42 protein-coding genes, 3 pseudogenes and 1 riboswitch are annotated in these 43,170 nt (G+C 67.9%); of the genes and pseudogenes, 20 read left to right on the top strand and 25 right to left on the bottom strand.

Annotated features, from left to right (window positions below):
• Window positions 1-805 precede the first annotated feature (805 nt).
• Window positions 806-1,207 (bottom strand): STAS domain-containing protein, encoded by a 402-nt coding sequence (locus tag KME80_RS35905; protein ID WP_219511447.1) that lies wholly within the window; start codon window positions 1,205-1,207, stop codon window positions 806-808.
• Window positions 1,208-2,071: 864 nt separating this feature from the next.
• On the opposite strand from KME80_RS35905, the gene KME80_RS35900 reads away from it, so the two are divergent.
• Together KME80_RS35900 and KME80_RS35895 are read left to right on the top strand one after the other, a co-directional pair.
• On the top strand, window positions 2,072-4,276 hold the full coding sequence (locus KME80_RS35900; RefSeq protein WP_219511445.1) for a SulP family inorganic anion transporter: 2,205 nt from the start codon (window positions 2,072-2,074) through the stop codon (window positions 4,274-4,276).
• A 304-nt stretch (window positions 4,277-4,580) separates the two neighbouring features.
• Window positions 4,581-5,084: a hypothetical protein gene (locus tag KME80_RS35895; RefSeq protein WP_219511444.1), complete on the top strand. Its 504-nt coding sequence runs from the start codon at window positions 4,581-4,583 to the stop codon at window positions 5,082-5,084.
• 557 nt (window positions 5,085-5,641) lie between these two features.
• Here the strand turns inward: KME80_RS35895 and KME80_RS35890 are convergent.
• The 4 genes from KME80_RS35890 to KME80_RS35875 all read right to left on the bottom strand — a co-directional run bounded on the left by KME80_RS35890 (window position 5,642) and on the right by KME80_RS35875 (window position 10,934).
• Window positions 5,642-5,965 (bottom strand): hypothetical protein, encoded by a 324-nt coding sequence (locus tag KME80_RS35890; RefSeq protein ID WP_219511443.1) that lies wholly within the window; start codon window positions 5,963-5,965, stop codon window positions 5,642-5,644.
• 40 nt (window positions 5,966-6,005) lie between these two features.
• Window positions 6,006-6,500 carry a hypothetical protein gene (locus KME80_RS35885; RefSeq protein WP_219511442.1) on the bottom strand — a complete coding sequence of 165 codons (495 nt, stop codon included), beginning with the start codon at window positions 6,498-6,500 and terminating at the stop codon, window positions 6,006-6,008.
• Window positions 6,501-7,750: 1,250 nt separating this feature from the next.
• Window positions 7,751-9,772, bottom strand: coding sequence for an alpha-galactosidase (locus KME80_RS35880; RefSeq protein WP_219511440.1), 2,022 nt, complete (start codon window positions 9,770-9,772; stop codon window positions 7,751-7,753).
• A 19-nt stretch (window positions 9,773-9,791) separates the two neighbouring features.
• Window positions 9,792-10,934, bottom strand: coding sequence for an ROK family transcriptional regulator (locus tag KME80_RS35875; RefSeq protein ID WP_219511439.1), 1,143 nt, complete (start codon window positions 10,932-10,934; stop codon window positions 9,792-9,794).
• 98 nt (window positions 10,935-11,032) lie between these two features.
• On the opposite strand from KME80_RS35875, the gene ngcE reads away from it, so the two are divergent.
• Genes ngcE through KME80_RS35855 form a run of 4 tightly spaced genes read left to right on the top strand, consistent with a single transcriptional unit; the run spans window position 11,033 to window position 15,705 of the window.
• The gene (ngcE, locus tag KME80_RS35870; protein ID WP_219511437.1) at window positions 11,033-12,415 is read left to right on the top strand and encodes an N-acetylglucosamine/diacetylchitobiose ABC transporter substrate-binding protein; all 1,383 of its coding nucleotides are present in this window, start codon (window positions 11,033-11,035) and stop codon (window positions 12,413-12,415) included.
• 2 nt (window positions 12,416-12,417) lie between these two features.
• Window positions 12,418-13,317: a carbohydrate ABC transporter permease gene (locus tag KME80_RS35865; RefSeq protein ID WP_219511435.1), complete on the top strand. Its 900-nt coding sequence runs from the start codon at window positions 12,418-12,420 to the stop codon at window positions 13,315-13,317.
• Window positions 13,317-14,150: a carbohydrate ABC transporter permease gene (locus KME80_RS35860; protein ID WP_219511433.1), complete on the top strand. Its 834-nt coding sequence runs from the start codon at window positions 13,317-13,319 to the stop codon at window positions 14,148-14,150. Before KME80_RS35865 ends, KME80_RS35860 begins: the two co-directional genes overlap by 1 nt.
• A 25-nt stretch (window positions 14,151-14,175) precedes the next feature.
• Window positions 14,176-15,705 carry a phosphodiester glycosidase family protein gene (locus KME80_RS35855; protein WP_219511431.1) on the top strand — a complete coding sequence of 510 codons (1,530 nt, stop codon included), beginning with the start codon at window positions 14,176-14,178 and terminating at the stop codon, window positions 15,703-15,705.
• 122 nt (window positions 15,706-15,827) lie between these two features.
• On the opposite strand, the gene KME80_RS35850 is transcribed toward KME80_RS35855, so the two are convergent.
• The 7 genes from KME80_RS35850 to KME80_RS35820 form a co-directional block, all read right to left on the bottom strand.
• The gene (locus tag KME80_RS35850; RefSeq protein ID WP_246646322.1) at window positions 15,828-16,481 is read right to left on the bottom strand and encodes a fasciclin domain-containing protein; all 654 of its coding nucleotides are present in this window, start codon (window positions 16,479-16,481) and stop codon (window positions 15,828-15,830) included.
• 73 nt (window positions 16,482-16,554) lie between these two features.
• On the bottom strand, window positions 16,555-17,187 hold the full coding sequence (locus tag KME80_RS35845; protein ID WP_219511429.1) for a fasciclin domain-containing protein: 633 nt from the start codon (window positions 17,185-17,187) through the stop codon (window positions 16,555-16,557).
• A gap of 41 nt (window positions 17,188-17,228) precedes the next feature.
• Window positions 17,229-18,791 carry a molybdopterin-dependent oxidoreductase gene (locus tag KME80_RS35840; protein ID WP_308126067.1) on the bottom strand — a complete coding sequence of 521 codons (1,563 nt, stop codon included), beginning with the start codon at window positions 18,789-18,791 and terminating at the stop codon, window positions 17,229-17,231.
• 60 nt (window positions 18,792-18,851) lie between these two features.
• Window positions 18,852-19,613, bottom strand: coding sequence for an anti-sigma factor (locus tag KME80_RS35835; RefSeq protein ID WP_219511428.1), 762 nt, complete (start codon window positions 19,611-19,613; stop codon window positions 18,852-18,854).
• Window positions 19,610-20,206 carry an ECF RNA polymerase sigma factor SigK gene (gene sigK / locus KME80_RS35830; RefSeq protein WP_219511424.1) on the bottom strand — a complete coding sequence of 199 codons (597 nt, stop codon included), beginning with the start codon at window positions 20,204-20,206 and terminating at the stop codon, window positions 19,610-19,612. Before sigK ends, KME80_RS35835 begins: the two co-directional genes overlap by 4 nt.
• Before the next feature lie 613 nt (window positions 20,207-20,819).
• Entirely contained in the window at window positions 20,820-21,206 is a 387-nt protein-coding gene (locus tag KME80_RS35825; protein ID WP_219511422.1) for an STAS domain-containing protein, read from the bottom strand.
• Window positions 21,203-22,546 (bottom strand): PP2C family protein-serine/threonine phosphatase, encoded by a 1,344-nt coding sequence (locus tag KME80_RS35820; RefSeq protein WP_219511419.1) that lies wholly within the window; start codon window positions 22,544-22,546, stop codon window positions 21,203-21,205. Before KME80_RS35820 ends, KME80_RS35825 begins: the two co-directional genes overlap by 4 nt.
• Window positions 22,547-22,917: 371 nt before the next feature.
• Between KME80_RS35820 and KME80_RS50985 the strand changes: the two genes are divergently transcribed.
• On the top strand, window positions 22,918-23,178 hold the full coding sequence (locus KME80_RS50985) for a sigma-70 family RNA polymerase sigma factor (RefSeq protein WP_246646321.1): 261 nt from the start codon (window positions 22,918-22,920) through the stop codon (window positions 23,176-23,178).
• 162 nt (window positions 23,179-23,340) lie between these two features.
• Window positions 23,341-23,655 carry a sigma-70 family RNA polymerase sigma factor gene (locus tag KME80_RS50980; protein WP_308126066.1) on the top strand — a complete coding sequence of 105 codons (315 nt, stop codon included), beginning with the start codon at window positions 23,341-23,343 and terminating at the stop codon, window positions 23,653-23,655.
• Window positions 23,656-23,820: 165 nt separating this feature from the next.
• Here KME80_RS50980 and KME80_RS35810 read toward each other — a convergent pair whose 3' ends face one another.
• Window positions 23,821-24,393 carry a hemerythrin domain-containing protein gene (locus KME80_RS35810; protein ID WP_308126065.1) on the bottom strand — a complete coding sequence of 191 codons (573 nt, stop codon included), beginning with the start codon at window positions 24,391-24,393 and terminating at the stop codon, window positions 23,821-23,823.
• Window positions 24,394-24,432: 39 nt separating this feature from the next.
• On the bottom strand, window positions 24,433-24,771 hold the full coding sequence (locus tag KME80_RS35805; protein ID WP_308126064.1) for an isoamylase early set domain-containing protein: 339 nt from the start codon (window positions 24,769-24,771) through the stop codon (window positions 24,433-24,435).
• 459 nt (window positions 24,772-25,230) lie between these two features.
• Between KME80_RS35805 and KME80_RS35800 the strand changes: the two genes are divergently transcribed.
• A complete protein-coding gene (locus KME80_RS35800) occupies window positions 25,231-25,617 on the top strand; it encodes an MmcQ/YjbR family DNA-binding protein (RefSeq protein ID WP_219511417.1) in 387 nt (128 codons plus the stop codon).
• Window positions 25,618-25,666: 49 nt separating this feature from the next.
• Here the strand turns inward: KME80_RS35800 and KME80_RS35795 are convergent, their stop codons facing one another.
• Window positions 25,667-26,425 carry a TetR/AcrR family transcriptional regulator gene (locus tag KME80_RS35795; RefSeq protein ID WP_219511414.1) on the bottom strand — a complete coding sequence of 253 codons (759 nt, stop codon included), beginning with the start codon at window positions 26,423-26,425 and terminating at the stop codon, window positions 25,667-25,669.
• A 130-nt stretch (window positions 26,426-26,555) separates the two neighbouring features.
• Here KME80_RS35795 and KME80_RS35790 point away from each other — a divergent pair, with 130 nt between their 5' ends.
• Window positions 26,556-27,188: a hypothetical protein gene (locus KME80_RS35790; protein WP_219511413.1), complete on the top strand. Its 633-nt coding sequence runs from the start codon at window positions 26,556-26,558 to the stop codon at window positions 27,186-27,188.
• Window positions 27,189-27,267: 79 nt separating this feature from the next.
• Window positions 27,268-27,878, top strand: a pseudogene (locus tag KME80_RS50975) (IS5 family transposase); the annotation flags it as partial.
• A gap of 31 nt (window positions 27,879-27,909) precedes the next feature.
• Here KME80_RS50975 and KME80_RS35780 read toward each other — a convergent pair.
• Together KME80_RS35780 and KME80_RS35775 are read right to left on the bottom strand one after the other, a co-directional pair.
• Window positions 27,910-28,470: a DoxX family protein gene (locus KME80_RS35780; RefSeq protein ID WP_219511409.1), complete on the bottom strand. Its 561-nt coding sequence runs from the start codon at window positions 28,468-28,470 to the stop codon at window positions 27,910-27,912.
• Between the two features lie 240 nt (window positions 28,471-28,710).
• Window positions 28,711-29,163: an iron chaperone gene (locus KME80_RS35775; RefSeq protein WP_219511408.1), complete on the bottom strand. Its 453-nt coding sequence runs from the start codon at window positions 29,161-29,163 to the stop codon at window positions 28,711-28,713.
• 139 nt (window positions 29,164-29,302) lie between these two features.
• Between KME80_RS35775 and KME80_RS35770 the strand changes: the two genes are divergently transcribed.
• Window positions 29,303-29,890 (top strand): TetR/AcrR family transcriptional regulator, encoded by a 588-nt coding sequence (locus KME80_RS35770; RefSeq protein WP_246646320.1) that lies wholly within the window; start codon window positions 29,303-29,305, stop codon window positions 29,888-29,890.
• Here KME80_RS35770 and KME80_RS50970 read toward each other — a convergent pair.
• Window positions 29,887-30,120 (bottom strand): DUF8817 family protein, encoded by a 234-nt coding sequence (locus tag KME80_RS50970; protein WP_246646319.1) that lies wholly within the window; start codon window positions 30,118-30,120, stop codon window positions 29,887-29,889. The two genes, KME80_RS35770 and KME80_RS50970, sit on opposite strands and share 4 nt — an antisense overlap.
• 176 nt (window positions 30,121-30,296) lie before the next feature.
• Between KME80_RS50970 and KME80_RS35760 the strand changes: the two genes are divergently transcribed.
• From KME80_RS35760 to KME80_RS35750, 3 genes and pseudogenes are all read left to right on the top strand, one after another.
• Window positions 30,297-30,533, top strand: coding sequence for a Tn3 family transposase (locus tag KME80_RS35760; protein WP_372455412.1), 237 nt, complete (start codon window positions 30,297-30,299; stop codon window positions 30,531-30,533).
• Window positions 30,534-31,425: 892 nt separating this feature from the next.
• Window positions 31,426-32,100, top strand: a complete 675-nt coding sequence (locus tag KME80_RS35755) for an SDR family NAD(P)-dependent oxidoreductase (protein ID WP_219511404.1) — start codon at window positions 31,426-31,428, stop codon at window positions 32,098-32,100.
• A gap of 104 nt (window positions 32,101-32,204) precedes the next feature.
• Window positions 32,205-32,862 (top strand): annotated as a pseudogene (locus KME80_RS35750) (alpha/beta hydrolase fold domain-containing protein); the annotation flags it as partial.
• Here KME80_RS35750 and KME80_RS35745 read toward each other — a convergent pair.
• Together KME80_RS35745 and KME80_RS35740 are read right to left on the bottom strand one after the other, a co-directional pair.
• Entirely contained in the window at window positions 32,781-34,352 is a 1,572-nt protein-coding gene (locus tag KME80_RS35745; protein ID WP_219511402.1) for an FAD-dependent monooxygenase, read from the bottom strand. The pseudogene KME80_RS35750 and the gene KME80_RS35745 sit on opposite strands and share 82 nt — an antisense overlap.
• A 177-nt stretch (window positions 34,353-34,529) precedes the next feature.
• Window positions 34,530-34,682 carry a transposase gene (locus tag KME80_RS35740; protein WP_219511400.1) on the bottom strand — a complete coding sequence of 51 codons (153 nt, stop codon included), beginning with the start codon at window positions 34,680-34,682 and terminating at the stop codon, window positions 34,530-34,532.
• 591 nt (window positions 34,683-35,273) lie between these two features.
• Between KME80_RS35740 and KME80_RS52210 the strand changes: the two genes are divergently transcribed.
• Window positions 35,274-35,399, top strand: a complete 126-nt coding sequence (locus KME80_RS52210; RefSeq protein WP_281427342.1) for a hypothetical protein — start codon at window positions 35,274-35,276, stop codon at window positions 35,397-35,399.
• A 251-nt stretch (window positions 35,400-35,650) separates the two neighbouring features.
• On the top strand, window positions 35,651-35,845 hold the full coding sequence (locus KME80_RS35730) for an RNA polymerase sigma factor (RefSeq protein WP_219511398.1): 195 nt from the start codon (window positions 35,651-35,653) through the stop codon (window positions 35,843-35,845).
• A gap of 76 nt (window positions 35,846-35,921) precedes the next feature.
• Here the strand turns inward: KME80_RS35730 and KME80_RS35725 are convergent, their stop codons facing one another.
• Window positions 35,922-36,677 carry a tyrosine-type recombinase/integrase gene (locus tag KME80_RS35725; protein WP_308126063.1) on the bottom strand — a complete coding sequence of 252 codons (756 nt, stop codon included), beginning with the start codon at window positions 36,675-36,677 and terminating at the stop codon, window positions 35,922-35,924.
• 47 nt (window positions 36,678-36,724) lie between these two features.
• Window positions 36,725-37,585 (bottom strand): class I SAM-dependent methyltransferase, encoded by an 861-nt coding sequence (locus KME80_RS35720; RefSeq protein ID WP_219511396.1) that lies wholly within the window; start codon window positions 37,583-37,585, stop codon window positions 36,725-36,727.
• A gap of 421 nt (window positions 37,586-38,006) precedes the next feature.
• Between KME80_RS35720 and KME80_RS50955 the strand changes: the two genes are divergently transcribed.
• Window positions 38,007-38,438 carry a site-specific integrase gene (locus KME80_RS50955; protein WP_308126062.1) on the top strand — a complete coding sequence of 144 codons (432 nt, stop codon included), beginning with the start codon at window positions 38,007-38,009 and terminating at the stop codon, window positions 38,436-38,438.
• 443 nt (window positions 38,439-38,881) lie between these two features.
• On the opposite strand, the gene KME80_RS35710 is transcribed toward KME80_RS50955, so the two are convergent.
• A complete protein-coding gene (locus KME80_RS35710) occupies window positions 38,882-39,286 on the bottom strand; it encodes a nuclear transport factor 2 family protein (RefSeq protein WP_219511394.1) in 405 nt (134 codons plus the stop codon).
• A 69-nt stretch (window positions 39,287-39,355) separates the two neighbouring features.
• On the opposite strand from KME80_RS35710, the gene KME80_RS35705 reads away from it, so the two are divergent.
• A complete protein-coding gene (locus tag KME80_RS35705) occupies window positions 39,356-39,856 on the top strand; it encodes a MarR family winged helix-turn-helix transcriptional regulator (RefSeq protein WP_219511392.1) in 501 nt (166 codons plus the stop codon).
• A gap of 495 nt (window positions 39,857-40,351) precedes the next feature.
• Here the strand turns inward: KME80_RS35705 and KME80_RS52205 are convergent, their stop codons facing one another.
• Together KME80_RS52205 and KME80_RS35695 are read right to left on the bottom strand one after the other, a co-directional pair.
• A complete protein-coding gene (locus tag KME80_RS52205) occupies window positions 40,352-40,600 on the bottom strand; it encodes an AzlD domain-containing protein (protein ID WP_219511390.1) in 249 nt (82 codons plus the stop codon).
• Window positions 40,601-40,866: 266 nt separating this feature from the next.
• Window positions 40,867-41,763 (bottom strand): D-alanyl-D-alanine carboxypeptidase family protein, encoded by an 897-nt coding sequence (locus KME80_RS35695; protein WP_219511387.1) that lies wholly within the window; start codon window positions 41,761-41,763, stop codon window positions 40,867-40,869.
• Between the two features lie 10 nt (window positions 41,764-41,773).
• Window positions 41,774-41,916: riboswitch (cyclic di-AMP (ydaO/yuaA leader) on the bottom strand.
• 984 nt (window positions 41,917-42,900) lie between these two features.
• On the opposite strand from KME80_RS35695, the pseudogene KME80_RS35690 reads away from it, so the two are divergent.
• Window positions 42,901-43,044: pseudogene (locus KME80_RS35690) on the top strand (Tn3 family transposase); the annotation flags it as partial.
• Between the last annotated feature and the right edge of the window lie 126 nt (window positions 43,045-43,170).

Genomic DNA, 43,170 nt, shown 5'->3' with positions numbered 1-43,170 from the left:
ACTGGGCGCGGCAACCCGCACCGAGGCGGCGGCCATCGCCTTCCGCGAAGGGTTGACAGGGCCTTTCTCTTCTTAGAGTGACGTCTCCTACACATCGCCAACGCCCGTTCGCGGTGGCCCAAGCGACAGGATGAGGCATCCACTTCGGGTACGCCAGGCGACGACAAGAAGCGTTCGATGCAACAAGAACAAGCAGCGACGAGGGCACAAGCCACTACGGCGGTCGACTCCAGCTCGATCGAGGCCACCAGGGTGAACAGGGCCGAGCGGTGCGAGCTGTAGTGCTGATCCAGCAGCGGAAGGTAGTTGTTGCCGAGTAGGCGGCCCGTTTCTGCCGTATTCCGGCTGCCCCCTGAAGGCTGGCGGGCTTTCAGCGCCGCTCCGCCAGGACGAGCAAGGTGCCGACAACGGTGCGCGTGGTGAGCGGCTCAGAGAGCACGCGAACGCCCGCCGCACCAAAACGACTGGCCGAGGTAGGTGGTAAGCGAGGCGCGTCGGGCCCACGGCGCTGATTCAAGCGAAGAACGCAGTGAAGTATGCCTGCGGTGCAGGCCGGGCATGGCCGAGGCCATCACCTCGAGGAGAAGACAAGGCCAAGGTCATCTACGACACCTGCTTCCCCTCACAAGAAGCGGTCGACGCCGCCGTGGGGCAGTGCATGTCCAAGGACACGGTAGAGCAGTTCGATCGCATTATGGTTGGCCAAAGGGTCTGCACAGGTCATAACCCCCATGCGGCCGGGTGGCCCTGACACTGCGACGCAGACGACCCCCGACGGCCTCCACTCTGCGCACTGGCGGCTGCATCACCCGGCCAGGGCGCTTTCCGCGACGGGCACGTTGGGAAACAACTCGAAGATGGTGTCCAGGCCAGTCCTGCGCAGACGCCGGGCCAGCATGCCGTGAACCCCGGCCAGAGCCAGCCGTCCGCCACTGGCCCGGATCGCCCGATGTGCCCTGACCAATGCGATCAGCACCGCCTCATCGCAGGTCCCCAGACGGCCGGCGTCCACGATGAGGTGCGGCGGCCTGTCGACGACTACCAGGGTGGCCAACATGTCATCCAGTTTTCTGGCCGCACCGGCGTCGAGCGCTCCAGTCAAGGTCACCACCAGCCCAAGCCGGGAGCCGAGCCGCACCTGCTGCACAGCTATCTGAGGCATCAGCCGCTCTTGGTCGCCCACGAACTCCGGGGAACTGCCCGTCATGCCACCCCTGTACCCACCTCCGCGAGATGTGTGCTCAGGCGGTGCCACGAATCTCCGCGGGAGCCGGAGGTAGCGCCGCAGGACTCAGTCATATGGAGCCACTACGCGATGTCGATGTCGGCCGCGCACATTCTTGCCTCGAGCAAAGTCGCCCGTCGTAGCGGCACGCGCCCGGCTCCGATGGCCCGGGCTGTGCAGCCCTCAGGCGTCTCGGCGGGGGAGCGCGTGACCGCTCGCCGGTGGCCGAGGACCGCCTTGGCTGGCGGAGTGTTTCAGGAGGTGCTGGTGAACGTGTAACGCTGCACCTGCCACGGAGCCGGGCAGGGGTCGGTGATGGCGTGGGTGCTGGCCCTCACCGGATGATCGGCAGTCGACCGGGAGTGTCCGGCGCAGCCTGCATGACGCGGGAGAATCGCCCAGCTCGGCTGGAGCCGCCTCAAGTCCTTCAGAGGTTCCGGGACTGGCGGAGGGCAGACTGGAGGTCGAGCGATGGCGCCGCTGCCTGGATGGGCTAACCGAGCTGCAGCGTGCGTCGGTCACCGTCGTTGACGGCGCCAGCGCTGATCTGCGGTTCGAATCAGCAAATCACCGCTGGGAATGGTCAGAGGAAGGGTGTGCACTTCTCGGCGTACTGTGGCGAGTCCGCCCACAAGCACACCTTGACCGCCATGCCTCTCCTCCGTTCGCGCCGGGCCCCGGGCTGCCGAGCGTGCCAACGCAGGAAGTGAGCTGTGGGCTGGTGATCTGTGGGGGGAGGATCCGTTCACCCGGTCATCGGCTCCTGGACTGGTGTTTCGGGTAGGGGCATGCTGGGCGGGCTCCGAGAGCTCTGGCGCATCGGCGGTAGGACATTAGGGTGTGCCCATGAGTACAGTTACAGAGGGTAGGCTTATACACACTCTCCGACATGATTTCCCGGCATCACTCGTAGTCTTTCTCGTCGCAGTGCCCCTGTCGCTGGGCATCGCGATGGCCGCCGGAGTGCCGCTCGGGGCCGGGCTGATCGCAGCTGCGGTCGGCGGCATCGTCGCAGGCTGGCTGGGCGGCTCGCCCGTCCAGGTCAGCGGCCCCACAGCGAGCCTGGTCCTGGTGATCGCGGGCCTGGTACACGCCTACGGCTGGCGAGCCACCTGCCTGATCACGATCCTGGCCGGCGCAGTGCAGTTGCTGCTCGGCGCCTTCAAAGCGGCCCGGGCCGCACTGGCGGTCTCACCTGCGGTCGTCCACGGAATGCTGGCCGGCGTCGGCATCATCATCGCCCTGGCCCAGCTACGCGTGGTCCTGGGTGGCAGCCCCCAGCATTCGACGCTGGCCAACCTGATCGAACTACCCGGCCAGATCCTCGACATGCACGGCCACAAGGTGATGGTCGGCGTGCTGACCATCACCGTCCTGCTGGTCTGGGCGAGGCTGCCCCAGCATGTCCAGGCCATCCCGGCGCCCCTGGTGGCGCTGCTCGTGGCCGCCGGCACCGCCTGGGTGTTCGGCTGGAACGTTACACGCATCGACCTGTCCGGAGCGATCACCGCGTGGGCACCGCCGGAAGTGCCGGTGGGCGACTGGCACCACGTCGCCGGCGCAGCACTGCTCATCGCCCTGCTGGCTGGGGCCGAGTCGCTCCTGTGCTGCGTGGCCACCGACGCCAAGCACACCGGTCCCCGCGCCGACCTCGACCGTGAGCTGTGCGGTCAGGGCGTGGCCAACATGGTGAGCGGGACCCTGGGCGGGCTGCCCGTGGCCGGCGTGATCGTACGCAGCACCACCAACGTGCAGGCCGGAGCGCGCAGCCGATGGTCCGCCATCCTGCACGGTCTCTGGGTCCTGCTCTTCGCCCTCTGCCTGGGCTGGACGATCAAGTTCATCCCCATGGAGGCCTTGGCGGCCCTGCTCGTCTTCATCGGCATCAAAACGATCAGCCTCGGCCACGTCAGGAAGGTGCACGGCCACAACGAGGTGCCTGTCTACCTGGCGACCATGACGGGTGTGATCCTCGTAGGGCTGGCCGAGGGCGTCCTGGCCGGGCTCGCGCTGGCCGCGCTACTGGCGCTGCGACGACTGACACGGGTAACAGTGGACAAGCGGGCCGAGCCGGACGGGCGCGTGCACACGACCGTCTCCGGCTCGCTCACCTTCCTCGGGGTTCCGCGCCTGACTCAGGAACTGCGGACGATCCCGGAGGGCGCCGTCGTGGACCTGGACCTGAACATCGACTTCATGGACAACGCCGCCTTCGAGGCGATCCACTCCTGGCGGCTGGACCACGAACGCCTCGGCGGCACGGTCACCATCGACGAACTGCACGACGAGTGGTACACGATGGCGGCCGGTGGCGGACGCATGTTCCCCGCCAAGAGCCCACCCAAGGCACCGGGACGCTGGTGGCTGCCCTGGACACACCGCCGCACCGACTCGACCACCACACCCGTCGAATGCCAACTCATCCAAGGCGCTGACGAGTTCCACAAGCGCACGGCCCCTCTGCTACGGCCCATCTTCACCGAACTGGCCACCGAACAGCGCCCCTCGCACCTGTTCATCACCTGCGCCGACTCCAGGATCGTACCCAGCCTGATCACCTCCAGCGGCCCCGGAGACCTGTTCACCGTGCGCAACGTCGGCAACCTCGTGCCGCGCGCCGCCTGCGACCCGAGCGATGATTCAGTGGCCGCCGCCATCGAGTTCGCCACCAGCGTGCTGTCGGTGCACACCATCACGATCTGCGGCCACTCCGGATGCGGCGCCATGACCGCCCTTCTCGACCGATCCGCGACCACAGCGGAGCTGCCCCGGCTGAATCGCTGGCTCCGACACGGCGACCCCAGCCTGACTCGCCTCCGCGCCGACCACCACGACCGCGACGCGGCACTGGATGCGCTGTGCCGACTGAACGTCCAGCAACAGCTGGAGAACCTGAGGACCTACCGCCAGGTCGACGACCTGTTCAGCGCGGGACAGTTGAAACTCGTGGGCCTCTACTTCGACATCGCCTCAGCACGGGTGCACGTACTGCACCCATCCCCCTCAACGGGTGTCCCCACGCTCCTGCCCCCAGAACCGAACCCCCGGTAGACCCTGCACACGCGTGCTCGGCCAGAGCATGGCACGCCAACGCATCGACGCCAAGGGGCTGTCCGGCCGCCTGGGCGGATCGGGCCAATCCCATCCTCACGGGTACGACCCCGACCCCGACCCGCGCCGCCGCCACGCCAGGTGGGCGCCCTCCCCGGCGATCCGCAAGCTGACTGCCACAATGTGGAATGGCGCCTGGGGGTTTTCGACAACGCCACGCGGAGCCGTTCGGGGATCGCTTTGTCTGGCTCGAGTCATCCATCGGCGAACGCCCTGAGCGCCCCACCGCCATCTTCGACGGCCGGTGGGCGCGCAGCCCCCCGCCCGGGACCCGCCCCGGGCGGGGGAGCAGGAAGCGGCACTTCAACCTCCCGGCACTCGACGCTGTAGCATCCGGCAGCGTAGTCACTTACGACTGGAATTCGTCTACCGCAACGCGGACGGCCAACCGTCGGCCACACTCGGCGACCTCGCCGCCTTCGTCGAGACAGCCCGCCGTATCGGCGCGGCCGACGCCACCCAGCTGGAGAACGCCTGTGACATGCCCGAGGGGGAGCCTTACGGCTGGCGCGTCGAAACGGATGACGCGCAACGAGCATCCGCGCCTGACCGCAACGTATCGCTGCCGGTCGCGCTGGCAACCCACCTCTTCCAGTTCGTCGGCGCCATAGCGGACGGAGATGGCGACACCCGCGGGATTGTCGAGGAGGCTGCGGACCTGCGTCGTCACCTTCTGCACGTCCTGCTCAGAGAGCAGCTCGACCTGGACGAGGACTCCGTGCCTCAGCCGCGTCCCGGCCGCCCATAGGAGTCATTCGTCACCGGTGCCCCCTCCGCCGGGAGCTTTATGGCTGAACCACAGCCGGTGGTCTTCTCGTCTCGGGCTCCACCTGTGAAGTGCGGCTCGCGCCCAGCCGCAGCGCGAACAGATCGCGCAGGACACGACAGCCGACAGGTGAGCTCACCAGCGATTCTGCTAGCTCAGGGTGGACGTCCATGCCTTGGAGATGTGGCAGGCGTACCTGTCGCCGTACACGACTGATGCCTCCGGATATTCTGTGCCTGAGTTCCGTGACCTCCACGGCCCGTAGATGGTGATCGAGTAGGGATAGGTGGCCGAGTCGCACCTCGCTGCGACGCGATATTTTCCGAATCCCCTGAAGCAGATGGTACGAGCCAGGTTGCTGCCCGACCGCACCTCGGGATGACAAGAATCGACGGCTGCGTGGGCAGCTGGGCTGAGCACGCCCAAAGTGGTCGCGGCCAGGGCGGTCGCGGTCAGTACGCGCAGAGAAGTGAGCCGGGACATCGATCCCTCTTTCCACGGGTCTTGGGTTGGAGCATTTGTCAGCAGAGCCGCTGCAGCTACACAGATGTCCACACCCGGACGATGTGGCAGCCGTATCTGTCGCCGTCCACGTACGACCTCGGCGCTTCCTTGGTGGTCGTCTCCCGCCACTTCCACGGGCCGTACACCGTTATGGAGTAGGGATAGGTGGGTGAATCGCACTTCGCCGCCACGCGATACCTCCCGAATCCGGCCTTGCAGTAGGCTGCTGCCTCGTTGCCGCCCAGTTTCCAGGCGACGCATTGGTCGACGAGGGCCTGTGCGGGGCTGCTGAGCACACCGAGTGTGGCGGTGGCCACGGCGGTCGCGGTGAGGACTCGCAGCATGCCGAAGCGGGTCATCCTTTCTCCCTCCATCGTTTGGAGTGCCTGGCCCGGGCGTTCACACGGAGGTCCATGCCCTGACGATGTGGCAGTTGTAGTTGTCGCCGTTCACGGTCGACCTGGCGGGATCCTTGGTCCTTGACTCCCGCCACTTCCACGGGCCGTATATCGTGATCGAATAGGGATATCTGGGGGAGTCGCATTTCGCTGCGACGCGATATCTCCCGAACCCGTAGTTGCAGGTGGCCGCCGCTGAGTTGTCGCCGTACAGCCAGCCGCGGCACTCTTCGACAACCGCCTGTGCCGGACTGCCGAGCACTCCTAAGGTGGCTGCGGCCAAGGCAGTCGCGGTGAAGGTCCGCATGACATGATGGCGGGTCATTTTTCCCTCCGGAATGGATGCCGTTCCGCTCGATGACTCAAGATCGAGCGGAGGATTGCTGCTGCGCATCGCACTGGCCAATGACTGCGCCAGAGTGCGAGAATTTCCGGTGAATTGATTATCTGCCATGCCGCCGTTGATTCTTGCCCGCATCATCGCAGCAGTAGCCACAGGTTCACCACACGTCGACCACATGCCCCCACAGAGAGCCCGCCAAGGGACGGGAGAGGTCGGAATTCAGCGCCTTACTGCTTCGGTGATACTTCGCGGCAATGTGCCGGGTCTGCGTTCCCACGCCCCGGCGTGCCTTCCCGCGCCAAGACCGCCTGATCGAACAACTGCACAACCTCATCCAGCACCTGAGCCGCCGACTGGACCACCAACGTCACAGGAACGAATACCGGCATTCTGGCTCGCGCCGCTGCAGCGCCTGCGCCCTCAGACGGGGCTCTCTTGGCCAGAACCGGCGCCGCTTCGCTGGCAATACGGACATATCCAGCACATGGGCGTCCATCTGGCGCAGAAACTCCACTTCGCGACCTCGGCCTTCACTGCGACCGGCGATGCTTCCACCGGCCCTTGCTCAGCCACCGCAGCCGACTTATCTCGATCGCCAAGTCGGTCACCGGCAGCCCGTCCAGCACAGGGCGGGGATCTTCAATTCGTACGCCAGCTGATCGAACATCTCGGCCTGTGCGACCTCGCGAGCATGCGCAATCTGCTCCGCGACGGTCACCGCCCCGGCCAGATCACCTTCGCCCGAATCAGATACTCACGCGTCGGCGGGAACCACAGCGTCGGCGAATCGTGCTTCATTATCAGCGCCACAGGAACTCATCCGGTTCCTTCAGCTTCAGCGCCGTCGCCGTCCGCCACCCCAGTACTTCGCCACAGCTGCAGGTGATCCGTACGGATCATCATCCGCCGCCTTAGGATCCGATGACATCCGGTTCGACGCCAAGTTGCTCGGCCAGCCGCGCCACCGCTGACCCGGCGCCGATACCACACCGTCCCGAACGAAACCCCAACCAGGCAACGTAACAGCGCACTGGATAGCTCCAGCCCGTCTACCGGCCCTCGGCTCCGACCGGTAGCAACAAACGCCGAGCCTGCTGGGGTCAACGCGGAGAACCGGAACAGCTCCTCTCGGCCGATCTCAGGAACTCCGCAGGGCTTCTAACTCCTGGTCCGTGAACACCCGCGTCGCCAACCGGGCCACCCCTTGACAGAGCCCGAAGATCCTGCTCAGAGCCTATCGGGCTGGTACGCTCGGATTGGCCGCGAGTACTACGGTGACCCCGAGATGTTTCGGACCTGGTCGCGCGGACCCTGGTGGGAGCGGGCTCCAGGGAGGCTTGGGTCCGTCAGGATCAAGGCCACCGCAGCGGAGCCTCCAGCAAGTCGCTGCGGGCTCGTGAAACCTAGGTAGCCTCGATCTCCAGCACGACCGCGTCCGCGATGAGCAGCCGTGGAAGGGGAAGGCCGACCGCGCTCATAACCTGACCCGAAAACGTGCCGTCCGGTGCCTGGAAGGCCGAGTGGGTATGCAGTTCCGGGCAGACCGAGACGTGGTACCGGGTGCCGGGATCAAGGCCGGGCAGGCGCAGCCGCAGGGGAGTGGCCGCGACCGACGTTCCCACCTGGGCGTAGCAGAACACCGCGCGGTCGCGGTTGGCGGAGACGACGCCGTGCACGAGTACCGAGGGGTCGGGGTGGTCCACGCGGACCGTGGTCCCGCTGTGGAGCAGTCCACGCAACCGGCGGTAGGCGGCCGTCCAGGCGGCCAGCTCGGCGAGCTCGTCCTCCTCGCACGCGGTGATGTCCCACTCGATGCCCGCGTGCCCGAACAGCGCCGTGGCGCAACGGAAGGACAGCCGGGTGGTACGGCCGGTCACGTGCGTGGTGGCCGGGCCGACGTGGGTGCCGACGAGCTCGGGCGGCAGCAGCAGCCCGGTCCACCGCTGGATGTGCTGACGGTCCACGGGGTCGTTGGTGTCGGAGGCCCAGACGCGGTCGGTGCGTTCGAGGATGCCCAGGTCGACCCGTCCGCCGCCGGAGGCGCATGATTCGATCTCGACGCCGGGGTGCCGCGCGCGCAGCTCGTCGATGAGCGCGTACGTGGCGAGCGTCTGCCTGCGCACGGCCGCCGTCCCCTCATGGACCGCCTCGACCAGGGGGCGGTTGTGGTCCCACTTCAGATAGGCGATGTCGTACTCCTTCAGCAGCGCATCCAGGCTGTCGCGGACGTAGGCGTACGCGCCGGGATGGATCAGGTCGAGAACGTGCTGGTTGCGCACCGGGCGTTGCAGGCGCCCGGGGGCGGCCAGGACCCAGTCAGGGTGGGCACGCGCCAGCTCGGAGTCGAGGTTGACCATTTCGGGCTCGACCCACAGACCGAACTCCATCCCGAGGGATCTCACGTGGTCCACCAGCGGGTGCAGGCCGTCCGGCCATGCCTCGGCGTCGACCTGCCAATCGCCCAGGCCCGCCTTGTCGTTGCGGCGGCCGGTGAACCAGCCGTCGTCCAGGACGAACCGCTCGACCCCGATGCCCGCCGCCGTGTCGGCGAGCTTCTTCAGCCGGTGCAGGTCGTGGTCGAAATAGACGGCCTCCCACGTGTTCAGGTGGACCAGACGGGAGGAGGTGGGATGCCCGGGACGGGCGCGCAGGTGGCCGTGCAGTCGGGCGCTGATGCCGTCCAGCCCTTCCGCGGAGTGGATGAAGTAGACCCAGGGGGAGGTGTAGGTCTCGCCCGGCGCGAGCCTTACCTCTCCTGAGGCGAGAAGCTCGCCGCCGGCGAGGACGCCGGGAAAGTCGGGGTGGCGCTCGGCGTAGTACTCGCATCCGCCGCTCCACCCCACATGCACCGCCCACACCTGGCCATGACGGAAGCCGAACCCGGGCGTGCCCGCCACCAGCAAGGTCGCCGCGTCGTGGCCCGGCCGCCCCTGCCTGCCCTCGCGGCCATGCGTGCCGTAGCCGAAGCTGTGGCGTTGCGGCGCGCGCTCGTTGCCCCAGCGGCCCGTGAGGTCCAGTAGTTCTGTGGCCTCGTCGGGGACGGGCAGGACGGCGCGGAGCGCCGCCACGGTGTACGGAGAGTCGCCGTCGTTGCGTACCTGGTGCCGCATGCGCAGCACGCCGTGCTCGTCCATGATCAGCTCGCACGCCACCGCGACGCCCGCCTCGGCGTCCGCCGCGCCTATGGTCGTCTGTTCGGTACGGCGAAGCCGCAGATGAGGGAACTGCCCGGCACGATCGCCCGCGAGACCCGGTCGGCCAAGCCAGCCGTCCGCCTCCAGCGGAAGCAAGGGGAAGGCGTTCTCGGCGCGGGGGACGGCATCGGCCTCAGGCAGTTCCACGCCCCAGTGGAGGACGCGGGGCAGCGCATGGCCGTCGAAGTCCAGCAGGAGCGTGGTCCCGCCCCCGGTCAAGTGGTGTGGCAAGAAGAGTCCCTTTATGTAGCTAGCGGCTGGCTGAGATGAGGTCCTGGATGGCGACGACGGCGGCGCCGCGTGCCCAGTCGTGGAAGGTGATCTCGCGGACGGTGAGTCTGGCGCGTGCGGCCGACCCCATGGTCTGCCTGGCGAAGCCTGCGCGGATCGCCGGCTCCATCAGGTCACGGGCCGCGCTCAGCCCTTCTCCGGTGACCACGATCTGTTCTGGCCCGAGGAGGTTGGCGACGGTCGAGATGCCGACGCCCATGGCGCTGCCCGCCTTCTCGAACACGGCCTGGACGACGGCATCGCCGGACCTGGCGAGGGCCAGCGCCTGCTCCAGGGACAGGTCCGCCCGACCGGTCCCCTCGCGCGCGGCGGCGAGGACCGCGTCGGCCGCGGCGACGGTCTCCAGACAGCCGGAGCCGCCGCAATAGCAGGGCCTGCCGCCGAGCTCGACCGTCGTGTGCCCAAGCTCACCCGCCACCCCGTAGGCACCGCTCAGCAGGACGCCGTCGAGAATGAGACCGCACCCGATCCCGCTGCCGACGGTGACCAGGACGAGTGAGGTGGCGCCGATCCCCACGCCGAACCAGTGCTCCGAGGCGGTCAGCGCCTTGACGTCGTTCTCCACGCTGGCTCTCGGCAGGTGCGTGGTCATGCTCACCAGGTCGGCCAGCGGCACGTCATGCCAGCCGAACATGGGCGCATGCCGTACGACTCCCGACCGGCGGTCCACGTCGCCGGATACCGACAGGCCCAGCCTGGTGATGCCGCCGTCCAGCTTGTCCAGCAGGGTGCTGATGCCCGCGATCACCTCGGGCACGGTGCACGAGGCGAGCTCGATGCGCTCCTCGGTCTGGATCTGCGCGGTGAGGTCGGTGGTCACCCCGATCAGCTCTCGAGGCTTGATCATGATGCCGGCGATCCGCTCTCGGTGCGCGCGGACGGCCAGCGGGCTGGCCGGACGGCCCGCGCCGGGTCCCGTGCGCTCCTTGTCGGGGAGCTCCTCCAGATAGCCCGCGTCGATCAGCGGGCGTGCCGCCTTGGTGACCATCGTCATGGACACGCCCAGCTGCCGGGCGATGTGACGACGGCTGACCGGTCCCTGGGACAGCACGGCATAGAACACCGCGACTCCGGTCGGTGACAGTGAGCTGTCCAACGTCATGGCTGAACGATAACGCAAATAATTAGACAACCGAAGGATTGAATTATGGCAAGCCTGCTTCTAGGCTGCGTGCACCCGTTCCTCTCCTCGGAGGAGATATGCACATCACCCGACGCCACGCCCTGGGCATGCTCGGTGCGAGCCTGCTCACCGGCTGCGCGATGACCGGGGGCGACAGTAGTGCGCCGGCAAGCAAGGCCCCCGCCGGCAAGGTCACGCCGGACAACCCCTTCGGCGTGGCGGACACCGGAAGCGCCGAACTCGCCTACTTCAAGGGCGGCAGCCCGAACTACCTCGCCGAGTCCGTCGAGCCGCTGCTCCAGAAGAAGTTCCCCAAGGTCAAGATCCAGCGGACCACGACCGAGCGCATGGCGCAGACCCTGCAGCCGCGATTCGTCGGCGGCAACCCGCCCGACTTCATCGACAACGCCGGCGCCGATGCGCTCAACTTCGGCGCCCTCCTTCAGGACGGCCAGGTTCTCGATCTGACCGCCTTCTACGACGCGCCCTCGATCGACGACCCGAGCAAGAAGATCAAGGACACGCTGCTTCCCGGCTCGTACGACAGCACGCTCGTGGACGGCGTGCCGTACACGATCTCCTTCGTGGCACGCTCGTTCGGCCTCTGGTACAACGCCAACCTCAACCTGGAGGCGCCCAAAACGTGGGACGCCTTCATCAAGCTGTGCGAGGAGCTCAAGAAGTCGGGCGTCACGCCGTACGGCTTCGCCGGGAAGAACGCCGCCGACTATCAGGCCGAGGCCATCCTCACCTCAGCCGTGAAAGCAGGCGGCCTCGAACTGGCACGCGCCATCGACAACCTCGAAGACGGCGCCTGGCAGGCCGAGGGCGTCAGGCAGGCCGCCGAGGCATGGGCGGAGATCGGCGCGCGCTTCTCCGACAAAAGCTTCGAAGGGCTCATCCACACCGAGGTGCAGCTACGGCAGAACCAGGGCAAAGTCGTCTTCTATCCCTCGGGTGACTGGTTGGAGAGCGAGCAGCAGAAGACCACGCCCAACGACTTCCAGTACACGATGACGCCCACCCCCAGCCTCACCTCTTCCGACAAGCTCCCCGCCGTCGCCGTCTACGCTCTGCTGGGCAGCAGCATGTTCGCGACCGCCAAGGGCAAGAACCCGGCCGCCGCGCAGGAGTTCATGCGCCTGATGGTCTCCAAGGCAGGCGCCCGCGCCTACACCGAGGCCAGCGGCTGGCTCACCACCGTGCCGGGCGCGGCGGACGGGCTCGACCTGTCACCCGGCACCCTCGCCAGCCAGCACGCCCTGGCCGCAGCCGGAGAGGCCAACGCGCTGATCACCTGGAGGTGGAACGGCTGGTACCAGCCGCTGCTGACCGAGATCAGGGACGCCACCAACGCGCTCATGTTCGGCCGCGCCACAGCGGCGCAGTTCACCGAGCGGATGCAGAAGAAGGCCGACGAGGTCAAGGCGGATCCCGCGATCAAGAAGTACAAGCGCTGATCATGCGACGTGGCGGATTCCTGTTCATCGCCGGGTTCCTCGCGGCACCCGTCGCCCTCTACGCGGTCCTCGTGATCGGCCCCTACCTGCAGGCGTTCCAGATCGCGCTGACCAACTGGCGTGGCGTGTCGGCCGGTGCCGACTTCGTGGGACTCGACAACTTCGCCCGGATTTTCCAGGACGACATGTTCTGGAAGGCCCTGCGCAACCACGGCCAGATGCTGCTTGCCGTACCACTCATCACCCTCGGCATGGCCCTGCTGTTCGCTTTCCTCCTCAACGTGGCAGGACGGCGCACGAAAGGGCTGCGGGGCTCGGGGTTCTACCGAGTGGTCTTCTTCTTCCCCCAGGTGTTGTCGCTCGCCGCGGTCGGCGTGCTGTTCCAGCTGGTCTACCGCCCCGACGAGTCTGGCATCCTCAACAGGCTGATCACGGGGCTCGGCCTCGAACCGGTGGGCTTCCTCACCGATCCCTCCCTCGCCCTCTGGTCGATCATCGGCGTGATGATCTGGTCGGGCGTCGGTTTCTACATGGTGCTGTTCTCCGCCGGCATGGCGGCGATCCCGACCGAGATCTACGAGGCCGCCGAACTCGACGGCGCTGGCCGATTCCGCGTCTTCTTCAGCATCACCGTGCCGCTGCTGCGCAACACGGTGCAGGTGGCCTGGGTCTATCTCGGCATCGCGGTCCTGGACGGCTTTGCCCTGGTCCAGGTGCTTTCGGTGAACAACGGCGGGCCCGACGGCGTCACCTCGGTCCTCGGCCTGCAAGTCTGGCAGCACGCCTTCGGCAACTCCACCTTCGGCTACGCGTCGGCAATGGGAGTGGTGCTGTTCTTCATCATCATGTCGATCACCGTCTTGACGATGCGCGTCACCAGGCGAGAGCCGCTGGAGTACTGATGGGCGCACGAGTTTTCAACGCCATAGCCCACTTCATGCTTGCGCTGTGGGCGGTTGTGGTGATCATCCCGCTACTGCTCACCTTCCTGGGCTCGGTCAAGGACATCAGCGAGCTGTTCGGCGACCCGTTCACGCTGCCTTCCTCGCTGCGCTGGGACAACTGGGTCAGGGCCTGGGACACCGCCAACGTCGGCCAATTCATGCTCAACAGTGTGGTCGTGGTCTTCTTCGGCGTGGCGGGCACCATGCTGCTCGGCTCGATGGCCGCCTACGTGCTGGCGCGCTACGAATTCCGCGGCAACCGGTTCATCTACTACATGTTCGTCTCCGGTCTCACCTTCCCGGTGTTCCTGGCGCTGGTGCCGCTGTTCTTCGTGGTGAAGAACCTCGGCCTGCTGGGCACACACACCGGGCTGATCCTGGTGCACATCGCCTACTCGCTGCCGTTCACGATCTTCTTTCTGGCCGCCTTCTTCAAGACGCTGCCGACCAGCGTGGCAGAGGCGGCGTTCATGGACGGCTGCTCGCACGCCCGGACCTTCTTTCAGGTGATGCTCCCCATGGCCAGGCCGGCCGTGGTGAGCGTGACCATCTTCAACATCCTGGGCCAGTGGAACCAGTATCTGCTCCCGCTGGTGCTCCTGCCCGGCGACGCCGAGGACAAGTGGGTGCTCACCCAGGGCATCGCCAGCATCTCCACCGCCGCCGGCAACCAGGCCGACTGGGGCGCGCTGTTCGCCGCTCTGAGCATCACGATCCTTCCGATGCTGGTCGTGTACGTGATCTTCCAGCGGCAGATCCAGGCAGGACTCACCCAGGGCGCACTGAAGTAGCCCACCCCCCATAGGAGTGACACGAATGAAGAACAAGACCTTCCTCCCTCTCCTGGCGGCCGCGACGCTTCTGGTCCCGGGCACCGCCGCGCAAGCGTCGTCACCCGAACCCGTCAGGCTGGCACCTGGCGTGACACTCACGCAGCTCATGCTGGGTGCGAAGGACTCCGGCGACTTCTGGACCGTCCACGTGTACCTGCCGGCCACGATCGACGGCCCGCTGGACCGGGCCGGGACGGGGCTGGGCTCCAGGGAGATCGCAGACCGGGTCAATGCGGCGCTGATCGCGAAGGGCTTCGAACCGCGCCTCGAGCAGGTCGTGCTGCCCGCCTTCGCCGACCATCCAGGCGGCGCGCTCGGTTGGATCGTCCGCATCGGCCGGTACGACACCGCCGCCGAGGCCGCCGCGGGCCTGGCGAAGGTCAAGGCGGCCGGTTTCACCGGAGGCACGCGCTACACAGCGCAGGACGGCACCGACGCGCAGGCGCCGCAGAAGGTCCACGTGCTCCGCGTCGACTTCCGCGAATTCCGCGGCACGGTCGACACCGACTTCGGACCCACCCTGAACGAGATGGAGACCCTCACCGACCTGCTCTCCTCGACCGGCGCGGTGGCGGGCATCAACGCCCAGTGGTTCCTCAACAGCTCACCCACCGGCCTGTACGTCAAGAACGGCAAGCTCATCGGCACCGCCACCCAGGGACGCGGCGGCATCAAGCTCACACACGGTGGCCGCCGGGTGGAGGTCGACTCCTACACCGCCCACTTGACGCTCCGCGCCGGTCGCGAAACCGTCGAGCTCGATGGCGTCAACCGGCTCCCGGGAGAGATCTGGAACTGTGGCGGCGTGGGCGGCGACCAGCCCACCGAGAAGGCCCGGCACGACTTCAAATGCACCGATGACAGCGAGCTCATCCGCTTCACCCCGGAGTGGAACACCCCGCCGTCGGGCGAGGGGGCCGAAGCCGTGCTGGACGCCCGCGGCATGGTCCTCGCGGTCAACTCCACGCGCGGCGCCGCCGTGCCGCCCGGCGGGTCGACCATCCAGGCGATCGGCGACAGCGCCGCCTGGCTCCTGGCGAACGCCAGGCCGGGCCGCAGGCTGACTGTCACCGAGCGGGTCGAGGACGGCCGCGGCCGCCACGTCCCGCTCACCGACGACACCACGATCGTCCAGGTCGGCCCCACACTCGTCCGCGACGGGCGGATCTCGGTCAACGCCGCCGCCGACGGCATCGTGCGCGACGACGCCGACCAGACGTTCACCTACAACTGGACCGTGCGCGCTAACCCGCGCTCGATGATCGGCATCGACCGCCGCGGCCGCTTGCTCCTCGCCGTCGTCGACGGCCGCCAGGACGGCTACAGCGAGGGCCTCAGCATCACTCAGACGGCCGACCTGATGAAGCGCCTCGGCGCGGTGCAGGCCCTGAACCTCGACGGCGGCGGCTCAAGCGTCATGGCCACCGCCCGATCCGGCATCATCAACCGCCCATCCGACGCCACCGGCCAGCGCACCCTGGGCAGCGTCTTCCTCATCCGTCAGGGAAAGTGACCCGAACACTGACGTGGCTCTGCGGCGGACAGCGGGCTGATCTCAGAGCCTGTCCGACACGTTCCGGGGGGCGTGGCCAGCACCCGATAGGCCGCCGGCCGCACCGACAGCCCGCCTGATCGTCATTTGGCGGGCATGAGAACGGTGTCGATGATGTAGACGGTGGCGTTGCGGGTGGGGACGTCGCCGCAGACGACCTTGGCGTCGCCGACCCGGTAGTCCTCGCCTGAACCGCTGGTGGTGACCTTGCCGCCCTGCAGCGTGGTGAACGTCCCGTTCGCCAGGTCGGCGGGCGTCTGGCGGCCTTGGACGACGTGGTAGGTGAGGATGCCGGTCAGTGCTTCCTTGTCGGCCAGCACCTTGTCCAGCGTCTTCTTAGGGATCTTGGCGAAGGCGTCGTCGGTCGGGGCGAAGACGGTGACGCCGTCGGCGGCGTTCAGCGTGTCGGCCAGCCCTGCCTTCTGTACTGCGGTGACGAGGGTGGACAGCACCGGGTTGTTGGAGGCGGCGGTGGCCACCGGGTCGTCGGCCATGCCGGTGAAGCTGCCCTCGCCGGAGGCGGGGACGGCCGAGCAGGCCGGGCCGAACGGAGCCGCGGCGGCCGACGGAGATGCGGACGGTGAGACAGATGGAGAGGCGGACGGTGCGCTGCTGGTCGGGGAGGCGGAGGGAGCCGCGCCCGCGTCGGTCTGGCCGCAGGCGCTCAGCGACATCGTCATGGACACGGCCAGGGCGATCAGGGGCAGGGTGGCAGTGGCGCGCTTGTTCGTGATCATTTCGGTTCTGGGTCCTTGTCGGCGTGATGTGGGGGAACGAGCGGGCCCGCCATCCGGCGGGCCCGCCGGATGGCTACTTCTTGGGCATGAGAACGGTGTCGATGATGTAGACGGTGGCGTTGCGGGTGGGCACATTGCCGCACACGACCCGCGCGCCGTTGACCTGGTACGTGGATCCGGTGCCGCTGGTGGTGATTTTGCCGCCCTGCAGCGTGGTGAAGCTGCCGCGTCGCAGGTCGGCGGGTGTCTTGCGGCCCTGGACCACGTGGTAGGTGAGGATGCTGGTGAGCTTCTTCTTGTTGGCCAGGACCTTGTTCAGCGTCTTCTTGGGAATCTTGGCGAAGGCCTGGTTGGTGGGTGCGAAGACGGTGATGCCGGCGGCGCCGTTGAGCGTGTCGACCAGGCCCGCCTTCTTCACCGCGGTGACCAGCGTGGACAGCGCGGGGTTGTTGGAGGCTGCGGTGGCCACCGGGTCGGCGGCCATCTCGGTGAAGCTGCCTTTGCCCGTCTTGGGCACGGCCGAGCAGGCCGGGCCGAACGGGCGCCGGGCGGCCGTCGCCTGCTTCGCGCTCGGCGCGCTCACGGCGGTCGCCCCGGCGGGCTCCGTGGTGGGCTCTGCTGTGGCGTGGGCGCCGGAGCTGATCGCGGTGATGGTGAGGGCCAGGGCGAGGACGGGCAGCCCGGTGACGGCGTGACGGATGTTCATGTTTCTCCTGTGAGGTGGTGCGGATGGACGTTGAGGGGAGATCAGGGGACGGTCACCAGGACCGAGTGCCAGCCGGTGGCGCCGTCGGGGTGCGGCGGCACGCGTTCGGCCGGCTGGGTGTGACCGGTGGCGTCGGTGGCGCGGACTTCGAGCCGGTGCTGGCCGGGCGTGGCCTGCCAGGTCGTCCGCCACTGCCGCCAGGTGTCGGGGCCTGCGGAGGCGGCCAGGCCGGCCTGCCACCAGGCGCCGCCGTCGACGCGGAGCTCGACGGCGGCGATGCCGCGGTGTTGGGCCCACGCCGTGCCGGCGATGGTGACGGGCCCGGCGGGCACCTCGGCGAACGGCTTGGGCACCTCGATGCGGGAGGCGGTCTTGATCGGCGCCTGTTCGGCCCAGCCGCGCCGGGTCCAGTACGCGCGCTCGTCGGTGAACCGGGTCAGCTTGAGCTCGGTGACCCATTTGGTGGCCGAGACGTACCCGTACAGGCCGGGCACGATCATCCGTGCCGGAAAGCCGTGCACGGGAGGCAGCGGCCGGCCGTTCATCGCGACGGCCAGCAGCGCGTCGCGCCCGTCCAGCACGGTCTCCAGTGCGGTGGAGGCGGTCCAGCCGTCCGCCGAGCGCGACAGGATCTGATCCGCGCCGGCCTGGACGCCGGCCTCGCGCAGCAGGGTCGCCAGATCGATACCGAGCCAGCGGGCGTGCCCGGCGTAGGGGCCACCGACCTCGTTGGATACGCAGGTCAGCGTGATGTCACGCTCGGTGAGCGGTCTTGTGAGCAGGTCGGCGAAAGTGAGTTCGGCCGGGCGATCGACCATGCCGTGTACTCGCAGAGTCCACTCGTGGTGCGGTACGCGCGGGATGACCAGCGCGGTGTCGACCCGGTAGAAGGCGTCGCCGGGAGTGGTGAACGGGCCGAGCCCCGGCACGTTCAGATCCGCCCCGGCGGGCAGTGGCCTGGCCGGGTCGGCCGGGCCGGGCAGCACCAGAGCGCGGCCGTCGGCGGCGCCTTGGCGGGCGGAGGTGATCGCCCGGCCCGCGCCGCCGGCTAGGACGGCCACACCGAGCATCGCGGCTCCCCGTGTAAGCAGGGCCCGCCGATCGGCCCCGCCGGCGAGGGCGGGGCTGTCGTGGCGGACGAGGTCGCCCAGCGTGGCCCGGTTTCCGGGGGGTGTTCTGCGGGCGTACAGCAGGGCGAGCGTCCCGCCCATCGCCCCCACCGCGGCAGGCAGGACGTCCACCCGGAGGGAGCCCGGCCGTGACAGTGCGGCGGCCCCGGCGAGCGCTGCGAGCCCGACAAGGGCTCCGATGGCCAGGCGCGGTCGCCGGGGCGCGGCTGCCCCGATGGCTGAGGCCCCAGCCACGACTACCACCGTCAATCCCAGGAACAGGACGAGCTTGTCCTGGGCGCCGAAGGTGCGGATGGCGAAGTCCTGCAGCCACGCCGGGCTCAGGTCGACGAACACCGCTCCCGCGGCGGGCAGCGGACCGGCCGCAGGCCGCTCGATCAGCGCGGCGGTCAGCTCCGCCATGCCGAGGGCCAGGGCCGCGGCCGCCACGCCGAAGGAGGCCGCCACGACGCGGGTTCGGTTCTCACCAGTCACATCAGTGCTTCGGAGCCACCTGCGAAACGGATGGGTGCCGGCTTCCCCCAGTGTCCGGGATCAGGCTGCGGGCACCTCCACCACCAGCAACGGCGTGGTGGTCGGCTGCCGCGAACCACCGGCCGGCTCCACGGTGACCCCGACCCGGCCCACCTCGGCCCCGGTGGCGGCCAGCACCGGCACGGTGCCGCCGGAGCCGCTGGAGGCCAGCAGGCCGGCCGAGGTGATCCGCCCCGGCGCGATCCGCCACAACTGGTAGACCCGCCCCTGGGGTGGCTCACCCAAGCCGGCCGCCCAGAACACCATCGCGCCCTGCGAACGTGACACCACCACCGTGCCGCGCCCGTCCCGGCCGGCGGCCGGGGCAGTGACCGTCCGCGCATCACCGGCCGTCAGCACCGCAGTGATGCGCTGCTCGGCGTGTCTGGCCTGGTCCAGCTCGTGCCGGGCCTCGATCGTGGCCGCCCCGAGTACTGCCGTAACGGCCAGCGCCGCCGCCGCGCCCACAGCCGCCAGCCATGGCCGCCACGCGACCCGCCATGCCCGGCGAGCATGCGCCACCGCAACCACTGACGGGGGAAGCTGCCGTACCTGCTCGATCTCGGCCAGCACCCGCGCCCGCAGGCCGGTCGGAGGGTCGGTGGCGACCGCCGCGCCGAGGAGCGCGACCGTCTCGGTCAGCGTCGCGATCTCCTGCTCACACTCGCCGCACGCGGCCAGATGCCGCTCGAACCGCCGCCGCTCCGCCACGTCGTCGACGGCGTCCAGCGCATAGGCGCCCGCCAGGGTGTGCGGGTCGACCCCTTCGGTACGCGCCCTCATCGGTCCACTCCCAGGCAGTCGCGCAGCCGGATCAGCCCGTCGCGCATCCGAGTCTTCACCGTTCCCAGCGGTGCTTGCACCAGCTCGGACACCTCCCGGTAGGAGTAGCCGCCGTAGTAGGCGAAGGTGACCGACTCACGCTGCAGGCCGGTCAACCCGTCCAGGCAACGGCGCAGCCGTTCGCGTTCCAGCCTGCCCACCACCAGTTCCGGCACCTCGTCGAAGGGCCGATGCGGCTCCAGCCGGGCCGCACGCTCCTCCCGGTCCAGTCCCGACTGCGCCGAACGTACCCGGTCGATCGCCCGCCGGTGTGCGATGGTCATCACCCACGCCATCACCGATCCCTTGCCCGGCTCGTAGCGGGCGGCGCCGCGCCACACCTCCACCAACACCTCCTGGGCCACCTCTTCACTGTGCGCCCGATCCCGCAGCACCCGTAGCACCAGCCCGAACACCCTCGGCGCCAGCGCCTCGTACAACCGCTCGAACGCCGTACGGTCACCCCTGCCAACCGCCTGCAGCAACTCCTCCAACCCCGGTGGACCACCTCCCGGGCGATCCTCGTCCACCGGCGACCGGTCACGCGCTCCCATGCAGACCCTCCTGCCCATGCCGGCACAGCACCGGCCATCGGAGTTTCGGAGCCGACCGCGTACCGGATGGGTCTTCGCACACGGGCATTCAGCAGGTCGAGGCCGATCGATCGGCCGGAGGGGCGCACTGGCGACTCGGAGCAGTTGGAAGGGCCCGTTGTGAGCCCCTGCGGGATCGGATCACCGACAGTGCAGCCCTCCTGCCAAGACACAGGCCGCCGCCGGCGTGAACAGCGGGAGGTGAAAGGGGCGCGTCATGGTTACTCGGTCAGTGCCGGCGACCAGAGCTGCCCGCAGTTCCCCCTCGACTTGCCTGCGACAAGTGACGACCTGGCCATAGAACACATGGTCGGCACGGCCTGCGCCCTGTTCGGCCGAAGCTGCTCGACGCTGCCAGCTCTGTACCTGCTGACCTGCTCGGACGGCCCGCACCGCTCATGGTTGTCCCCGCGTTCCTCGACCTGTGGTCCGCCTGATCAGGGTCCGCTGGAGGACCGAGCGCGATGACCGCGAGCTCAAACCGGCTTGGGCCTGAATCACATCGAGGAGCGATGTGAGTTAGTCCGCGCTCGGTCGCCACCCGCTCTGGACAGATTCCTCCGCACATGGACCCCTAGGGAGATGGCGCTGGCAGGCTCTGTAGGGCTTGGTCCAGGGTGGGATGGAGGGGGATTATCTGATCGAGAGCGGTGATCTTGAAGATACGAGCGGCTCTTTCGTTCACGCCACAGAGGGCGAACACGCCGTCGCCCTTCACGATGCGGCTGCGCGCCGCGAGCAGGATGCTAATCCCGGTGGAGTCGAGAAAGTCCAGGCGGGTCAGGTCCAAGATCAGGTGGCGGTGGTCGGACTGGACCAACTGCTGGAGGTCGGCTCGCACCTGTTCGGCGCTGGCATACTCCAGGTTTCCCACGACGGCGAGCACACACAGGTCAGTGCGACCGCTGTCAGTGGCAGGGACGAAGCGGACGGCGTCAGTGTCGGTGTGGGTGTCGCTCACGAGATGGCCTTCGTAGGGCTGGCGGTCGGTGGGATGCTCAAGGCGAGTATGGCGGTGTCGTCGGCGAGGCCGGGCCCGAACCCGTCCAACACGCTTTCGAGGGCGGCGACCAATTCCGGGGCGGAGGCGCCGGTGAAGCTGCCAACCAGAGTGATCAGGCGGTCTTCACCAAAGAGATGACCGTCGGCGACGCGGGCCTCGGTGAGACCGTCGGTATACATCAACAGCGCATCGCCCGGCTGCAAGTGCACCTTGGTGGTGGTGAAGCCGGCATCCTCCATCAGGCCGGTGACCATGCCGCCGATCAGGCTCACCGGCTGCACCTGTCCGGTGGATTGCAGGTGGAGCGCGGGAGGATGACCGCCAGCTGCCAGCTCCACCTGGACGCCACCTACGGCGATGCCGAGCGGAGAGGGGGTCAGCAGGCCGAACAGCACCGTGCAGTAGCAGGGATCGCCGTCGGTGTACTCGTGCAACATCGCGGTGTTGAGCTGTTGCAGCACGATCACAGGATCGGTGTCCAGTTGGACAGAGACGCGCAGGCTGTAGCGCGCCAGGGCGGTCATAGCGGCTGCTTCGGAGCCTTTGCCGCACACATCGCCGATGAAAAACGCCCACCGGCCATCGTCGAGCGGGAACAGGTCATAGAAGTCGCCGCCCACGTCGTCGGCGGAAGCGGTGTGATAGGCCGCTGCGGCGTGGACGCCGGGTAGCTTGGGCAGGACGGGAGGCAGCAGGGCGCGCCGCAGGGTGGCCGCCAGCTTCTTCGTTTGCCGGCGTTCCCGCTCGGCTTGGGCGGCCCGCTCGGCTTCGAGCCGGACCGCGGCCATGGCTGACAGTCGCAGTTCCAGCGAGTCGGCCACCATCCCGGCCAGCTCTGCTAAGACGGCGGCCTCCTGGTCGCTGAAGGCGCGGGGACGGATGTCGAGCACGTTGACGGTGCCCAGCCGATACCCGTCGACGGTGGTGATCGGCGCAGCCGCATAAAACTGCACGCCCAGGTCCCCGTGCACGAGTGGATTGTTCAGCGTGCGCGGGTCGGCAAGGGCGTCGGTGACGACGTACGGCTCACCTTGCAAGATCGCTGAGGCGCACAGGCCGGGATCCCGCCCGATCTCGGTCACACCTTCGGGCAGCCCCTGCTGGGCCTTGAACCAGATCCGGTCTTCGTCCACGATCGTCACCGTGGCGATCGGCGTGTCGAACAGGCGTGCCGCCAGCGCCGCCACCCGGTCGAAAGCCCCATCGGCAGGAGTGTCCAAGATGTCGTAGCGGCGCACCGCCGCCAGGCGCGCCTGCTCACCCGCGACGTCAAGCGGTGCCACGTTCTGCCCGCTCATCCAACCTGCCTCATGGACCCGGGGACACGTTGTAGGGACATGCTGTGCTGGAGCTGCGTGGTGCTCGCCTCTCTCAACCAAACTCCTTGAGCTGTGCAACGACACCACCCGGCCAGTGGCACAGGTGACGTCCCCTGCCAGGCCGACCTACCCCAATTGAGCAGCCACAGCCGGTATCAACCCATTATCACCAAAGAGGAAGTATGGACGCCGTCACCCCGGCAAGACTTGGCACGAAGTCCAGCAGAGGGCTTCGTCTCGGCTCGTTGCACGAGGCGGCGCTTCTGTCTGGGCATTCTTCCTGTGACAGAGCAGCCTGCCCGGTACAGAGAGCAGGACAGAGGACGGCCACGGAAGTAGCGCTCAACCACATGAGCGCCGAGGAACTCCTCCTTCAGACGGTCGACCCGGAAACCTCCGACACCCACCGGCTGCGGTTACGCGAACGCCTGGTGGAGATGCACAGCGGGATGGTGCGCGAGACCGCCCGCCGCTACGCCTACAGCGGCGAACCGCTCGAAGACCTGTTGCAGGCCGCCTACGTCGGCCTGATGAAGGCGATCAATGGCTTCGACGCCAGCCTCGGCCATGACTTTCGCGGCTACGCGGCCGTTACCATGCTGGGCGGGTGAAGCGGCATTTCCGCAACCGCACTTGGGCCGTCCGGGTGCCGCGCATCTACCAGGAACGCCGCTCGGAGCTCAACCAGAGCATCTCCGACCTCACTCAAGTGTTCGGACGATCGCCGACCGTCGCCGAAACTGGCGGACAAAAGGAGCATCACCGCGGAAGAGGTGCCGCTCGCCCTTGAAGCCTCCACCGCTAACCGCACCCTGTCTCTCGACGCACCGGCCAAGAGCGACGAATCGGCCAGCCTCGGCGACCTCCTGCCCGAACACGACGAATCATTGACCATGTTGATCGACCCGCACGCCGTCAAGCCACTCATCGACGCGCTGCCGCACCGGGAGAAGAAGATTCTGCTGATGCGCTTCTACGGCAACATGACCCAGGCCGAGATTGCCGCCGAGCTCGGCATCTCCCAGATACACGTCTCCCGCATTGTGCGCGCTGTCCTGACACAGCAACGCAAACAGCTTTCCACCTGACGGCACCACTGCGTCGAGCGGGGCACGGTCGAGCGGGGCACGGTTGACAGCCAGGACAACCGTGCCCCGCCCTCATTCGCCAGGACCGGGAGAAGATCCGTAACACCTGGCCAGAAACAGGCCCCTACCCTCGCCGCAGGCCATGGAATCGAAAGGATTCCTTACTCATCGTCCCCGGCCAGAGAGGGCGTCGCGCATGCGGTCGACCAAGCCGGTGCCAGGCGCCAGCAGTTTGTTACCGGGCGGGGTGTCGGGGGCGGACGGGTGCGGCCGGGTGGGCGCCATCTTCTTGGCCCGGGTCACCTTGCCGCCCAGCTCGATGAGCTGCTCGCCGGAGCAGGCCAGCCGCAGGCGAGGGAACAGGTCGTTCTCCTCTTCGTCGACGTGGTGACGGATCTGCTGCATCAGCGAGCGCAGCGTAGGCCAGAATTCGTCGTCGGCCGGCTCCAGCGCCTCCAGCCGCTTCATCGTCTCCTCGGCCTCGGCATGCTCAGCGATCTCATGGTCGGCCAGTTCGGGCCCGCCCGGCATGTGCTCGCGTACGGCCGGGTAAAGGTATTCCTCCTCGGCGACCGAGTGGCGGACCAGCTCGATCACCACCTTCTCGGCCAGCGTCTTGGCCTGCTCGCTGGCGTCGCCAGCCATCTGTTCGAGCTGGGAGAACATCTGCTCGACTTCGCGGTGGTCAGTGACCAGCACGGTGATGACGTCCTGCTGCTCGTCTTGTTGCTCGCCCACGTCGAGATCCTCCTTGGGGGTGACGTCTGCGGGCAGGAGTCAGCCCGTCAACCAGGCGGCGCGCCCCTGCCCGGCCTTCTCGTGCCCGGTGACAGAGGCCGAAACATGCACGATGCCACCGCGTTCGTCGCGAGCGTCGACGTCCAGGTCATCCAGCCAGCGGCCGCCCTCGGCCAGGTAGCGGAAGCAGATGCTGGTGCCCGGAGGCAGCGTCACTGTGGCGGTGTGGGTGCCATGCTGGGTACGGGTCATGGGGTGGGCGCGGGGGTCCCAGTGGTTGAAGTCACCCACGACCGACACGTGCCCGGGAATCTCCGCGGGCAGGGTGAAGATGACATCGACCATGCCGTCGCTGTTCGGCTCGCCTAGCCTGATCACCTGGGGCCTCTCCAGACGCGTCTCGGGTGGTAGGGGCGCACCTCGCCGTCAAATGCTGCAACAAAGCCACGGCATCGGGGGCCGAGGCGCGCCTTGACACCATGAGAAGACGCGGAAGATGCGTAGGCAGGGTCGACACAGCGTTAGAAAGCGATCTTGGCGAGTGCTTGCCCGCTGTCTTGCCTTGCGCGTCGAGCCGCCGGATACCGCGTGACAGATGGCACCCGCCGGTTTGATGTAGTTCGGGTGGCGCAGGCCTTCTGGAACGCACCTGCGGCCAGAACCCGCCGCCAATATCGTCCGGCACTGCGCCGTAGCGACAGGGCCAGAGCGTTGAGTGCCTGTTCCGGAGGCGTGGATCTTGCCCTGGTGAGCAGTTAGTGGACTGCGGCAAGTTCTTCGTTCTTGGCTGGGTGCAGATCGGTGAGAGTGCTCTGCGTGTTCCCTAGACTGCGTCTCATGATCGGGATTGAGGACATCCGTCAGTGTGCCATGGTGCTTCCTGAAGTCGAGGAGGCGACGCACTTCAGGCTTCCGTCGTTCAAGGTCGCGGGGAAGCCATTCGCCGGAGTGGAGAAGGGCGAGACCACCGCCATCGTGTCCGTAACTCAGGCGGACGCGCAGACAGCGGTCACCGAAGAGCCGGAGATCTACGAAGAGGTGTGGCGCGCGGGTGGACCGCACGGCCGGATCTTCGTCGGTCTCCGCGTCGTCCTGGCAAAGGTGACGGCAGAGCGTATGCGTGAACTGGTGGTACTCGCCTGGCGTAACAAAGCGCTCAAGCGTCTGATGATCGCATCCGACGAAGTCAGTGAGTTCTCCCGGCTCTCGGGGGCCGATGCTTGAGTGCCGCATGGACCTCTCCAGGTGGATGCCGCGTCGGAAGCGGGACTGGTCAGTCGCCTTCCCGGTCGAGTTCGGTCAGTCCGGCCAGGATGCGGTTCAGGCCGAACCGGAAGTCCTCGGCGCTGTAGCCGATGGATTCGGTGTTCGCCTGGTCGGCGAAGAGGCGGCAGAACATGGGGTATCGATCCGGCGTCATGACCCTTGCGAGGAAGCGGAAGTAGTCGCCGGCCGCGGCGTCGCCGCCGTCGGCGATGATCGGATCGAGGGTGAGGCGGGCCTGTTCGCGGACGTAGCCGAAGATCAGGGTGACGGCGCGGAGCTGGTTGTGCGGGCTCAGCCGGGTCTGTGACAGGGCCTTGAGCATGTGCTCGCCCCACAGCAGGTCGTTCGGCGTGTTCGGCGGGCCGAAGGCGGGCACCTGCAGCACCCACGGGTGCCGGCGGAAGAGGTCGTAGATCTGCCCGGCGATGCCGGCGAGGGATTCCTGCCAGCGTCCGGGGTCGGGGTCCGGCAGGTTGGGCGGCGGTGCGGCGGCGGCGTCGCGCATCACCACGATGAGGTCGTCCTTGGAGCGGACGTGCCGGTACAGCGAGGTCGTCGCGGTGCCAAGCGCGGTGGCCACGCGCGCCAGCGACACGGCGCCGAGCCCTTCGCGGTCGGCGAGGTCGATTGCGGTCGCGACGATCCGTTCCAGGGTGAGGCCCGGCCGCGGGCCCGGTCTGTGCGTGTCCTGAGTATCCCGGACGCGGGAGACGTGCCAGGCCAGCTCGATGCCCGCTGGTCTGGGTCTCCTGTGCTGCTCACCCATCGCGTCCGTCCCCCTTGTGCTGCAGGCGTTCCGGAGCAACCCTATAGTGGCGTAGATAATTAACCATTATGGTGTACGAGATACGCCACTATCGATGAGAGGCAGGCTCATGAGGAAGAGAACAACGGCAGTGTCCGTAGGGATCTGGGCGGGCGGCGGGTTCGTCGCCCTGCTCGTGGCCTACATGGCGGCGCTCGCGGTGATGACGGCACGCGGGCTGCCGTTCCCGCCTCACGAGCCCTTCCTCACGACGTTTCACGTGATCATGCTGCTCGCGGGGCTGACCATGGTGCCGCTGTGGGCCGCCATCCATCTGGCCGCCCCGGCCGACAGGCAGGTGTACACGCTCATCTCGCTGACGTTCGTCGTCCTGTGCGCCGTATGCACCTGCGCCAACCGGTTCGTGGCGCTGACCATGGTCAGGCAGAGCCCCGGCCTGGGCCGGACGGCAGGTCTGGACTGGTTCCAGCCCTACGGCTGGCCGTCGCTGACGTTCACCCTCGAGCTGCTCGGCTGGGGCGTGTTCTTCTCCCTCGCCTGCCTCTTCATGGCGCCGGCCTTCCAAGGTCGTGGCATCGGCGCCATCTTCACGGTCACCGGCGTGTTCAGCCTGGGCGGCGCGCTCGGGCTCTTCCTTGACTCCACCGCGATTATGGGGGCCGTCGCGCCTGTGGCCTGGGGGATCGGTCCCGCTGCCGCCGTGGTCCTGGTCATGATCCGGCTCCGGTCCCTACCGCTCGCCACTGCGGCAGCGGCGGGTTGAGACCTAGAACGGTCCGTGCAGCGTTCACCAGGACGGGTATGTGAAGCGGGTGCGCGAGGGCCGCCACAACCGGCGCTCGACGTGCTGGAGGCGGCTGGCCGAGTGGAACGCCTCCGGCGTGTGGCAGCGGCCGCACAAGGTCCTGCTGGACCGGCTGCGGGCCGCCGACGTCCTCGACTTCTCCCGCGCTGCGGTGGACTCCACGCAGATCAGGGCGCTGAAAGGGGGCCGCAGACCGGCCCGTCCCCGGTCGATCGAGACCGGACCGGCAGCAAACATCACCTGATCGCCGACGCCACTGGCATCCCACTCGCCGTCATCCTGACGGGCGCCAACCGCGGGCGACGTCACCCAGCTCCGCCCGCTGCTGGGACGCTATCCCCGAGGTGCGTGGCAAGCGCGACCGACCCCGCCGGCGCCCGAACGTGGTGCTCGCCGACCGCGGCTACGACCACGACAAGTACCGCCGCCTGGTCCGAGAACTGCAGATCCGCCCGCTGATCGGCCGCCGCGGCATCGCACACGGCTCCGGCCTGGTCAAACAACGCTGGGTCGTCCAGCAGACCTTCGCTCCCTGCACGCCTTCGCCGCCTGCGCATCCGCTGGGAAGTCCGCGCGGACATCCACGGAGCCTTCCTCAAACTGGCCTGCGCCCTCGTCTGCTGGCGACGCCTCACCTCATTGCGTTAGCGCTACAAGCCTACCCCAGAAGTGATCAGAATCAGGCGTTGGTCATCGTGTACCAGGTCGGAGCGAAAGCCGCCAGGGCCAACACTACGAGGACCGCCAAGGACTGGAGTACGCGTGAGCTGGTGATGACCGCAGGCGCGATGACCCTGAGCCTCCATCGTCCGACCGCGATGTACGCCGCGGCGCCGCCCAACAAGAGATTCGCAGGCACCAATTCGTATTCGCCGCGCAGGATGTGAAAACCGGTCGCGAGGATCATCGTCAGCGTCAGGCCAACGGCGGCGAGCGGCGTCAGCATCGGTTGGACTCTCGTCATCGCCGGCAGGATCAGGCCGACGCCGCCCAGTACCTCGCAGACCCCGATGAAGACGATCAGGGGCTGCGGGACCGCCGCGTACCAGGCCACGGCCTGGGGCGCTGCCGCATACAGAGCTGCGTCGTACATCAGCACCTTGCCGAAACCGCTGCCGGCGAAGAAGAAGCCGAACAGCAGTTGGAGTGCCCAGAGTGCGCCGTGCAGCGTGAACCTCCGTCCGCGTCGCTGCTCCACATCCGTGACGTTGAGCAGGTTCTCGCTGCCATGCTGGTTCATGTCTTGTCGTTTCCTTTCTTGTCGGGGTTGGCGGGGGAGAGCTTGGTGGACCTAGGGATATGAGGCCGCCCTGGCCATCGTCTGTGCGTGGGCACTGTTGTTGAGGTGGACGAAGTCAGACTGATCAGACCGCAGAGGTGGAGAGCAGGGCAGACCGGCTCTTGCCTGGTCACCTCGTACCCCCGGAGTTTCATGGGCGGGCCCTTCTCTGACGACGCCTGCTGCCCGGACGAGCGCGCGTCAGCTCACCGCGTGCTTTACGAGCACGGCGATCCGTGCCTCAACCTCGGCCGTCACTTCGGTCAGGGCGAATCCGACCGGCCACATCGTGCCCTCGTCCAGCGTCGCCTGGTCGCTGAACCCAAGCGTGGCGTAGCGGGTCTTGAACTTCGCTGCGCTTTGGAAGTGGCAGACGATCTTGCCGTCCAGTGCGTAGGCGGGCATGCCGTACCACAGCTTCGGCGCGAGAACCGGAGCGCTGGCGGTGATGATGGCATGGACACATTCGGCCATGATCCGGTCCGATTTCGGCATTTCGGCGATCTTCGCCAGTACGTCACGCAGGTCCTGCGCCTCCCTGTCCGCGCGTGAGCTGCGACGCGCCGCCTTCTTCTGATCCTGGGCGTGCTCCTTCATCGCAGCCCGTTCCTCGGCCGTGAATCCCTCGTATGTGTTGCTTGCGGGGTCGCTCATGGCTGGTTCCTCCTGGGGGGCTTGATTCTGGAACTCCGCAGTACGGCACGTGCCGTGCCGTTCTGAGAACGTGGCCAGTCTGGATGCGCCTAGCCATACTTGTCAATACGGCACGTGCCGTGCCGCTAAAGTGGATGGGATGATCAGTATCCAGCCGGAGCGCGCCGCCACCCGTACCATAGTGATCATGCAAGCCACGCTTGCCCTGGCTCAGGAGACCGGCTACGCCAAGCTGACCATCGAGGCGGTCGCGGCGCGCGCCGGTGTCAGCAAGCACACGATCTACCGCCGATGGCCCTCGAAGGGCGCGCTGTTCCTGGATTCGCTGCTGTCGCTGGACGGGCCCGTCCTCGACTATCCCGGCACCGGTGATGTCCTGGCCGACCTGCGCCAGCAAATCTATGCGGCTGTGGACCTGCTGGCCACTCCACCGTACGGTCCGCTCTACCGGGCCTTGGTCGGTGAGGCACAGCACAACCCCGCGGTGGCTGCGGGCCTCAACGAACGCTTCATCCGCCCACAGACGGACAAGACCATCGCCAGGTTCAAGGCGGCCCAGGACGCGGGGCAGGTCGCGTCCCGTTTCGATCTCGATCTGGTCATGACAATACTGTCCGGACCTCTGTACTACAGATTTCTGATCAGTCAGGAGCCCATGACCCGTGACTACGTCGATCGCGTCCTCGATGCCCTCTTCACCGGCATGAGCCCCGCGGCGAAGGACTAGTGCAGCACCTCGGTGCCGTTCACCTGAACGATCACGTTCCCCATCGACTCGGCTGGATCGAACTCTGGGACGCCGAAGGAGTGCAGCTCGATGCCGCCGCGACGGACGGCGGCGTACGGATTGGGGCGCTCCTTCCGGTAGGTCACGTCGAACCCGAGCGCCGTGTAGAACGGCAGGACGTCGTCGAGACAGCAGCATGGCAGACAGGGAATGAGCGATTCAGCGCGCAAGCCATCGCTCTGGCCGACCGCGCCGGTCCCTTCGCCCTGTCGATGCGCAGGCTGGCCCAGGCGCTCGGCATCGCGATCACGTCGCTGTACACGTACGTGCCGGGAAAGACCGAACTGCCCCGAGCTGATGGCCGAGCACGCCGCCGGAACCCGGCCCTTACCGACGCCGCAGTGGGATGGCGCGCCGGCTGTCCGAGGTGGCCCACTGCGACCTGGCCACCTGCCGCGCCCATCCGTGGCTGCTGCAGTTCATCGCCGACGAAGGCTATCGGCGGATAATCGGCACACAGCTGAACGCGCAGGAGGCCCGCCACCGGGTGGCGCGGAAGATCGCCTTCGGCAACCGGGGCCAGCAGTGTCAGCGCTACCGCGAGGGTCTGGGGACCAGCTGGGAAGTCTGGGCCTGGCGTTGAATGCGGTCATCTGGTGGAACAACCTGTATCTGGATGCTGCCGTCAAGTATCTGCGCAAGCAGGGATTCCCCGGTCACCGATGAGATGTGCGCGGGGCTGTCACCAATCCAGTACGACCACATCAACTTTTAGCTGGACATGTTGCCGAGTCGTTAGGGTCCTGTCCTGGGTGCCTGGTCACTCATGGGTGTCGAAGGGGTTCGTCGCTCCAGCGGAACCAGGTTCGGTGTCCTTGATGTGGAGCGACTGGCGTGCCGTCACCTTTGACCAGGATGAGCCTGTCAGTGATCTGCTCGTAGGCCGATTCCCATGCCTCCACGTCGAGTTCGCCCTCGTGGTCGATGAGGGCGAACTCTGCCTCAAAAGGTGGCGGACGTCCTCGAAGCCGTCTCCGGCGAAGAACCGCCCGTTGAGCCAGGGGAAGTCTGCATCGGTGATGTGGATCTCCCCGATTGGGGTCCCGTCTCGAAGCAGTCGCCATACTTGTCCAGGCCTCATGTCGGTTTAAGTCATGACGAGGGTTCGATCCGACGTCAGCGACAGTTCTCGGTGCCGGGCCGTTCTCAGTTGACTCGCCGAGATCGGTGAGCAGTTCGCAGATGCGGCCTGAGATTGCTGTGTGGCGTTCAGCTTCGCGGAGCCAGCCGCGTTCGATGGCGTCCTGGATGAGCTGTTGTTCGAGGACCAGCCGATCCCGTAGTCGGGGGCGTACTCACTGGTGGTGAAGAACTTCGGTAGCGTAGGTAGAGGTCGCATTCGCAGGGGCCTTCGGCGGGGTGCAGGCAGTGGCCGAGTTCGAGCTCGGATTAAAAGTCGTTGGTCTTCAGTCACCGACAAGCTGGCAGACCTGTGGGGCGAACTGCAAGCACTCTCAGGTGGTAATGCTCACGGGATGACGGGCGGCATCAGCGCCGACCTGCCCGGCCACCCGCGCGTCCGCGTCGTGGAGCACGACGTGCTGGACCGCGCCGGGCTGAGCGGGCTGCTGTCCACGGGCGGGCCGCTGGACGTCCTGGTGAACTGCGCGGGCGTCAGCCACGACCGCGAGGAGTACGACCTGGCCCGCTGGCAGCGGGTCATCGAGATCAACCTCACCGCCACCATGGTCGCCTGCGAGGCCGCCCGCCCGTCCCTGGCCGGGAGCGGCGGCGCCATCGTGAACGTCTCGTCCATGTTCGCCTTCTTCGGCAGCCGGGACCGGCCCGCCTACAGCGCGAGCAAGGGCGGGGTCTCCCAGCTCACCAGGTCGCTGGCGGCCGAGTACGCCTCCGACGGCATCAGGGTCAACGCCGTCGCCCCCGGCTTCGTGATCACCCCGCTGGCCAGGGGCGTCCTCGACGACCCCCGGGCCACGGCGCAGGTCCTGGCCCGCATCCCGGCCGGGCGCCTCGGGCGGCCGGGTGAGGTCGCCTCGGTGGTGGCGTTCCTGTGCTCGGCGGCGGCCTCGCACTCGCGTCCGCCCCGGCTGGATCCCGCGGCCCACCTGACCCCGGTTCTGCCGCATTCGGGCGGAATCCCCTGGAGGCTGGGTCACCGCGCCGCAGCCCGTACGCCTGCCCGCCACTGAGGCCAATGTGACGCTCTACGTGCAAGGGGGCGGGTTCTCGCGCAGGAACCCCCCGCTGGAGCGCGTCCTGTTTCCGGCTCTCCCCGGCCACCCGCCGCCCCGCCTTCGCGGTGGACTATCGCCTGGCTCCCGCCCGCCCCTGCCCGGCGGCGATCCTCGACGTGATCGGCGCCTATCGAAACCTGCTCGACCAGGGCGTACCCGCCACCCAGATCATCCTGGCCGGAGAATCCGCCGGCGCGACACTGCTGCTGTCGGCGCTCCTGGCGCTCAAGCAGGCCGGCACCCCACTCCCCGGCGGTGGCAGTGTCCCCGATCGCTGACCTCACTCTGACCAGCCCGTCGATCACCGCCAACGAAGGTATGGACATCCTCGACCGCGCCATGCTCCACCGGATCCGCGCCGACTACCTGGCCGGAGCCGATCCCGGCCGATCACCTCAGCCACCTCTGCACAGTGACCTGCGGGAACTGCCGCCGCTCCTGCTCGCCGTCGGCTCGCACGAGATCGTCCTCGACGACGCGCAGCTACTCGCACGGGCCGCGTCGGCCGCGGGAGCGAGCTGCCGGCTCGACATCCATGACGGTATGCCCATGCCTTCCACGCGACCGCGTTCCCCGTCGCGGCAACCCTGCTGCGACGCGTCAGCGAGTGGAGCGGACCCTGCTGACCTGCGTGATCAGGCCGGAGACGCCATCGTGCGTTCGAGGTGGCCGGACACTGATCGGCCGTCCCAGTCGCCTCCTGCGAGGGTGACATAGCCGTCAGGGCGGATCAGCACGAGGCCGTCGCCGTCGACCCCGTAGAGGTCGTGGGCCTGTCCCTCCGGGTCGAGGAGCACGCGTTCGCCGTCGCCGTGAGGGAGGCCCGGGCGGACGATGCGATACGTGTGCACATCGGCGCGTCCCACCCGGGGGGCGGGCTTGGGGCCGAAGACGAGCAGCGTGAAGTGCGTGCCGCGGAACAGGCCGAACAGCCTCACCCGCTCGCCGGTCGCGGGCTTGGCGCAGTGGGCGTCCGGGGCGCGATCGCCGGCGCGGATGCCGATCGCCTCGTCCAGGTCGCGGGCCAGGCTGCCGCCCCGGTAGGTGATGCTCAGCTGGCTGACGTCGCTGAACGGGTCCTGGCCCTGGAACGCGCCAACGATGCGCTCCGACACGCGTCCGGCGTCGCCGCCGGCCCAGAACCTGCCCCGGGCGGTGGTCGAGGCCAGGACGTGCGCGGCGATCGGCAGACGCTCCTCCTCGTAGGTGTCGAGCAGCGGTTCGGGCGCTCCGCGCAGGACGTGCGCGAGCTTCCAGCCGAGGTTGTAGGCGTCCTGAACGCCGGTGTTCATGCCCTGGCCGCCGGCGGGTGTGTGCACGTGGGCAGCGTCTCCCGCCAGGAAGACGCGGCCCTCCCGATACCGGTCCACCATGCGGATGTTGACCTGGTACACCGAGAGGTAGACCGCGTCGCGGAAGCGCACGCCGGGCAGCCCGACCCGCTGCGCGAAGATGTCGGCGAAGGTCTCCAGCGAGACCGAGGACGGCTCCTGGCCGTCCGGCGGCAGCGGCGCGGTGAAGAACCAGGTCCCGCTGCGGGGCATCGGGGCCAGGGTCAGCATGCCGCCCGGGCCGGTGGCCCACATGTGCGCGACCGAGTCGTCCAGTCCGTCGACGCTGAGATTGCCGAACAGCATCCGCTGCCGCTCCAGCGTCTCCCCGAGGAAGTCGATCCCGGCCTGCTTGCGTACGGTGCTGCCGCCTCCGTCGCATCCGACGAGGTAGCGCGACCGGATGTGATGGCGCTGCCTGTCGAACCGGACCGATGCCGTGACGTGGTCGCGATCCTGTGCGAGCCCGACCAGTTCGCCGCCGAGCTCCACCCGGGCGCCGAGCGACGCCAGCAGCTCGCGCAGGGCCGCTTCGGTGAACTGCTGCCCCACCATGAGGCTGCCCGGGTAGGGCGCGCCGGGCACCGCGGGCGCGTCGTACATCACCGCCTCGCGCACCACGGCGCCCTGCGCGTCGTAGAAGCGGGTGGGGCGAGGCGGCTCGGCCCGTTCGATCAGGCGGCCGAGCACGCCGATGTCCTCGAATACCTCCTGCGTACGGGCCCGGACGCCGCGGGCCCGCGTTCCGGCCGGGTAGGTGTCGGCACGATCGATGATCCGCACACGCACGTCGCGACGGGCAAGTTCGCAGGCCAGCGTGAGTCCTACCGGCCCCGCGCCGACGATGACGACATCCATCATTTCCGAAGTGTCCATGGACAGGCTCTCCCTTCATGGCGGCGCTGAAGTGACCGCTTGCCCATTCATAGTGGGCAAGCGCCCACTCGTCAACCGCGTCACCACCCAGCCCGGCCGCAGAAGAGCGTCGCTCTGGGGCCGGCCGTGGACGTGGCAGAACAACCGCTCGGCCGAGCAGGCGGCGTCCGAACACAGCTACGGCGACACAGCTACCGCCAGGACGATGCGCCCGTCCGGCCAGCGCGGCAACAGCCCGGCCAGCACCTCGCGCAGCCGGTTCACGTCCAGACGGCCGTGGTTGAGCCCGCCATACAAGGCGCCGTGCCCACGCCGATACTCCGGCGACAAGGTCAGATCGACCGGTGAGCACACCGGCCTCGGCGCACAACAGCGCGTCGATCAGCTTGAGCAATGCATCGGCCCGCGCTTTGAGGCAGGCGTAGACGTCGTTCCGGAACCGGGACACACCCCGAGGACTCGACACCGGCGGCATCGTTCAGCAGGCTCACCCTCACGGCCTCCGTCGCCTCGCTGGCCCGCTGGCAGAAGGGCCCCGACCCGGCCAGCAGACGCATCAGACCCTAGAGACATGGGCGTCGTGGCCCACTGTCCTCTTCCGTCATCGAACGAGCCTTAGCCTCGGTAGGGAGCGCGAAGCGAGGCCGGGTCCGCCCTGCGTGAGTCGCCTGGTTTTGCGTGATGGCGGCCAGGCTGGCGCAAAGTTTAAGGTGGTCTTCGGATGGGGTGCCCGGTTCGGCGGTGTAGTTGGTCAAGTCGTACACCGTGCGGCCGGACAGGGGCAAGTCGAGGGACTGGCCGGTCAGCTCCAGTTGGTGGACAGCTCACCGATGAGTTCGCGCAGGGCCCGGTCGTGGGGCTCGCGGCCGGCCTCGGCGCGCAGCAGTGCCGCGGTTGCGGCGGCGGCCTGAGTAGGAGGCGATGTCGGTGGGGTCGTCGCGGCGGCGGCTGTCGGCCACCGCCGCAGCGGTGGCCACCATAGCCAACCCCCTGAACGCGCTGTCGGCGGTGATCTCCTCCGGCGGCGTGCACGACCCAAGCCGATGATCATGCGCGGCCGGCAGTTCACCATCGGTGCTTCGACCCTGCCCACCCACCGTCCCTGGTGGCGAAGTAGATAAGACGGAAATGGCCCCCGTGATCACCACTGTGACCATGGGGCGTATCAGGTGTCTGGGGACGTGTGCCTGACCCCGGTTTCACGCTGAGATCACACATATCAAGAACGTTGGGAGGAGATCCTAGAGATCATTTTCTCCGGACAGGTAATCAAGGGGCTGTTGAGGTCATTGCCAGGCGTGGACGATTCACAAGCGCGACTCACCGCGTTGTATGAGGAGCATTACCGCAGCGTGCTCAGCTACGTGCTGCTGCGAGCCGATCAGGAGACGGCCAAGGACATCGCCAGCGAGACCTTTGTGGTCGCGTGGCGAAAACTCTGCCGCCTACCGGAGCGGGGGGTTGAGCAGCATACGAACGGAAAGTCGCGTTAGCGGACCGGGTGGAAGTGGCTTGGCGTGACATTCCGTTCCGGATTGGGGCGTCCGGAAGATCGGACCGAATCTGGCGCTATAAGGCGTCCAGGCAACAGCTTGTCGGAACAGCCCGGATCAGTGTCGGCGCCGGGGTGGACGCGATGGCCTCAGCTCCGGGTTTGACGTAACGCATGGCGGTGCGGGGGTTCTTGTGCCGGGTCTTGCCCATGATGAGCTGCAGCGGGACTTCGGCCTCGCCGAGGTGCGTGGCGGCGCTGTGGCGCAGCTGGTGCAGGTCGAGGCCGGCGTACTTGTCGAGCAGGACGCGGGCGCGGTCGTAGCCGAGGCGGGCGCGGCCGGTGTACGGGCAGATGTCGGCGGCGGGCGGGCGACGGGCGGGGACGGGGCGGCGTTCGGACAGGAAAAGCGGGCCTCGGGTACGACACGTGCCGTCGGGGAGGCGAAGGAGCCGGGGCAGCAGGTGAGCAGTGCCGCTGTCCCAGTACACCCACTCGATCGCGCCGCCCTTGAACCGGACAGGGGCGCGGCGGTGCTCCAGGTCGAGGTCCTCGACGTTCAGCGCCAAGATCTCCGAGGCTCTGGCCGCCGTTTCATAGAGCATCCGCCACAGCGTCTTCTCCCGGAGCGGGATGTCGCGGCGGGACAGCAGCCGGTGGATAGCGGTCTTGGCGACCGCGCGGGTCTCATCGGCGTTCTCTTTGCGGCGTTCGGCCTCAGCCGGGACCGATGGGGCGGCCCAGTGCTTCTTGGTCTGGCACCAGGTCAGCCACGGCTGGTTGAACAATCGCCGAGGGGCCGCCGACGCCGGCCGCGCCGAGCGTCTGCTCACGCTGACACTCGACAGCCTCCGCCTCCCCGGGGGCCGGGCCGAAGGCTTCAGCCCGCGCTCGTGACGGTGGCCCGGGTCAGGCGGCACAGGTCGGCCGGCCGCAGAGTGTCGGAGCGCTCCCACAGCCCCGGATCGACGCAATCGGCCTGCCGCACGTGCTCGACCGCCTCCAGTCCGTGCTGCTTGAGCAGGGCCGACAGCTCGTCGGGGGTGAAGAAGGACAGCCAGGGCTCGCCGCGCTCGGCGGCGGCGGGCTGGGCGAACTCGGCGTAGGCGCTGCCCCGCTCGTCGCGCAGGCCGGGTGGGAGGGCGTACTCCATGATCAGCTCGCTGCCCGGGGCGAAGTGCCCGACGACGGCGAACGTGGCGGCGATCGCCTCCGGCGTGAGGTACATGGCCACGCCGAGCCAGCTCACCAGGGTGCGCCTGCCCGGATCGAATCCCGCCGCGCGCAGCCCGTCCATCAGGTCGCCGGACTCGAAGTCCACCGGCGCGAAGGTCAGGCCGTCCGGCCGGACGAGGCCGGCCGCGTCCGCCAGTTCACGCTTCCACTGCTGCGTGGCGGGGTGGTCCACCTCGAAGACGCGCGGGCCGATCGGCTCCGAGCGGTAGGCGAAGGTGTCGAGCCCGGCACCCAGCACCACGTACTGTTCGAGGCCGTCGCGGGCGAGCTCGGCCAGGCGGCGCTCGGCGTAGTGGCTGCGGACGGTGACCTGGCCGCGCGTGCCGGACAGCACGAGGTGGTCGCCGTGCATCCGGTGGTAGCCGAGCAGCTCCTCGGTGTGCTCGCCGAGCAGGGTCGCGGCGACGGTGTCGCGGAAGATGAAAGGCTCGTGGTCGACGATGAGGTGCGCCGCGCGGGCGGCGGCGGCCATAACCGCGGTCTGGCTGGGCTGCGCTTCATGCATGAGCGGCCGTTCCTTTCGTTGATCCGGGAACGCCGATGCTAAACGCAATTTCAGCTTTTATGTGGACATCATAGCATAGGGAAATTAATTTTCGATCACGGGCCGATTAATAGAGCAGATCTTCTTTTTAGCGTTTATCCGGTAAATGGCCCATGCTGCGGCCAGGAAGAACCATTCCCGGCCGTAGCGGCCGAGGGTCAGGTCAGCTCGCGAGCAGCTTGTCCGTGAAAATGATCTGGCGCGTGATCGTGGGGCTGGACCGGTGGAGCTGGGCGATGGCGTCGTAGCCGATGTCGTAGAACTCCGTCTTAGATAAGCTCATCTATCTGGCAAGATAGCGATCACCGGTAGAGCGCGAGCTGGGCCGCCGCCGTCCGTCGCGCACGCTTCGTTTCCCGGTTATCTGGCAACTTCGCGAACGGTGGAGGTCGGCACGGTGGATCTGGTCATCGCCGAGCAGCTCGGCCGTACCCACCCGCTCGCCCGCCATCTGGACGACTTCCTCACCGACCTGGCCAACGCCGAGAAGTCGGCACACACCCGGCGCGCCTACCGCGGCGACCTGATCGCCTTCGCCGCCCACCACGGCGAAGAACTAGCCGAGCTGACCGCCGCACCGGTCCACGTCTACCTGGCCGGGCTCACCGAGCTGTCGCCGGCCAGCCGCAAGCTGTCGAGCATCGGCGTGATCCACAGTAGAGGCAGCCCATGGTGCTGGGACGGGCCCGGCGGCCGCGCAGGCGTCGATGCCGGTGACCTGCTCGGCTGGCAGCACTTGGAGGATCGGAACCGATTTGACGGTGGTGAGGGTGCGGCCGGAGGACGCGGTTTGGAGTCTTGGAGGCCCCGGTAGGGGAAGGCGGGGCCGAATCCAGCGCAACAGAGGATTGTGCTCCGAGCACCGGATCCGGTTTCTCGATGTCAGCAGCTTTCGCCCCGCCTCAGGACCGGATTGTTGTTACGGCGCGCTGCAAGCTTGCCATCGTCGGCCGTCGTAGACCCGCAGGGTGCCGGCCACGATGTAGAACGACTTGGTCGTCGTCTTGTGGAAGTGGGTGCTAGTCCCGGCGGCCTGGGGGTTATCCGGACTCGGTAGAGGCCGAACTCTCCACCGGTCGATATCTTGGTGGCGAGTCGGTCCGCCCGCCGGACGAGGTGATGAGGTCGGCCGGGGTATCGGCGGGGCGGAAACGTGCGCTTACCTCACCGTGGTCTGCGTGATAACGCGGGGGTGGATAGTCGCTGTTCAGCCAGGACAGCGTGATCTCCTTGTGTCCGGGATCGATCGTGCGGTGGTCAAGAACCTGCTGCTGAAGCCTCGAGTGCGGCCAGGAGAGGTGCGGGGGCGTTGAGGAAGACCTGCAGGCCGAGCAGCCGTCCGTCGGCGACCTGCCAGACGTGCAGTTCCCGGACGGGGGTCGCCGCGCCGGTGCCGCGGGGGGCGATGCGGGCGTCGCCGACGACGACGATGTGCTCGTCGCTCTCGATGAACTGGGCCGGCTCGTACGTGGCATCGGCGCGTTCGGCCAGCTTGCCGAACATCTCCCGTACGCCCTCATGTCCCCGGTACGTGCCGCGCCACGGGACCGCCGTCGACTGCCGGGAGACGAAGCCGGGGTCGAGTGACTCGATGAACCGGTCGAGATCGCCGTCGGTGAACGCCTGGTAGGCGGCCCGGACCGCCTCCATGTTGCGGGACATGGACAGACACCTTCCTTCATTCCTCTTCTTGGTAAGATACCGATAAGAGACTAGCAAGAGGAGTGCGGGATGGGTGACGCCGTGGACGCGGTCATGGACGCTTGGCGCCGGGAACGCCCCGACGTCGACATCTGGCCGGTCGGAGTGGTGGGCCGCATCCAACGGCTCGCCCGGCTGCTGGAGGCCGAGATCCAGGACTTCTTCCGCCGCTACGGCCTGGACAACAGCGAGGCCGACGTCCTGACCACCCTCCGCCGTTCCGGCGAACCCTACGAGCTGACCCCCGGCCGGCTCGTCAAGGCGTCCATGGTCACCTCGGGCGCCATCACCAAGCGCATCGACCGCATGGTGGCCAAGAACCTCGTCGAACGGGTCCCCGACGCCGTCGACCGCCGCACGGTGCGGATCCGGCTCACCCTCCACGGCCGGCAGACCATTGACGACCTGTTCGCCCTGCACATCGCCAACGAGACGCGCCTGCTCCAGGCCCTCGACCGCGACCAAGCGGACGGCCTGGCCAACACGCTGCGCACCCTGCTGCAGTCGCTCGGCGACACCTCCCTCACCTGAAATGACGGCCGTTGGCGCCTGCAATGACCTCGGGTGGTGCTCCATGCAGGGATCCCCACCGGAACACCGGCCGTACGCCCTGCGCGGTCGTCAGGAAGGCGCCGCTCTGCGCGACCTTGCCCTGGGGAGGCCGGTGGGCCGACCGGTGAGGGAGAGCGTGTCCGGCCCGCTCTGGTCCGGCTTCGGCGGCAGCGGCACCCTCGGCTCGGTGGGTTCCTCCAGCGAAGGCGGCTCGCTGTTGGGCACGCCCGGGATCTCCGGCTTCGCCGGTGTCCGTGGCCGGTCACGGCGTCGACCACCTTCTCCGCCGCGGACTTGATGGGATTGGATTCGGCCACGTGACTCTCCCAAATCACGCATACGTCTGCCGGCGAACTTCCGGAGTCGTCCATGCCCTTGCCGGGAGGCGTCACGCGCGCACCGAGACAGCCTTAGGTGGAATTGAAGGTCATGGCCGACCATTTGTCCTTCTGGTCGGGGCCGACGATACCCAGCTCAGGGGGCGAAGATCGTACTGGCCAGGATCACGTGGGTGGCGGTGCCGCCGAGGATGCTCAGCAGCGCGTTGCGACGCCACAGGTGCAGGCCGACGGTGACGGCCAGGGCGGTGAGGGGGGCCACGGCGCGGACCTCGGTCACCGGCAGGCCGTGCAGGCAGTAGACGACCAGGATCACCATCACGCCAGCGGGGGCATGCTGGGCCCCCGCCCATTGCGCGTAGCCGGGCGGGGGCGTGGCGGCCACCGCCTGGCAAGGTCGCGGTGGGAGTCCCAGAGTGTTCGCCGCTGGTGCCACAGCCGAGCAGAGCGATCCCCCCGAAAGGCTCTGCCGGGCCGGTCGCCAAGCTGTGAGCGCCGCACTCATTGTGGCACCCGGCCTACGAATCGCTCGCAGGTGGACGCCCCTGGCGTGGCCCGCAACGCCCGGGCTGGTCCGAGGAGCGCCGGTATGGCCGGCGCTGTCCCCGGCTGGTCCGTTCCTGACCGCGGCTGGAGCGTGACCGTCGCGGCTCACCGGCCCTGAGCGGCGGCCCAGTCCAGGAGGGTCTGCGCGGCGTCGAACCGGAGGCCGGAGTTGGGTGCGCCGAGGATTACGCCGACCAGGCGCTCGCCGTCGTGCTCGGCTCCGAAGGCCAGCGTGTAGCCCGCGGCCCGGGTGTAGCCGGTCTTGACGCCGAGGGTGCCGGGGTTGGCGAGCAGGCGGTTGGTGTTCTTCCAGGCGTACGAACCGTGCTGCGACGTCGCGTCGACGGAGTGGTAGCGGGTCGAGGTGACCTCCTTGAGCGTCTTGTCGTTCAGCACGGCCTTGGCGAGAAGTGCCTGGTCGCGGGCGGTGGAGTAGCCGCCGCCGCGATAGGGCATGCCGTCCGCGTTGACGTAGTGGGTGTTCTTCATGCCGAGCTCACGCGCCGTGGCATTCATCTCGGCGACGAACTTCGGCACGCTCGGCCCGTAGGCGCGGGCGAGTGTGTGCGCGGCGTCGGCCCCGGAGGGGAGCATCAGCCCGTACAGCAGGTCCTCGACGGTGAGCGTGTCGCCGGCACGCAGACCGGCCACCGACGCACCACCCTGGGCGGCATACTCCACGTCCTCAGCGGTGACCTTGACCTTGTCGGTCGGCTTGGCCTGCTTGAGCACGGTGTAGGCGGTCATCGCCTTGGTGATGCTGGCGACCGGCCTGCGCGAGTCGGCTTCCTTGCTGAAGTGCACCTCGCCGCTCTGCGCGTCCATCAGGTAGGCGGCACGGCTCGGCACGGCGGGGGCGTCGGTGACGGAGTGCTGACTCTGGGTGGCGGCGTCCGTGGTGGCCACTGAGGTGGCCTGGGCGGCGCCGGCCCCGGCGGTCATGGCGCCGGCGGTGACGGCGAGTCCGAGCAGGGCATGGCTGAGCCGATTGGCGAGACGCATGAAGGATTGCTCCTAGCTTCCATTCCGCCTGCCGGGTTAGCTGACGGGTTCGGGCGTGGAAGTGCCCTACGGCGCTCAGGTCGGCGCCGATTCACCCCGAGAAGAGAGTGGGTCCCCGGCTCCGCTCGACGGCGGATTAGGCGGCCGCGCGATGGCGCGGTCCGGGCAAAGAATCGCAACGACGGCATGAGGCACGTCGTTGCCGTAGCCCACTAACGTAGCAAATCGCCATAAAAGGGTCAAAACTCCTCAATCGGGATGTCGGTTTGGCCTCTCAGGGGTCAAGAAGACGGGCGCCATCCCAGCGAACCCAGCGTGCAGACCCCGCACCTCAAGAGGCCTGGGCGAGCCGGTCGTGGCCCCTGGTTGTCGGTGAGGCTTGCCATAGTGGCCCGGATGAAGTCTGTGCCGAACCGAGTCATCACTGCCGAGGACGTACGTGACGACTACGACGTGGTCGTGGCGGAAGCGTTGGAACCCACCTGAAGCAGGACATGGCGATGCCCCCGCCCGGTCTACTGTGCGCGCTCGGGCGGGGGCGTGACACCACCGCCTGACAAGGTCGCGGTGGGAGTAGTCCCGGGGCATCCGCTGCTGGTGCCGCAAGCCGGGCAGAGCGATCCCCCAAAAGGGTCTGCTGAGCTGGTCGCGAAAGCTCCGAGTGTCGAAGCTCGTTGTCACACAGCTCACGCATCCCTCATAGGTGGCGCTCCTGGCGTGGCGTGCAAAGACATGGCAAGCCCCCGGATGGCACCAGATGGCGTGGGTATTCGGCTGTTTGTCGTCTGCGGTCGGCCCGTCTCGCCTGGACGATGGAGGGATCCCAGGTTGTGAACCTCAGCCCGCTGCCCGGGAGCCCTTCCCACCTCGTCACCATTGCAGCTGGGTGCAGGACATCGCTATATCTCCCTCTGCTCGGATGCCTACCAGCCAGGTTGGGAAAGCTCGTCGGTAGTCATCGGATCACTCATGCAGCGGCGGCGGTCCACACCAGCAGGCGCAGCGTGAGATCAGGCATGTCCTGCATTTCGACTCGATAGCGTCACCGTAGGGTGTGAGGTGTGGTCCCAGCTGTTTAAGCTCCGGTGGGCCCTCTGAGGTGTCCGCCCCGCCTGCCCGGCAGCGAATGAGGTAGCCGAGCGGCGCCTGGCTGTGCGCTGGGACCTGATCGCCAAGAACTACGACCAGGCGATCAAGTACGCCACAGTGATCCGGACCGGCACCGCCTCCACCGAGGCGATCTTGTCGAGGTTCACCCGCTCGGCCTCGCATCCGGCCTAAGAGCGCCTAACAGAATGATCGTTGTTGTGCTTTGATCTCTCGCTGTAGCCGAGCGAGAGGAGCACGGTGGCCAGGCTGAAGCCGTGGGAGGTCAGCGACGAACTGTGGGCGGTGATCGAACCGCTT

It is taken from the genome of Nonomuraea ceibae, from assembly GCF_019396325.1.
Taxonomy (GTDB): domain Bacteria; phylum Actinomycetota; class Actinomycetes; order Streptosporangiales; family Streptosporangiaceae; genus Nonomuraea; species Nonomuraea ceibae.
Note: the sequence above shows the minus strand (reverse complement) of the source record. Positions and strands in the feature narration are given on the sequence as shown.

Bases quoted from the DNA above. Each gene is read 5' to 3' on its own strand.
- KME80_RS35775 (WP_219511408.1), bottom strand. From the start codon at position 29,163: ATGAGCGACCCCGCAAGCAACACATACGAGGGATTCACGGCCGAGGAA.
- KME80_RS35800 (WP_219511417.1), top strand. From the start codon at position 25,231: ATGATCGGGATTGAGGACATCCGTCAGTGTGCCATGGTGCTTCCTGAA.
- KME80_RS35760 (WP_372455412.1), top strand. From the start codon at position 30,297: ATGGCGCGCCGGCTGTCCGAGGTGGCCCACTGCGACCTGGCCACCTGC.
- KME80_RS50985 (WP_246646321.1), top strand. From the start codon at position 22,918: ATGAGCGCCGAGGAACTCCTCCTTCAGACGGTCGACCCGGAAACCTCC.
- KME80_RS35755 (WP_219511404.1), top strand. From the start codon at position 31,426: ATGACGGGCGGCATCAGCGCCGACCTGCCCGGCCACCCGCGCGTCCGC.
- KME80_RS35890 (WP_219511443.1), bottom strand. From the start codon at position 5,965: ATGACCCGCTTCGGCATGCTGCGAGTCCTCACCGCGACCGCCGTGGCC.
- KME80_RS35710 (WP_219511394.1), bottom strand. From the start codon at position 39,286: ATGTCCCGCAACATGGAGGCGGTCCGGGCCGCCTACCAGGCGTTCACC.
- ngcE (WP_219511437.1), top strand. From the start codon at position 11,033: ATGCACATCACCCGACGCCACGCCCTGGGCATGCTCGGTGCGAGCCTG.
- KME80_RS52210 (WP_281427342.1), top strand. From the start codon at position 35,274: ATGTCGGTGGGGTCGTCGCGGCGGCGGCTGTCGGCCACCGCCGCAGCG.
- KME80_RS35745 (WP_219511402.1), bottom strand. From the start codon at position 34,352: ATGGACACTTCGGAAATGATGGATGTCGTCATCGTCGGCGCGGGGCCG.
- KME80_RS35860 (WP_219511433.1), top strand. From the start codon at position 13,317: ATGGGCGCACGAGTTTTCAACGCCATAGCCCACTTCATGCTTGCGCTG.
- sigK (WP_219511424.1), bottom strand. From the start codon at position 20,206: ATGGGAGCGCGTGACCGGTCGCCGGTGGACGAGGATCGCCCGGGAGGT.
- KME80_RS35770 (WP_246646320.1), top strand. From the start codon at position 29,303: ATGATCAGTATCCAGCCGGAGCGCGCCGCCACCCGTACCATAGTGATC.
- KME80_RS35900 (WP_219511445.1), top strand. From the start codon at position 2,072: ATGAGTACAGTTACAGAGGGTAGGCTTATACACACTCTCCGACATGAT.
- KME80_RS35850 (WP_246646322.1), bottom strand. From the start codon at position 16,481: ATGATCACGAACAAGCGCGCCACTGCCACCCTGCCCCTGATCGCCCTG.
- KME80_RS35865 (WP_219511435.1), top strand. From the start codon at position 12,418: ATGCGACGTGGCGGATTCCTGTTCATCGCCGGGTTCCTCGCGGCACCC.
- KME80_RS35705 (WP_219511392.1), top strand. From the start codon at position 39,356: ATGGGTGACGCCGTGGACGCGGTCATGGACGCTTGGCGCCGGGAACGC.
- KME80_RS35835 (WP_219511428.1), bottom strand. From the start codon at position 19,613: ATGAGGGCGCGTACCGAAGGGGTCGACCCGCACACCCTGGCGGGCGCC.
- KME80_RS35720 (WP_219511396.1), bottom strand. From the start codon at position 37,585: ATGCATGAAGCGCAGCCCAGCCAGACCGCGGTTATGGCCGCCGCCGCC.
- KME80_RS35845 (WP_219511429.1), bottom strand. From the start codon at position 17,187: ATGAACATCCGTCACGCCGTCACCGGGCTGCCCGTCCTCGCCCTGGCC.
- KME80_RS35795 (WP_219511414.1), bottom strand. From the start codon at position 26,425: ATGGGTGAGCAGCACAGGAGACCCAGACCAGCGGGCATCGAGCTGGCC.
- KME80_RS35905 (WP_219511447.1), bottom strand. From the start codon at position 1,207: ATGACGGGCAGTTCCCCGGAGTTCGTGGGCGACCAAGAGCGGCTGATG.
- KME80_RS35875 (WP_219511439.1), bottom strand. From the start codon at position 10,934: ATGACGTTGGACAGCTCACTGTCACCGACCGGAGTCGCGGTGTTCTAT.
- KME80_RS35695 (WP_219511387.1), bottom strand. From the start codon at position 41,763: ATGCGTCTCGCCAATCGGCTCAGCCATGCCCTGCTCGGACTCGCCGTC.
- KME80_RS35855 (WP_219511431.1), top strand. From the start codon at position 14,176: ATGAAGAACAAGACCTTCCTCCCTCTCCTGGCGGCCGCGACGCTTCTG.
- KME80_RS35780 (WP_219511409.1), bottom strand. From the start codon at position 28,470: ATGAACCAGCATGGCAGCGAGAACCTGCTCAACGTCACGGATGTGGAG.
- KME80_RS35820 (WP_219511419.1), bottom strand. From the start codon at position 22,546: ATGAGCGGGCAGAACGTGGCACCGCTTGACGTCGCGGGTGAGCAGGCG.